We start from the raw sequence: 57671 nt of genomic DNA on the forward strand, positions 1-57671 counted from the left end.
CTCGACTGGAGCCACGCCTTACTCGATGACGCCGAACGCACGACCCTGCGCCGCCTCGGCATTTTCGTGGCGGACTTTTCAATGGAAGCGGCGGTCGCCATCGTCGGCGACGATGCTTTGCGCGAGTTCGATGTGATCGCGGCGGTATCGGGACTCGTGGAGAAATCGCTCGTCGCGCGGCAGACGGGGAATGGCCGCGCGGCGTATCGTCTGCTGGAATCGACGCGCGCCTACGCTTTGCAAAAACTCGATGACAACGGCGAGCGGCAACGCGTATCGCTCGGTCACGCCAATTATTTCGCGAGCCTTCTGAACGACGACGCGCAGCATGGCGGCGGACATCACTCCAAAGGCTGGCAGCGGCGCATGCGCGACATGCTCGGCGACCTGCGCGCCGCGCTGACATGGACGCTTTCGCCCAAAGGCGATGCCATTTTGGCGGAAACGCTGTGCGTGAAATTCGTCTCGCTGCTGTTCGAACTCTCGCTCGTCGAGGAATGCTGCGTGTGGGCGCGGCGCTCGCTTGCCGCGCTGCAAACCGGACGCGAGGCGGAAGCTTTCTCGCATCGCTGCATGCGCGTGCGGATGCGTCTGCAGGCGGCGCTTGCTGCCGCGCTCGTCTATGTGCATGGTCCGGACAAGGAGACTCGCGCGTTGTGGTCGGAAGTGCTGGCGTTGTCGCTGGCGCTGGCGGATCGCGTCTTCGAGGCGCGCGCGCTCTGGGGCATGTGGAACGCGAGCCAAAGCGCGGGCGAAGTGCGCAGCGCGTTGTCGTTCGCCCGGCGCTTTGCGGCACTCGCCGCCGATTCGCAGACCACCGACGCCGAGCCGGAATCGACCGATGTGCTGCTCGGCTACCGGCTGCTCGGCATTGCCTCCCACTATGCGGGCGAACAGGCGAAGGCGCGCGCATCGCTCGAACACTTTCTGCAGCATGCGGCGCGCTTGCAGACGCGTATGCCGCTTGGGAGATCGGTCGATCAGCGGATCGTCGGGGAGGCCACGCTTGCGCGCGTGCTCTGGCTGCAAGGCGCGCGCGACGAGGCGCGGCGGTTGGCCGAAGCGTGCGTCGTGGATGCATGCGCCGCCGAGCAGGCTATCGTGACCGCTTATGTGCTGATCGAAGCGCGCATCCCGCTGGCGTTGCTCTCGCGCGAACGGGAGGCGGCGCGGCAGGCTATCGACATGCTGCTTCGGATTTCGATGCGCACGGGCTTGAACGTTGCGCAGGCGTGCGGCGCGGCATTCGACGCGTACCTGATTTCGCTCGATGACATCACGCCCGACGTCCTTCAAGCGTTCGACGCGGCGTTGAAGGAACTCGATACGCTCGGCTTCAACGCGCCGCGCTCCATGCTTGCCGCGCAATATGCGCGTGCGCTCGGGCAGGCGGGACGGCACGGCGAAGCGATCGACACGACCGTGCGCGCGCTCAAGCGTTGCAACGACAACGGCGACGCGTGGTATGCGAGCGAACTCTTGCGCACGCAGGGCGAACTTCTGCTGATGGGGCCGCCGGGCGAGGCCGTGTCGCTCGATGCGGAAGTCTGCTTTGCGTCCGCGCTGGAAACGGCGTCGATGCAGGGTAGCGATTCGTTCTATCTGACCGCGGCCACGAGCTACGCGCGTCACTTGCATGCGAGCGGCCGCAACGCGCAGGCGATGACGGTGCTGGAAACGGCGTGCGCGCGCTTTCCGCAATGGCGCGAGTGGGACGATTTTCGCGCGGCGTTGCGCCTTTTGAACACGCTCAAGACCGCGTGCGATTCCGCGGATTCCGCGGATTCGGCGGATTCCGCGGATTCGAGGGAAGCGAGGCGCTGAGTTACTTGCTTGCTCTGGCGCGCGAGTTGGACAAACTTGTGCGCGGCTCCGTGCCCTCTGAATACGCTAAGAACGCGTTCGATTCGGCGCATTCGATGGAAGGCGGCGTTGAGCCGATCTCACGCGAGCGCCATGCGGCGATGCGTCCGCCGCACGCCTTTCAGAACCGCATCGCCATCACGCGGCCGCGATGCGTTGATGCGCGGCTTCATCGATCAGGTCCGGGCGGTCGAGCTGATCGACCCACCATTGCAGCGCGCGTCCGACGCGATCGCTGCGCCACGCGAGATAGAAGTACGTGATATCTCGCATGCCGATGACTTCCTTGCTGACGAGCGTGCCGCGCCGGAGATGTTCATCGGCGAGACATTCGGGAATGGTGCCGGCCGCGATGCCTTGCAACTGCGCGTGCAGTTTGGCTTCGAGCGACGGCACGGTGAGCACTTCCTGATTCGGCCCGATGGCGATGGTGCGCGGCGCGAGTTCGCGCGAGGTATCGCCGATGGCAACGGCGCGGTGCTGCGCGACGGTATCGGCGGAAAGCGGCCCTTTTGCCGACGCGAGCGGATGATTGGGCGCGACCACGAACACATGCTTGAGCGAGCCGATTGGCTTGGCGATGAGATCGGGAATGAGCGGCGGCTCGCCTGCCGCGCCGACGACGAGATCCGCGCGGCGCGTGAGCAGCGCGTCCCACGAACCGCCGAGCACTTCCTTGGAGAGCACGAGGCGCGTGTCGAGCTTGAGACTGTAGAAGGCGCTGACGGGCTTCCACAACATGTCGAACGGAATGATTTCGTCGATGCCGAGCCGCAGTTCCGTTTCCCAGCCGTGCTGCACGCGTTTGGCTTTGCGTTCGAGATCGGCGGCGGCTTCGAGCAAACGGCGGCCTTCATCGACGACGAGGCGTCCTGCCTGCGTGAGCGTCGCGCGCCGTCCGGTGCGGTCGAAGAGCGTCACACCGAGATCGAGCTCCAGCTTCTGAACGAGATACGTCAGCGACGAGGGGACTTTGTGAAGCGCTTCCGCCGCTTTTGCGAAGGTTCCGGTGCGGTCGATGGCGTCGAGGGCCTGGAGGACTTCGAAGGAGAGGTTCATGGGGAGCGTCGGTGTCGAAAGGAAAATCCCCTCAAAACGTCTCCACCCAAGGCCGAACCTCGATCTCCCAGGACCACGCACTGCGATGCTGTCGCAGCAAATCCAGATAAGTTTGCGCGATGGCATCCGGATCGAGCGTGCTGTCGGGCTTGTCCACGGGATCAGGCCGATGCTCCGCCCGCACGCCGCCATCGACGACGATATGCGCGACATGAATGCCCTTCGGCGCCAGCTCGCGCGCCGCGCTCTGCGCAAGACCGCGTAGCGCGAACTTGCCCATCGCGAAAGGCGCGGAGAGCGCAAAGCCCTTGATGCCCGCTGTCGCGCCCGTCAGCAGAATGGCGCCTTTGCCCGCCGGCGTCATGCGCTTCGCCGCTGCCTGCACCGCGTAGAACGCGCCCAACGCCGTGACGCCGAGCGCTTTCCCGACCTCCGCCGGATCGAGTTCCGCGATGGGACCGCGCACTCGCCCGCTCGCGTTGTACACGACGATCTCCGGCGCGCCGATGCGCGCTTCGGTTTCCGCAAAGAGCCGCTCGACCTGAGCGGGATCGGCGGCATCGACGGTCAGGGCGATGGCGCCGGTTTCATCGACGAGCGGCTTCAGCTTGTCGATGTTGCGCGCGGCAATCACGACCGGCAGACCGGCGTCGCGCAAAAGCCGGGTGAGCGATCCGCTGATGCCGGAGCCCGCTCCGATGATCAACGCGTTGCGATAGGGCATCTCGGTCATGGTTTCTTCGCCTAAGGGAGCATGGTTCGGTTCGGTTCGGCTCTGGCGTCGAGGCGCCAGAGCCATGACGAGCATCATAAATGTTGATCGCGAATCGCGCCCGCCCGCGCCGAGGCATCACGGCAAGTGATTGCCGCCTGTCACACCATAGACTTCTCCGGTCACGAAACTAGACTCTTGCGATGCAAGCAGCACGTAAATGGGCGCGAGTTCGGCGGGCTGGCCGGGCCGCTTCATCGGCACTTCGGAACCGAATACCTCGATCTTGTCCTGCGGCTGGCCGCCGCTCGATTGCAACGGCGTCCACACCGGGCCCGGCGCCACGGCATTCACGCGCACGCTCTTCGATGCGACCTGCTTGGCGAGCGCATGCGTGAACGCAGTGATCGCGGCCTTCGAAGGCGCATAATCGAGCAAGGACGGGCTCGGCTGATAGCTCTGGATGGACGTCGTATTGATGATGGTCCCGCCCGGCGGCATATGCGGGAGCGTCGCCTTGCACAGCCAAAACATCGCGAAGACGTTCGTGCGGAAAGTGGCTTCGAATTGCTCCGTCGTCAGTTCAGCGATGGTTTCCACCGACGTTTGCTTGCCCGCGACGTTGACGAGAATATCCAGTCCACCCAGTTCGGCAACCGTGCGGCTGACGAGATCGCCGCAGAAGGCTTCGCTGCCGATGTCGCCTGGCAGCGCCACGGCCTTCACGCCTGCGGCTTGCACGAGTTCAAGCACTTCGCGCGCGTCCGGCTCCTCGGACGGCAAATAATTGAGGACGAGGTCCGCGCCCTCACGCGCAAAGGCAATCGCCACGGCGCGGCCAATGCCGCTGTCGGCGCCCGTGATCAATGCGCGGCGGCCCTTGAGACGGCCGAACCCTTGATAGCTGTCCTCGCCGTGATCGGGACGCGGCTTCATGTCCCGAGCGAGGCCGGGCGCGGACTGCGGCTGGCGCTCGAAGTCGGGACCGGGGTACTGCTTGAGCGGGTCCTGCATCGTGTACTGGTTCTTCGTTGCGGTCATCGTTTCGTTCCTTACTTGCAAAAAGGGATGAGTGTTCGCGGCGTCATTTCAGGGCGCTGATTTTGGATTTGCCGTACGCGACGGTTACGGCTCGGCTCTGCAATGGCCATGCCTAGCAACAGCGGTAGTCGCTCGCAGCCCGATTCACAGTCTTCCGATGCATGTGAAACGCACTGCGGCCGTGCGCTTGCGCACAGTCGTCGGAGAGAAAGTCCGTCCCGGCACGCCGCCTGCTTGTCGTAACTCAAATGCTGCAACGGAGAGAGCCATGAGATTCGCATTTCTTCAGAACGTGGACTTCGAACGCGTGTCATTCGACATGGGTCGCCAGTTTTCCCAGTTTATGAAGGGAAAAGGTCTGGTCGATGAGGACAGCGCTGCCCAAAGAAACATCGAATCCGCCGACGTATTCGGCGCGGTCGACGACAGCTTTTCCGAAGCGGTCAACTTTCGCTTCAATGTGCGTGGCGTGGAACACCGCGGGGCCGTCACGCACGACGCCTTGCGCGATCGTCACGGCGTGCCAGGTGTATCCGAGCCCGAACTCGCTCTGTTCATCAGGCATGCGCCGGCAATCGGCCGGGCGGCGATGATCAAGCAGGCGCGCAGCCGATCTGGCTTCGTCGTGCTGGAAAGTGGCGATCTATGACAAGACCTCGTTGGTCGGACTGGTATCGCGGCAATAAGCGTTGTTGAGGGTAATCACAATTGCCGGGGCTTCGACTTTAGGTAGCGCGTCGGCGCCGGTTCGTAGCCAATCATGGAGAAGACATGGAAGATCATAAGGAACAGGACCGCATTCGCCGCCGCGCCTATGAACTATGGGAGCGAGAAGGCAGCCCCGATGGACGTGCCGAAGAATTCTGGGAGCAGGCACGCACTCAACTGGAAGCCGAGGACCCGGATAGCTCCACGAGCGAAGAACCTGCCACGGCCAGCGCCACGCAAGGCAAATAACGTCTCTTCGCAGGCAAGGCACCCGATGCGTCACGCGGCGCATCGGAGTTCGATTGACTAGAATACGGGCGCATCGCGTACTCTCAATCGGACCACACAGACTCCATGCTCGCAGCGCTAGCCACCTTGCTCGTCTTCCAGTGTCTGGGCGAAGGCGTCTCCTATTTGTTCAGCATTCCCGTTCCGGGACCTGTAGTCGGCATGCTCATGCTGCTCGGCTTTCTCGCGATACGTCCGCAGGCCGCCAACGCGCTCGAACCCACCGCGCTCGAAATACTCCGTCATCTTTCGCTACTGTTCGTGCCTGCAGGCGTCGGCATCATGGTGTCGGCGAAAGCGCTGAGTGGCGACCTCGTCGCGGTCGTCGTGGCCATCGCGGTTAGCACGACGCTGGCGATCGCGGTCACCGCGCTCGTCATGCGCGCGATGCTGCGCCGACAGCGCCGCCTCTCCAACGATACGAAAGGCGCCGCATGACCGCGATTCCACGCCTCGGAGGTATTTGGGTCTATCTGGCGGCCACGCCGCTGCTCGGGCTGACGATCACGCTGCTCGCTTACCTCATTGCGCAGCGCATCTACGCAGCCTTCAAATTCAATCCGCTGGCAAACCCGGTGTTGATCGCGGTGGCGATCGTCGTCGTCGTGCTAAAGACCAGCAACACGCCGTACGACACGTACTTCGATGGCGCGCAGTTCGTGCATTTTCTGCTCGGACCCGCGACCGTCGCGCTCGCGTTGCCGCTTTACCGGCAGCTTGCGAATCTGCGGCGGCTCGCGTTGCCGATCATCGTGAGCCTTGCGGCGGGCTCGTTGACGGCGATCGTCTCGGCGGTGTCGGTGGGCGCGCTCATGGGCGCATCGCGCCAGACGGTGGCATCGCTTGCGCCGAAGTCGGCTACGACGCCTATCGCCATGGCGGTTGCCAAACAGGTCGGCGGTGTGCCGTCGCTCACGGCGGTGCTGGTGATATCGACGGGCGTCTTCGGTGCGGTTGCCGCGCGGGGCATCCTCAACCTTCTCCGTGTGAACGAAGTCGAAGCGCGCGGGTTTGCGCTCGGCGTGGCGTCGCACGGCATCGGAACGGCGCGCGCGTTTCAGGTGAGCGAGGAGATGGGCGCGTTTGCCGGGCTTGGAATGGGGCTGAACGGTGTGTTCACGGCGTTCGTCGTGCCGGTGTTGTTGCCGATGCTGGTGCGGTTTGTTTGATGCGGTATCGACGGACTAAGGCCCGGTTCTGACCGCATGACCCGGCGCCGCAATCGCGCGCTGTGCGAAGTCTATGAACGCATGCACCTTCCGCGAATGACGCCGGTTAGGCAGGTAAGTCGCATAGACGAACGCGTCGCCGCCTTCCGGCGTGACCTGCGCGCCGTCGAACAAGGCAATCAAAGATCCGTCGCGTACCGACGCCCCGATGAGCCATTGCGGCAGCAGAGCGATGCCCAGCCCGCCGAGCGCCGCGCCCGCGAGCATGTCGAGATTGTTCGTCAACAATTGACCGCCGACATCGACGGATTCGCTTCTGTCAGGGTAGCGGAATACCCACTTCTGCCGGTTGCCGGGCTTATACGCAAACCGCAGACAGTCGTGTGCAACGAGTTCCGAAGCTGCGTGTGGATGGCCTCGCCTCTGCAAGTACGCCGGACTTGCCACGACGCATCGCGCACTGTGGCCGAGCCGCTTCACGATGAGACGAGGGTCGGCGGTCGGCACGCCAACGCGCAAGGCCAGATCGATCTTCTCGCTGACCAGATCCATGTGACTGTCAGACACGACCAGTTCCAGGTTCACGCGCGGATGCTGCCGTAGAAACGTCGCGATATGCGGGGCGATATGCAGCCGGCTATAAGTTGCCGATACGCTCACGCGCAACGAGCCCATGGGATCGATACCGGTGTCGATGACGCTATCGTCGGCGCCCGCCAGATCGGCCAGCACCTGGCGCACTTGCTCGACGTAGGTCACGCCGGCGTCGGTGAGCGTGACGCTGCGCGTCGTGCGTGTCAGAAGCGACGTGCCGAGCGACGCTTCGAGTCCGTCCATCAGTCGCATGACGGAAGACGTCGTCTTGCCGAGTTCATGCGCGGCTGCCGTGAAGCCGCCGGATTCCGCTACCGCCAGCAAGGTTCTCAATGCCAACAGCTTGTCCATGTGCTCTCTATGAGTTCGACGCCGCGACCTTCGAGCGTCGCTGACAGTGTACTCATCCAGAAAGAGGAGGGCAGACTCGGTGCATCGAATGATCGCGTTCAGAACTTGTGACGAATGCCGAGCGTCACCACGAGCTGACGCTTGCTGCTCGACGGTCCGTAGCCGAGCACGGTGGCGTGCGTGACATCGCCCGCAGCTTGCTGGGCGAAGGCGAGCATGGCGATATCCGTGCGCTTCGAAAGAATGTAATCGACCGTGGCGTTCAGTTCGTGCCACATCGGCGACTGGTCGGGATCGTCGTATTTTCCGCGCGTGAAAACGTAGGCGGTGCCGATCAGCAAGTCGGGCCGAATGTTGTAGTTGACGCTCACGTTGAAGTTTTTCAGATTCAGGTGACTCTGGTCGAGATAGCTGTAATCCACGTTCGTGAACATTGCGCCTAAGCGAAGCGGGCCTGCTACATAGAAGCCGCCGGTGCCGAGAATTCTTTGTTTGCTGGCATAGGCCTTCGAAGGCAACGCGCTGTGCGTGAATAGCAGGTACGTGGGCGAGTAATCGTTGTCGACGGCGCCCGTTTGGTTGGTGTTGCTGTAGGGCGAGTCGTACTCCGCATACGCAACGTCCCAGTTGAAGGGACCGTGGTCGTATCGGAGGCCGAGGCTGAAGGCACGATTGTCCGCAAAGCCGCCGGATGAGTTGGTGAAGCCATACAAGGCAGTGGCCTTGATACCGTGGAAGTCCGGGCTCGCATACTTCAACGAATTTTGGATGCGAATATTGTTGAAGGTGTTGTCGCTATCGCCAATACTCCCGAGCCAGCTCCATGCCGTATTGGGTCCCAGATAGTCGACGACGGCATCGTACTGACGGCCAGCGGTAAGCGTACCCCACGCGTCGCTCGAAAGGCCGACAAAAGCCTGTCTGCCAAACTCGCGGCCGTTGTTGCTCAATGCGCCGTTCAACGCATTGAAGCCGTTTTCTAGCGTGAATACTGCCTTCAGGCCCGAGCCGAGATCTTCGATCCCACGCAGTCCCCAGCGCGGGCTCTGATTTTGTCCGGTGATGGCCTGATACGTATGATGACCGGATTGATTCGGCGAATAAGCGACGCCCACCGATATCAACCCGTACAACGTAACGCTGCTTTGCGCATGCGCAATCGGGACTTGCAGGCCAGTCAAAAGTCCTGCAGCAACAGCGAGGTGCTTGAACTTCACGTGATACTCCATGATTTTGGCGCGACAAACGGGCTCGTCATGGTCGCGACGATCGATATCGGCAATACGAAATGGGTCGATGCGGTTGTCCCACCCGTCACGGTGAGACGGACGTGGGCGTCGGGCTAAAGGCCGGTCACTGCCTTTGCGCGGTTTGCGATGTCGGGAAGCTCAAAGCTGCACGGACGCGCGGCGGATCTCCCGTTCTCCGTCGCTCGTTCTCACACCGAGCGCATAGAGTCCCGAGGTCTTGCCGTTGTAACGAATCTCGAACGGGAAATCGGAAGGTCGTGCAATCTCGCCGAGCCAGTTGGCCAGCGCGCTTTCGTCTTCGCCGATCTCGATCCAGTCGAGACCTTCGCCGCGTACGCTTCCAGTTCCCGGTTCCACGGGCAGACTCGCGGTATGCGGAGCGTTACCGGGCTTGAAGTACAAATTTGGCTTGCCGATAGGCCACGCTGTCATCGCGCTGGGCGTTTGCAGCGCAAAGCCGCGATTGCCGTTCATCATCTGGCGCCCGGCATCCTTGCCGGTCGTGCTTTCATCGATCACTGTTCCGTGATGCCGGGCGAACGCTTTCAGTTCATCGAGCGAATCGGTCCGCAGGCACCAGCCGACGAAACAGTCGCCATTTCGTGTTTGTTGCTCGAAAAACCTTGGCAGAGGTTGATCGCGCTGGAGAACGGTGTGATCGACGATTCCTTCCACTTCGATATAGATATCCGGCGCGAGCGGTACGACTTTATGGCCGATGCCGTAGAGTGGAAAGAAGCCGCCGTCGTAGTTGCCTAAGCCGGTTTCACGGCTGAGCCGGAACGTGGCTTCATAGACGTTGAGCGCTGCAAGGCAGACATGGTCGAAGTGGATCATTGCGTCATTCCTGATGAAGTAATACGTACTCGTTATGTGACTGCTCAATCGGTCGAGGTCAGTCCGAAGTTTTCTTGCCGCTGCGCGTCGCCAGCGGTGCCGTCATAACGTGGCAGCAAGAGGAAAGTGAAGGCGGCGCCAGCTGCCAGCGCGGCGCACAGCACGAGCGCCGGTTGATAGCTGCCGAGACGATCCGCGAGCCAGCCGATACCAAGCGGGCCCACACCGGCCGCGATGCACAGCGAGCCGTACTGCCATGCATAAGCGCGTGGAAACATGCGCAACCCGAAGTAGCGAGTGCACATATAAGCGACCAAATCGATCTCTCCGCCGAATGCCCAGCCGACCGTGAAGGCATAGAGCGGTGCAAAGGCGAGGCCGCCCAGTTTGAGCGACAGGACGCCGCCCATCCCGACGAGGCAGGAGAACGCCATGAGGCGCGGCGCATGCACGTGGTCGGAGAGCCAACCGACGATCAGGCGCACGAAGATCGTGCCCACGCCGATCAGGCTCATATACATCGCCGCCGAGGTCGGTGTCGCACCGAGTTCACGAAGCATCGGCGCCATGTGCTGCGCGCTGCCTGCAACGAATAGCGTCGACAACGTGAAGGCCACGAACATGAGCCAAAAAGTCCGGCTTCGCTTGACCGCGGCAAACTCCTTCGCCAGCGCTTTCGGATCGGCGACTTCGGGATTGTTTGAAGCGTTCGAGATGTCTTGCTGATTGTCCCGAAGGATCAGTAGCGAGACGGGTGCACCAATAGCCGCGATCGCCGCGAGCATCAGATAACCGGCATGCCAGCCGGATCGGGCGATCGTCATGGCGATGATCGGCGGCAAAATGGCTCCGCACAGTCCCAGCCCGACTTGTGTCAGACCCAGCGCGAATCCGCGACTGCGGTCGAACCAGCCGCTGATTACCCGTGTGAACGTGAGGCCGCTCGTGCCGCCGCCGAAGAATCCGGCCAGGCCCACGAGCACGATATACGCGATGGGCGTGGAGATGAACGCCGCCATCCCTGCGAAGCACGCAGCCAGAGCGAGGGCGCTGCCTGCTGCGGTGCGGGCGGCGCCGAAACGCGAAAGCAGCCGTCCCCACATTTGCAGGCCAATGGCGAGTCCGAGCGTGAATGCCAGATAGCCCGCGCCGTATTGCGTCTTCGTCAGGCCGACCGCACTTTGCAGGTCTTTGGCGAACAGGCCGAGATTGTAGGAGCCCAGGCCGATTACGCCGATTCCAAGGCCGACGGTCGAGCCGATCAGCTGCGCCCATCCGCGTCTGAATTCGCCTGGTGTGTTCGTTGAGACATTCATGGAAGCAATCGCCAATTATCGGTTGATCAATAGAAGTTCGGCACGACGCGTAAATGTGCGCAGCGTTGAGCGTTCAGCAAGGCAGACAGCTCAAGATGGAACAGAACTCACGATTCCACTTGAACCGGCGGACACCGGTGTATCTCCACTTGTTATGTAGCCTATTGATGCCAAAAAAATTGATAAACGGGGCTTCAAGGCAACGCAGCATTGCATTCGCTGCCATGCAGAGAGGGTGAAGCGGCGCCGAAGCGGGCCCGCCAATGCCGGCAGAATAGGGACGTGAAGAGAAAAGACGGAGTCGCGGCGGCAACTCAAGCATCGCCCACTCACCCATTCTTTGAAAAACTGTTCCGAAAACGCACGGCAGCGTCGCCGACTATACGAAGGTCTATAAAAATCCACCTCGGTCGTGATCCGGCAATCCCCACGGATAGCTTTTTACGCAGCGCCATCCGGCCTATCCTCCTCTACACGACGACCGCTGCGGCAGGGCGGTTCACCCACATCGGAGGAAACAAGCCGGCCATGACCACCTCGCTTTCTCACGCGGCACCCATCATTCAGATTGGCACGAGCGCGCCGGACTTCACCTTGCAGGCCACGCCGGATCAGAAAATCTCGCTCTCCGAATTGCGCGGCACGCCGGTAGTCATCGCGTTCTATCCGGCGGACTGGAGTCCAGTTTGCGGCGATGAACTCGGTCTCTTCAACGCCGCGCTATCGTCGATCCATCGGCTGCGTGCGCAGCTCGTCGGCATCTCCGTGGATAGCGCGTGGTCGCACGCGGCGTTCGCATCGCAACGCAAGCTGCACTTTCCGCTGCTCGCCGACTTCGAGCCGAAAGGCGAAGTGGCGCGACGCTACGGCGTGTATCGCGTGGCCGAAGGCGTCGCCGAGCGCGCGTTGTTCGTGCTCGATGCCAACGGCGTGGTGCGCTGGGCCTACGTCTCTCCGATCACCGTGAATCCGGGCGTCGATGGAATCCTCGACGCGCTCGAGCAATTGAACTCATCCACGAAACAGGACGCGCAATGAGCCATCTCTCTCCGCCGGTCGGCCCGCTCGATCACATTCAGGGCGACGCCGAAGCACCCGTGACGCTCGTCGAATACGGCGATTTCGAATGCCCCTATTGCGGCGCCGAGTACGGCGTAATCAAGGCCGTGCAGGCGGCCATGGGCGCGCAATTGCGGTTCGTCTTCCGGCATTTTCCGTTGACCGACATGCACGCACATGCGCTTCATGCGGCCGAGTTCGCGGAAGCCGCGGCGAGCATCGGCAAGTTCTGGGAAGCGCACGACGTGCTGTATGAGCATCAGGCGTCGCTTGGCGATCGCGCGCTCGCGCAATACGCGGCGCAACTCGGCGTGCCCGCGCACGCGCTTTCGAATGCGTTCGATGGCGCCTTCGACGCGCGCATCCAGCAAGACTTCGATGGCGGCTTGCGAAGCGGCGTGAATGGCACGCCGACGTTGTTCATCAACGGGCATCGCTATGACGGCGAGCGCGATGCGGCGAGCTTGCTCGAAGCGTTGCGGGCGGTGCTCGATCGCGTGCAATAACCCAAGCACGAGCGCCTCAAGTCTCCAGGGGGCGCTGCCTCGCGTGAGTTCTCGTCAGTCAGCGGCATGTGTTCCAACCCGCTGCATTCGTGCGCGGCGGCTAGTCCAACCGCCGCCGCAGCCCGTCGCCCGCTAGCGGCATGTCGCGCAGCCTCTTCCCCGTGGCGTCGAAGAGCGCGTTGCCGAGCGCGCCCGCGGTCGGTCCCATCGACGCTTCCGCTGCACCGAGAAACGGCGCGCCCGGTCTATCGATCAGATGCACGTTGACCGCGCGGGGCACGGCGGAAAATCGCAGGATCGGGTAACTGCTCCAGTCGAAGCTGCGGATGCGCTTCGTATCGAACTGCAATTCCTCGTACAGCGTCCAGCTCGCCGACTGCAGCACACCGCCCTCGATCTGATTGCGAATACCGTCGGGATTCACGATCTGCCCGGAATCCACCGCGACCTCGGCATGTTCCAGCACCACCTGACCGGTTTCGGGAACCACGGACACCTCGACCGCTATCGCCACATAAGCCATCAGATTCTTGTACTTGGCGAATGCGAAGCCGACGCCGTGATTGCGCTTGCGCGGCGCACGCGGCCAGCCGAACTTCTCCGCCGCAAGCGCGATGACATCGCGGGCGCGCGGGTCGTGCATATGCTTCAGCCGGAACGCGACGGGGTCCGCGTTTGCGGCGGTCGCCAGTTCGTCCATGAACATCTCGATGGTGAACACGTTCATATGCGCGCCGAGCGAACGCATGGCTGACGTATGCAGCGGCATCGTCGGCGAGAAGTTGTTCATCACGTGAAGATTGGGGAACGTGTAGAGCGGAATGGCGTTGCGGTCGCCGCCGCCTTCAGGCTGCACCATCGGCGTCGAAGGCGCGGGCGCGAACGGATGTTCCAGCATCTGCGCCGGAATCAACCGGCCCGCGTTCACAATCCGCTCGTTATGCGAGCTGCTCCAAAGCGCATAATTCCAGTCGACGATATTCCCGCCAGCGTCGAGCGACGCGCTCACTTCAGTGACCATCGCGGGCGTGTAGTGGTCCCACGTGTGCTCCTGTTCGCGCATCCATTGCACGCGCACGGGCTGGCCTTCCAGTTCCCGTGCGATGAGCGCGGCGTGCGCGGCGACATCGTCCGCGCCGTTGTGACCGTAGCAGCCCGATCCTTCGACATGGATGCAACGTACCTTTTCCTTCGGCATGGACAGCATCTCGGCGAGGCCGTCGCGTAACGGATACACGCCTTGCGAATGCGTCCATACAGTCATCGCGCCGTGCTCGAACATAGCGACGGCGCAGGATGGTCCGATCGAGCCGTGCATCATGTAGCGGCGCGTGTAGCGAGCGTCGAGCGTCTTTGCCGGCGTGCCAGCCGCGCCGTGTGTATCGGCGATCTCGATATGCTGCGTCGAGATCGTCTTCAAATCGCGATGCACGGTGGCCGGATCGGGTAAGGCGCGCCCCGCGCTCCACTGGCTTCCCGCGGCGAGCGCGCGTTGCGCCTGCACCGCTTGCCATTCGCCTTTGGCCACCACGGCAAGCATGCTGCCGTTTCTGATGACCTTGATGACGCCCGGCATCTTCATGATGGCGGGCGTGTTGGTTTCCATGAGCCGCGCCTCGTACACGGGCGGCATCACCACGCGGGCGTGGACCATGCCGGGCATCGTCATGTCCTGAACATAGCTCACGCCGCCCGTGACCTTGCGCGGAATATCCACGCGCGGCAACGACGTGCCGATCATGTCGAAGCTCGCGGGATTCTTGAGCGGCGAGACCGCCGACGCCACGCGATGCAGATCGATCATGCCGACCGCTTCGCCGTACGTCATGCTTCGTCCGTCTGGCGCTTCGATGACCGCATCGTGCGTGCGGAGCACATTGCTGGCGACGCCGAAATGACGAGCGGCCGCATCGACGAGAAGCCCGCGCACTTGTGCCGATGCGTTCAGCAACGCGCTGCCGCTATCGGCAATGGTGTGACTGCCCGCGGTGAGGCCTTCGTCCGGCGAGGCGCCCGTATCGGCGGTGAGGAAGTCGATGAGCGCGGGCGCCATGTCCAGTTCCTCGGCGGCGATCTGCAGGAGCGCGGTTCGCACGCCCGTGCCTAGCTCGACCTTGCCGGTGTAGACGGTGACCTTGCCCGTACGGTCGATCTTGATCCACGAATCGAGATACGGATTGGTCTTGAGGCTGCCCGCCAAGGCCTGCGTCGCCCGGCCGATGTGCACTTCGGCGCCTTCGTCGGCGATCACTTCCTGAGCCATGGCGCTCACGCCGGGAAGCATGCTGAAGCTCACGACGAGCGCGCCGGACATGAGAAAGCGCCGTCGTTTCTCGTCGATCCTGTCTTCCGCGACGCTCATTGCGCGCCTCCGTTCGGTGCGCTCAGATGCGCGACTTCGCGGATCGCGGCGAGAATCCGCATGTGCGTGCCGCACCGGCAAAGGTTCGGCTCCATGTGTTCGAGCAGTTCGCTCTCGGTCGGATGCGGATTGCGGTCGATGAGCGCCTGCGCGCGCATGATCATGCCGGCGATGCAGTAGCCGCACTGCGCGGCCTGATGATCGATGAACGCTTTCTGCAGCGCGCCGGGATGCTGGATCGTGCCGAGACTCTCGATGGTCCGCACAGGCCGCTTGCCGATGGCCGCGACAGGAATCAGGCATGAGAACACGGCTTCGCCATCCACGATCACGGTGCAAGCGCCGCATTGCCCGAGGCCGCAGCCGAACTTCGCGCCATGTAGTTGCAGGTTCTCGCGCAGGGCATAGAGCAGCGGTGTCGAAGGATCGATGTCGAGCGCGTGCTGCGCGCCGTTGACGGTGAGGTTGATCATCGCGCGTGATTCTCCTTTCTGATGCTGGCCGCCATGGCGTCGATGCCGGTCCACGGATCGCGTTGCGAGTACGTCGCCCGAATGTAGGACGCGAGATCGGCGATCTGCCGGTCGTCGTAGATCTGGCCGAAGCCGGGCATGTAGTTCGTGCTGTCTTCGCCATGCCAGCCGTTGCCGCTCAACATCATCTGGATTGCGTTGCGCGGCGTCGCGGCATTGACGGCGCTGCTGAACGCGAGCGTGGGGCGCTCGCCGATAGACTGCATCGGCGCGGCCGGGCCGTGGCATTGCGCGCACGATGCGGCGAAGAGCGTCGCGCCACGTCGTATCGCGGGCGATGTGTCTTCCGGCGCGACGCTATCGGCGATGGCGGGCCGTGCTTTCTGTATCGACATGAGATACGCGGCGATTGCCTGCACGTCTTCTTCGGGCACGGTTGCGAGATCGCGCGTGACGGGCAGCATGGGGCCGGCGGCCGCGCCGTGTTCGCTCGCGCGACCGGTACGCAGATACGTCACGAGTTGCTCGCGCGTCCACGGCTTCGGCGCTGCATACAGTGCGTTGAGCGCGGGCGCTTCCCAGCCGTCGACGATGCCGCCATCGAACGCATGCCCGGCCTTTTCTCCGCCGATCGGATTGAGCGGCGAATGACATGATGCACAGTGACCGAGGCCATCCACGAGCAGCTTGCCGCGATTCCATTCGGCATCTTTGGATGCATCCGGGTGCTCCGGGCCCGGCCGCAAGAAGAGAACGTTCCAGAAGGCGAGCAAGGGCCGGAAGTTCAACGGAAAGATGAGCCGATTGGCGGGCGCGCTTGCTTTCACGGGTTCGCGCGTCATCAGGTAGGCATAGGCTGCCGCGATATCGCTGTCAGGCATACGCGTGAAGTGGATATACGGAAACGCGGGATACAGCAGGTGCCCGTCGCGCGCGATTCCATGGCGCAACGCGCGCGTGAAGGCTTCGAGCGACCAGTCGCCGATGCCTGTCGCAACGTCCGGCGTGATGTTGGTCGCGTAGATCGTGCCGAAGGGCGTGGCGAGCGGCAGGCCGCCCGCGAACGGCTTGCCGCCCTTGGCCGTGTGACACACGATGCAGTCGCCCAACGCGACGACGCGCGCGCCCGCGAGCCGCGTGTTTGCGTCGAACGACGCCGGCGCGGGTGGCGTGACCGGTGCGATGGCCGGTTGCCACATCAGCCATGCGGCGATCATCAGCGCGGCGGCGACCACCACGCTTACGCCCGCCAGCAATCGGGACTTGCGAGTCATTCACGCACCTTTGGAAGTGGTCATGCAACTACCGGTCAAAGTATCGACCGCCCGCGAAAATGTCCTGAAGCGGCGCTGAAATCTTGTTAAGGCAAACGAGCTTTCATTAAGCGTGACGAGCCGCATGTCCCCGTCCGATGGCAAAGTAGTGCGTGAGCGCGATCAACGGAAACGCCGTTGCCACCGTTGCCACCAGCGGCCAGCCGCCATGCTCGTAAAGCGGACTCGCCAGCGCCGATCCGACCGCGCCGCCCACGAAGATGCTCGTCATGTAAAGCGCGTTGAGACGATTGCGGCTCGCCGCGTGCAGCGCATAGATCTCGCGCTGGCCGAGCACCATGTTCATCTGCACGCCGAAGTCGAGCACGATGCCTGTCGCCACCAATCCGATCACGCCCCATGCCGGATGAATCAACGCCGGCGCGTATGCCAGCGCGCCCACCACCAGCGCGATGAGCGTCGCGCGCACCGTGTGGCCCGCATCCGCGAGCCGTCCCGCTACCGGTGCCGACGTCGCGCCTATCGCGCCGACCAGCGCGAAGATGCCGATCTGCGTTTGCGACAGTCCGAAGTGACGCGTCAACTCGACGGGAATCGCGGTCCAGAAAAGGCTGAACGAAGCGAACATCAGCGCCTGATAAAACGAACGATGCCGCAAGACGGGCATCGTGCGAATCAAGTGTCCAAGCGAGCCGATGAGTTCGAAATACGTGGCCTTGTGATCCGGCTGGCGACGCGGAATGGTCAACGCGAGCACGCTCGTGACGACCGCCATCAACACGGCCGCGCAGCCGAATACCGCGCGCCAGCCGAAGTGACCGGCGGCCACGCTCGATATGGGACGCGACAGCAAAATGCCGAGCAAGAGTCCGCTCATGATGGTGCCGACCACCTTGCCGCGCGACTCGTCGGGCGCGAGATGCGCGGCAAGCGGAATCAGAATCTGCACGGCAACCGAACTGAAGCCGACCAGGAGCGAGACGCCGAGAAACAAGCCCGCCTGATGCGTGAACGCCGCGGCGGCAAGGCTCGCGATCGACACCAGCGCGGTGATGATCATCAACTTGCGGTTTTCCAGCAGGTCGCCGAGCGGTACGAGAAAGAACAGGCCGATTGCATAGCCGATCTGCGTGAGCGACACGATCATGCTCGCCGCGCCGCCCGACATATGGATGTCCGGTGCAATCAGCTCGGTGATCGGCTGCGCATAGTAGAGATTCGCGACGATAGCGCCGCAACAGAACGCGAACAACGCAATGAGCCCGCGTGTCAGCTTGACGGGGCTGCTACTGCCCGTCGTGGTGGATGCCTGGGTCGACATGACGACTCCTCGAATCAAAAAGAAGAAAGCGGCGCGCTCAATGCCCGACGTTCATCAGGCGGTTGCCGAGCGAAATTCCTAGATCGGTCATGCGCCGGCCGAGTTGCAATTGCTGATGCTCCCAGCGTCGCAAAGCGGTATCGATGGTCTCGCCGCCACCCGCCGCCGCCGACAACGCCAGCGCCAGCGCATGTGCATTGGCCGCCGCCTTGGCGGTGCTGCCCGCCGTATGCGGCCGTGGCACGGATGCAGCATCGCCCAGCAGCAGCGCACGGCCGAACACCATTTGCGGCGAGCGCAGATCGACGATCGGCTGCATGAACGGATCGTCCGTGGATTCGACGAGTGCGCGGAAAGTCGGGCCAAGCATGGTCCGCGCTTCGTCGCGCAACTGAACGATGTCGGCGTTCTTGGTCGAACCCGGCGGCAACGAAAACGCGCGCTTCTCGCCATGACGATCGACGAGCAGTTCACCGAGCCGTTCGGCGCCGTACTTGCGATACCAGACCCAGTTCCAGCGACGCTCGCCTGGCACGGTCGAATCGTCATCGCCGGGAATGAGGTATGAAAGTCCCGAGTGCCCGTCGCCGTCCTGAAACGCGAAGCGGTCGCGCAGCATGTTCGCGGCGAAGATCGGCAGGTCGGGTTCCTCGACGAGTCCGCGCCACGCCACGTAACCTGCATAGACCGGCACGATCTCGGGCAAGAGCCGCCGCCTGAGTGTCGAGCGGATACCGTCCGCGCCGATCAGCAGATCGGCCTCGACGCTGCGGCCGCTTTCGAAGCGCGCGACGACGCGCTCGCCGTCCTGATCGAAATCGACGAAGGTCTCGCCCGCATGAAGCGCCTGCGCGGGCAAGGCGTTTTTCATCGCGCGATAGAGCAGGCTCCACGACGTCTGCATCTGCGGCATGTGGAACTGTTCGAGCACGCGGTCTTCGCGATCCAGATAGATGCGATCGCCCGAATTCACGCCCGGCGGATTCGGCACCGCGACGCCCGCAAATGCGAGCGCTTCCAGCACATCCGGCTGCAACACGACTCCGCCGCCCCGGCTTTCGAGCTGGTTCGGCGAAGTTTCGAAAACATCGGCATGCCAGCCTGCCGCGCGCAGGGCGTTGGCCGTGAGTAAGCCGCCAAGCGATCCGCCGATGACGACGGCACGCGGTTTATCGAACGCGTTCATGCTGCTTTCCTTTGCGCCGCTAAACGCCGCGCGGTGATGAACCCTTCTGGAGCCGATGCACGCAGCTTATGCGTTGCGTCGCGATTGTTGAATATGGATAGAATGCAAGTTCGCGTTGCGTCGGGCGCAACGAAATGTGGATTGAGGGCGAACATGGACAAGCTCCTCGCGGTCAGGACGCTGCTGGAAGTCGCGGACGCTGGCGGCTTCTCGAAGGCAGCGCAACGTCTGGGCGTAGCCACGTCATCGGTCACGCGTCTCATGGATTCGCTCGAAGACTCGCTCGGCGCCGCGCTGCTCACGCGCACGCCGCGCAAAGTCAGCCTCACGGATGCCGGAATCGCGTATGTCGAGCAGGTTTCGAAAGTGCTCGACGACCTCGCCGAAGCCGACGAAAGCGTATTCGACAGCGGCGCGGCGCCTGTGGGCACGCTCCGGATCTCGGCGCCGTCCACGTACAGCCGCCTGTGCCTCGCACCGCATCTTGCGACGTTCCTCGCGGAGCATCCGCGCGTGTTTCTCGATGTCGTCATCGCCGATCACTTCACGGACCTCGCGCTCGATCGAATCGATGTTGCGATCCGCATCGGCCGCGCCGACCGCGACGCCAATCTCATCGTCAAAAAGCTCGCGGACAATCCGCGCCATGTCGTGGCAAGCCACGCGTATCTCGCCCGCAACGGCACGCCGCAGACACCGCAGGACCTCGACGCGCACGAGTGCCTGCGCTTCGCGTACGGCGGCGGCTATCGCACGCGCCAGGTCTGGACCTTCCGGCGCGATGGCGACGAACAGCGTGTCGATGTGCGCGGTCATCTGCTGTCGAATAATCTCGACATCCTTCTCGAAAGCGTCGTATCCGGACGAGGCATTGCGTTGCTGCCCGAATGGCAAGTCGCGCCCGACATTCGCACGGGCCGCGTGGTGCGTCTCTTCGAACAGTTCGACGCCAGTCCTCACTCGGGCGATGCCGTGGTCTACGCCGCGTATCTGTCCAATCGCCGGCAATCCAGCAAGGTGCGCGCGCTCGTGCAGTTTCTCGAAACGCGTCTGCGCGCTTCGGGCGAAGACCGAGGCTCTTGAACTGAGTGCAGTGTAGGAACGCCGCGCGGCTAAAGTCCTGCAAAAAACGTGAAATGTTCTGAGGCGGCGCGTGGGCGCGGGAAAGACGCTTGAACGACATGCTTCGCCGCGCATCGGATTAAGAAGTTTTAAGGACCGTCGCGCTTAGTTGGCGCTTAGTTGGCGCGTGGTTCGGGCGTGGTGCGTTGAGACTGCCTGGCATCTCGCGTATTCACCGTCGTTCACGGTTCTTGGCGCCAATCCGCATCGCAGCGCTTAAGGCTTTTTTAGAACCCGCCAAAGCCTTTAAAGATTCGTTTCGCTACCCTTTGACAAAGAACGCGGACTGCGAACGGTCCTCGACGTCATGCGAATGCAGCGCGTCGTGACGGACCGCTCGCCATGTCTCGACACACAGGAGCGGGCATGAAGCTGACGATTGCAGGCGTGGCGATTCCCGATACCGCGATGGCTCAGGCCGCCACGAATCTGATCAGCGCCACGCAATCCGTCCTGATGTTTCATCACGCGCTTCGCTCGTTCCTGTTCGGCGCACTGACCGGCCACCGCGAGAACAGGCCCTTCGATGCCGAACTGCTCTACCTCGGCGCGCTGTTTCACGATGTCGGGCTGAACACGCGCTTCCAGCACTCGCCGAACCGTTTCGAAGTGGACAGCGCCGATGCCGCGCGCGACTTCATGCGTCAGCACGGCGTGGCCGAGCGTCAGATCGAAGAGGTGTGGCTCGGCATCGCGCTGCATACGACGCCCGGCATTCCGGAACATCTTTCGACGCTGGTCGCGCTCATTGCCGCCGGCGTGCAGATGGACGTGACGGGCGCGCGTTACGACCAGTTCAGCGAGCCTGAGCGCGATGAGATCGTGCAGGCGTATCCGCGGGAAACCGGCTTCAAGAAGAAGTTGATCGAAGCGTATGCGCGCGGCATGGAGCATCGGCCGGATACGACCTTCGGCACGGTGAACGCCGACGTGCTCGATCGCTGGGACCCGAATTACCGGCGACTGAATTTCTGCGGGCTGGTGTTGGGATCGGACTGGCCGAACTGAAATCGAAGGCTTTTGCACATGGCCGAAGGAGAGATGAATTGAGCACCGAGGCATTCATCGACGGGACGCGCAAGGCGTCGTCTGGCTCCGGCATCGCCGTGCATTTCGATCAGCTCTGGTTCGATCAGCTCGTACTCGAAGCGCTGCTCGTGGATGGCGAGATCGTGCGGCATCGCGCGAGAACGCAAGACGCGCGCGGTCCTGGCTCGTCGCGGCGCCTGCTGGTCCTTCTTCCGATGCCGTGTTGCGGCGTCTCAGGCAAGAGTTTGCGCCGGCCGGGAAGCTCGATTCCGCGTGGGCCGTGCGGCCGCTCGCGCTCTTGAGGCTCGAACGCGGGCCGGTGCTCGTCTATGAAGACCAGGGTGGCGCGCCGATTCTTCCACGCGCCGATGGCACGATTGCACTCGGCCGCTTTCTGCGCATTGCCGTGGGCGCGGCGCAGTCGCTCGCGCTCGCGCACGAACGCGGCGTTCTGCACGGCGACATCAAGCCTTCGAATCTGCTGGAAGGCGCCGATGGCACGATGCGCTTGCTCGGCTTTCGCGCTTCGACGAGCGAAGCTGCTGAGTTTATCGACCACGCCGATACCTTGAGCGGCACACTGGCGTATATGTCGCCGGAGCAGGCGAGACGCGCGGAAGAACAGGCCGACGAGCGCAGCGATCTCTATTCTCTCGGCGTGACCCTGTACGAGCTATTGACCGGCCACTTGCCGTTCGAAGCGGCGGATGCGGTCGAATGGATCTTCAATCACGTCGCGCGGCAGCCCGCCGATCCGCGCCGCTACCGCGCGTCATTGCCCGATGTGCTGGGTTCAATCGTACTCAAGTTGCTTGCCAAGAGTCCTGCGGAACGCTATCAAAGTGCGTCGAGTCTCGAAGCCGATCTGCGGCACTGTCTTGCCGACTGGAACGAGATGCAGCATATCGTCCCGTTCGAACCGGCCGCGAAAGACAACGTCAAGAATCTCGCCTTTACGCATCGTCTATTCGGACGTGTGCATGAATATCAGGCGCTGCGGGACGCCTTCGATCGCAACGCGCGACAGGGCGCCGCCGAACTCATCCTCGTGTCCGGCTATTCGGGCGCGGGCAAGTCGGAGCTCGTGCGCAGCGTGCATCGCGCGACCGCGCAGAGTGCCGCGCTCTTCGCCTCCGGCAAGCTCGAACAGTACGGTCAGAACGCGCCTTATGCGCCGTTGATGCAGGCCATCCGTTCGCTCTTTCAGCGCATTCTCGGTGAGAGCGACAGCGAACTCGACCGCTGGCGCGCGGTGCTGTGCGAGGCGGTCGGTTTGCAGGGAAAACTCATCGTGAACTTCATTCCCGAGCTGGAACTCGTGCTCGGCGAGCCGCCCGACGTAGCGGAGTTGCCGCCCGTGGAAGCGCAGTTGCGCTTTCAGGCGTTGATCTCGCGGCTCTTGTCCGTGTTCGCGACAGAAGCGCATCCGCTGATTCTCTTCTTCGACGACGTTCACTGGTTCGACGAGGCCACGCTGAACTTCATCGCCGCTTTCGTGGCGCATGCCGATATGCGTCATATGCTTCTAATCTGCGCGTATCGCGATAACGAAGTGGATCGCTCGCCACGGTTCAAGGCGTTCCTCGATTCGTTGCCCGATGCCGGCGCGCGCGTGAGTTCGCTGGCTGTCGGGCCGCTCGATCCGGCGAATGTCGTGGCCTTGCTCGCCGACGCACTTCATTCCGATGCCGCGCATGTCTTTCCGCTCGCGGCGGTGGTGCACGAAAAAACCGGCGGCAACCCGTTCTTCATCAAGCAACTGCTGCTCGTGCTGGCGGAACATCGGATGATCGTCTACGACGGCGAGGCGCGTCGCTGGACGTGGGACCTGGAACGTATCGGCGAGTACGAATCGTCGGATAACGTCGTCGATCTGATGGTGACGCGGCTTTCGCGCCTGCCGCCAGCGGCGCAGGCGGTGCTCAGGCTGCTCGCGTTCATGGGACGACGGCTCGACCGTTCGACACTCATGCTGATCGATCCCGGCGATGGCGTCGAGTCGGCGCGGCGTCTGCAACCCGCGCTCGAAGCAGGGCTCGTCGTATCCGACCGCACGGGCTTCGCCTTCGCTCACGACCGCGTGCAAGAGGCGGCGTATGCGTTGACGCCCGAGCACGAGCGCGGTGTCGAACACGCCCGCATCGCGCGCATTTTGCTGCGAGACTTCAATGCGCGGACGCTGCAATCGGCGTTCGACGTGGCGCACCATATCGAACGCGCTCAGGCGGCGGGCGCGCTTCTCGAACTCGATGCAGACGAGACCGACGTGTTCGCCACGGTCTGTTTGCAAGCGGCGCGTCAGGCGAAAGAAGCGATCGCTATCCGTTCCGCGCTGAATTATCTGGACGTCGTGCAGGCGCTGCTGCACGCGAACGGCGCGGCGCAGGCCCACGCCGCAACCTATGAAATGGGCGTGTTGCGCGTGCAGTGTCACATCCTGAACGCCGATTTCGACGCTGCCGGTAAAGAGATCGCCACGCTCTTGCGCGAGGACCTGTCTGTCGTCGCGCGCGCGTCGGTTCACAAGCTCAAGGTCGACATGCAGCAGCATCTGTCGGACTATGAAGCCGCCGTCGAAACCGCGCTCGAAGGCGTTCGGCTGTTCGGCACGGTTCTGCCGCGCTTTCCGCAAGCCGCCGATGTCGAAGCCGCGTATGGCAAGCTCAACGCGTCGCTTGCATCGCGAAGCATCGCCTCGCTCGCGAACCTGCCGACGTTGCGCGACGAGAAGATCGAGTCCGAGATGAACCTGCTCGCGAGCGTCTACGCGCCCGCATCGTTCGTCGATGAACGGCTCGGTTTTCTGCATCTGTGCCACATGGTGCAGATGACCATCGACCACGGCATCACGGCAGCATCGGCGCACTGTCTGTCGTGGTTCGGCGTTTATGTCGCCGAGTTCTTCGGGCGCTACGAGGAAGGCTTCGAGTTCTCGCGGCTGGCGCGCACGCTGGTCGAATCGCGCGGCTTCAACACGGTCGCCACGAGCACGCTGGTGGCGCTCGATACGGTCGCCGTCTGGACCCAGCCGCTGTCCTACGTGCTGGCCTGCGCGCGCGATGCGTTCGAATCCGCCAGGCCGAGCGGCGACCTCACGATGAGTTGTTACGCATGCAATCACATCGTCTCCGATCTGCTGACGATGGGCGCACCGCTCGAACAGGTCGATCGCGAAATCGACCTGGGTTTGTCGTTCGCGCGACGCGTGAGATTCCGGGATGTCGAGGACATCCTGGAACTGCAAAAGCGATACGTACACAGCCTGACGGGCGGGCCGGGACTGCCGGGCAATTTCGGCTCGGTGGTGGACGGACGCATGACCTTCGACGCCGATCTGCTCGACACGCAGATGACGACGCTGCGTTTCTGGATCTGGCTGCTAAAGGGCATGTCCTGCTACTTTCATGGCGATTACCGCAACGCGTCGTATTGCCTCGCTGAAGCCGGCGAGCTGACGTGGGCGACGCCCGCGCACGTGCATCAACTGGACTATCACTTCTATTCGGCGCTCAATCTCGCGCAAATGTACGAAGCGGACGAAGCCATTGCGCGCATCGAACCGCATCTCGCGAAGCTTACGGTCTGGGCGAAACTCAATCCGGCGACGTTTCTCGACAAGCTGTTGCTGGTCGAAGCCGAAATCGCTCGTCTGCTCGCCAAGCCGCTCGAAGCGCTGGCGCGTTATGAGGAAGCGGCAGCCGCAGCGTCCGAAAGCGGCTTCAGTCATATCGATGCACTCGCGCATCGGCTGGCGTGCGCGTGCTGCGAAGCGAACGGGCTCTTTACGGCCGCGCGGGAACATCGGCGGCGCGCGATCGACGGTTATGCGCGCTGGGGCGCGCATGCGCTCGTCGGCCGACTCGAACGCGATGCGGGTCCGGCACGCGCGACGGCCGTGCGTCAAGCGCTCCCCGAGGTTCCGGTGGCGTCCCGTCCATCGGTCGAAATCGAGGATGCGCAGCATCGCTTCGATTTGCTGTCGGCGCTGAAGTCGTCGCAGGCGCTCTCCGAGGAGATCGTGCTCGACAAGCTGATCCGCACGCTCGTCACGCTCGCCATCGTTCACGCCGGCGCGCGCAGCGGCATCCTGATTCTCATGCAAGGCAACGTGCCCGTGGCCGAAGCGCGCGGACAGGAGACGCCCGAGGGCGTACAGGTTCAGCTGGCCGGCGAAGCGCCCGTGCGCGAGGATTTGCCCGCTTCGGTCCTGTACACGGCGCTGCGCACGCGTAAGCCCGTGGTGGTGGAAGACGCGCAGCACGATCCGCGATTTTCCTTCGATGCAGCCTTGTCCAGCAGGCCGGTTCGTTCCGTATGCTGTCTGCCGCTCGTGAAGCAAGGGCATGCCGTCGGCGCGCTTTACCTGGAAAACGATCTGACGACGGGCGTGTTCACGGAGAGCCGCACGTCGGTGCTCGAATTGCTCGCGTCGCAGGCGGCCATATCGCTCGAAACGGCGCGTCTTTATGCCGAGTTGCTCGAAGAAAACAAGCGTCGCAAGGAAACGGAAGCGGCCCTGCGCATGAGCGAGGAAGCGCTCGCGCTCGGGCAGCGGATAGGCCGCTCGGGAAGCTATATCTGGAACACGCTGACGGGCGAACGCTATTGGTCGAAAGAACTCTACAACGTGTTTTGCTTGCCAATAGAAGCGAGCGGTCCCGCGACACGCGCGATCATGGAGCGCATTCATCCCGAGGACGTCGCGTTTTATCGGGAGATGGTCGAGCGTGCCGCGCACAAGCGCGTGCCCTTCCGGCAGAAGTTTCGCGTGGTCGCGCCGGACGGCGCCATCAAGCATCTCGAAGTGCTGGGCGAACCGTCCGGCGTGAGCAGCTTCGTCGGCGTGGTCACCGACCTGACCGAAAGGCACATGACCGAACTCGCCTTGCAGAACGCGAAGAGCGAACTGGCGAAGGCATCGCGCGCATCGACGATGGGCGAACTCGCCGCTTCGATCGCGCACGAGATCAATCAGCCGCTGGCTTCCATCGTGTCGAACGCGAGTGCGTCCGTGCGCTGGCTCAACCGGCCCGAGCCGGATCTGGCCGAGGCATCGAGCGGCCTGCGCGAGATCGTCAAGGACGGCAAGCGGGCGGGCGATATCATCCGCGCATTGCAGACGCTTGCGAAGGAAACCAAGCCTATTTTCGCGCCGGTCTATATTGATTACGTCGTGCGCGAAGTGTTCGAACTGGCGGCGGCGGAAATAGAACAACGCGGTGTCCTCGTGCGGCTCGATCTGGCTGCGCGTTGTTCGGTAACGGCTGATCGCGTGCAGCTGCAACAGGTGCTGTTCAATCTCGTCATGAACGCCGCCGATGCCATGAGCCATCTCGATGCGCGTCAGCGCCTGCTCGCCGTCACGTCCTGCATCGACGACAGGGGCACCGTGATCGTGTCCGTGCAGGACAACGGCGATGGCATTCGCGAAGACATTGCCGAGCGCATCTTCGACGCGTTCTTCACCACGAAGGACACCGGCATGGGCATGGGGCTCGCCATTTGCAGGTCGATCATCGAGGCGCATGGCGGGACGCTCACCGCGGGACCGGCGTATCCGCGTGGGACGGTGTTCGTCTTCACGCTGTCGGCGGTCGCTTGAAGTCGTTGCGTGAAGCTATCGTGCAAATCCACAAAAGCCGGGCGATAACCAAGCGTGCCGTGCCACGAATCGCGAATACTCCCTTCACGCATGACACACCGGCACGGGCCGGTCAATCAATCGAGAAGGAGTAGCGGACATGGCTTACATCACGACCAAGGACGGCACGGAAATCTATTACAAGGACTGGGGCACGGGCCCGGCGATCACGTTTTCTCACGGCTGGCCGCTCGATGCCGACGCGTGGGACGCGCAGATGATGTTCCTCGCCGAACGCGGTTATCGCGTGATCGCGCATGACCGTCGCGGCCACGGCCGTTCATCGCAACCGTGGAACGGCAACGAGATGAACACTTATGCCGACGATCTTGCCGAGCTGATCGAAGCGCTCGATCTCCAAGACATCATGATGGTCGGCCATTCGACCGGCGGCGGAGAAGTGGTGCGCTATATCGCGCGTCATGGCGCAAAGCGCGTGTCGAAGGTCGTGCTGGTCTCGGCCGTGCCGCCGATCATGCTCAAGACCGAAGCGAACCCGGGCGGCCTGCCGCTATCCGTGTTCGACGACATTCGCAAAGGCGTGCACGATAACCGCGCGCAGTTCTTCAAGGACCTCGCGATGCCGTTCTACGGCTTCAACAAGCCCGGCGCGAAAGTGTCGCAAGGCACGATCGATTCGTTCTGGCTGCTCGGCATGCTGGGTTCGATCAAAGGCATGTACGACTGCATCAAGGCGTTCTCGGAGACGGACTTCACCGAAGACCTGAAGCAGGTCACGGTGCCCGCGCTCGTGCTGCAAGGCGACGCCGATCAGATCGTTCCGCTCGACGATTCCGGCAAGCTCTCGTCGAAGCTCATGCCGAACGCGAAGCTGAAGATTTACGAAGGCGCGCCGCATGGCATGTGCACCACGCACGCGGATCGCGTCAACGCGGACCTGCTGGAGTTCATCCAGTCGTAAGCGGCGTGGCGGTCAGCGCAGGCTTGTGCAAGCGCCTGGAAAGCGGCCAGCGGGCGGGTCGCGCAGGCAGCGGCGGCGTCTCGTGGACCACGGGCGCCGCCGCTGTCAACGCCGCGCGCAGCCGCTTCTCGATCGCTGCGTCTGCCGTTCCCGCCGGCAGCTTCGCGATGGCATCGACGGCGAGCGCGGCGCGCATGCGGCACTCGTCGAACAGATGCGCGTCGCTTAGTGCGCCGACGAGATGCGACGCCAGTTCGATACCCACGCGGACATCGCCGTCCACGGACATCGCCCAGTCGAGCGCGACGCGCGCATCGTCCAGCGTGTGCTGGAAGGCGGCCGGATGGTCGTCGAGGCCGCAGGCTGTGGCCGCGATCTGTCGTGCAACATGACGCGCATTGCGGCGGATGATCTCGCGCAATTCGCCGTTGGCGCGCAGCTTTTCCAGCGCATAGGCGCGCGTCGATTCCGACAGACGATAGCGCGCGGTGGCGCGCTCGAATTCGACGCTCACGAGCGACTTCGCGACCAGTTCGGTGATGCCGCCGATGGCGTCCGCTGTCGTGTGCTCTTCGTCGCAGACTGCCGCGCACATCGACTCGAAAGAGAACCTGCCGCTAAAGAGCGCGAGCCGCCAGAACACGGATTGCGTGTCGCGGTCGAGCAGCGCGAAGCTCCAGTCGAAAGTGGCGCGCAAGGTTTGATGACGCGGCAGCGCGGTGCGGTAACCGCCCGCGAGAATCGCCATGCGGTCGTCCAGCCTGCGGCAGACGCCTTCCACGCCGAGCGCGGCGACGCGCGCGGCGGCCAGTTCGATGGCAAGCGGGAGGCCGTCCAGACGCCGGCAGATTTCACCGACGAGCCGGATCTCCGCGCTGTCGGTCGCCACGCTTTCCTGCAACGAATCGGCGCGCAGGATGAAGAGGTTCACGGCGGAGCATCGGAGAATATCGGCGTCCGCGGCATCGGCGGGAGGCACGTCGAGCGGTTCCACTCGGAAGATGCTCTCTGCCATCACGCGCAACGGCTCACGGCTCGTCACCAGCACGCGCAGCTTTTCGTTGCCGGCGACGAGTGCATCGACGATCTGCGCCACGGCGCCGACCACATGTTCGGCGTTATCGAGCAGCAGGAGTTTCGACTGGCCGGCGAGTGTCGCGGCCACGCGCGCTACATCGATATGCGTATCGGGCAAGGCAATGCCGCAACTCTCCGCGATGGCGCACAGCACGCCCTCGCGCGTCGTCAACGCGGCGAGTTCGACGAAGCACACCGGTTCTGGAAAGTCTTCGGCACTATGACGGGCCGCCTCGATAGCGAGCCGCGTCTTGCCGATGCCGCCCGCGCCCGTCACCGTCAACACGTGCGAGTTGCGCAGCATGGCGCGGATCGTGGCGATTTCCGTATCGCGTCCGAGCAACGCGGATTTTTGCGGCGGAAGACGGCGGCCGCAAGCGGGCTTGAGCCGCGCTTCATCGGATGGCGTGCTCGGCTTGCGTTGCAGGAGTTGATAGCCACGGCCGGGCACGGTGAGAATCAGGTCGCGGTCCGCGCCGAGCACCTTGCGCAACGCCGAGAGATGAACATGAATATTGTTCTCCTCGACGACGGTGTCGGGCCATACGGCGTTCATCACCTCGTCCTTCGAGACGAGACGGCCGCCAGCCGCCGCGACCACGGCGAGGATATCGAAAGCGCGCGAGCCGAGACGCACGAGTTCGCCGTTTCGCCATAAGGCGCGCATCTCCAGATCGATCTGAAATCCGCCTATTTGCATCGTGACGTTTCCAGGTTGGGGAAAGGGAGCGAAACGCGAGGGAGAAGCTAAGGTCGGCGCGGGATAAGAAAGTGGCGTGCGCAGCCTCGGCACGATCAAGTTAGCGCAGCGCCGTTCATGCGTATTGCACGTAAGTGCGATGCTTTGTATGAAAGTCTATGGATGTGGCGACGCGAGGTATCGACTGAAGAAAGGCTGTGTCAATTACCCGCTTGCCTGCGCCAGTTTCCGGGCGGCGTGCCGACCAGTTGCGAGAACGTGCGGCTGAAGTGGCTTTGATCGGAGAAGCCGCATGCAATGGCGATCTCCGCAAGCGACCACGTCGATTTGCTAAGCAGCATGCGCGCATGTTCGATGCGTTGCTCCAGCACCCATTGATGCGGCGTGCGCTGCGTGGTCTCGCGAAACGCGCGGATGAAGTAGCTGCGCGACAAGTTGCATGCACTCGCGATGGCTTCGAGCGATACGTTGTCATCGGTTTTGGCGAGCAGCATCTCCTTGGCGCGCGCTTCCTGAATACTCGAAAGACGCGGCCCCGGCTTGAGCGCTTTCGCGGTCGCGTCGCCGTATCGATCCACGAGATGCGTGCCGATGGTGACGCCGAGTTGTTCGAGGAAAAGCGCACTGGTCTCGGACGAACGATCCAGCGTCAGCGCGAGCACCTGCGCGAGCTGGCCGAAGATGGCGTCCTCGCGTCCGGGCGGCGCCGAGAAGCCGGAAATGGTCGTGCCGTTTCGCTCATAGCCCGTGTTCACGATGAACGACCGCGAAAATTCCATCAGCACGAAGTCGAACGCGCCGTGCAGATCGGCGCGGTAGTCGTCCTCGAAATTGCGGATGTAGACCGAGTCCTTCCTGAACTCGTGCAGCGCCGAACGGCTACCCGTGATGATGCGCCGGCGATGTCCCGCCGCGAGCGAGACGCCGATGAGAAAGCCGCGATCGGACGCGGGCGTGACGACTTCGCTCGTCTTTTCCTCGCGCCTGCATTTGCGATAGAACGTGAAGTCGCCCGCGCGCAGTTCGAGGTCCTTGTGCAGCTGCGTCGAAAGACAGCCGAGCGAGTCTTTCTGACGCGGCGCCGTGGTGCTGGAAATATCTGTCTGGTTGAACATGGTCCGTCACCCTTGCTCGTCACGCTGCACTCACGCATGCGGCGTTTGCGTTGCCATAATCAAGCGATGGTCATAACCGGCGGAATCCGTGGATTATCTTGGAAATTGTCCGAGACAAATATTAATTTTCGTTCAGTCGCCGGGCGCCAATCTCATATCTTGAGCAATTGCGCCGCGTTGCCGCCGAGGATCAGGTTCTTCTGCTCGGGCGGCAGCTCGAGGCGGTCCAGAAACGTCACCGGCTGTTCATAACCCATATCGAAGCAGTAGTCGCTGCCGAGCACGAGCCTGTCTATGCCGATGTTCTGTATCAGGAAATCGAGCACCGGCCCGGAATGCGACACCGTGTCGTAATTGAAGCGGCGCAGGTAGCTGCTTGGCTTCTGCGCAAGCCTCCGCGTTTCGGGCCGCACGTTCCAGCCTGCATCGATACGGCCCATGAGGATAGGCAACGCGCCGCCCGCGTGCGGCAAGGTGACGTTAAGTCGCGGATGCCTGTCCATGACGCCACCGAGAATCAAATGCGATCCGGCAATGGCGGTATCGAATGGATTGCCGAGCAGATTGCTCAGGTAGAAGTCGGTGAGCCGCGCGCCGCCGACCGTCTGTTGCGGATGCAGGAACACCGGCAAATCGAGTTGTTCGATGCGCGCGAAGACCGGCTCGAACAACGGATCGTCGAGATCGCGGTTGTTGATGTTCGTGCCCATATAGACGCCGCGTACACCCGGCAATTCGGACGCACGTTCGAGTTCGTCGATGGCGTCGTGCGCGTTCAGCATCGGCAGCGTCGCGAGGACGACGAAGCGCGTCGGATGCTGCACGTGCACCGCGGATGCCGCCGTGTTCCATGTCGTTGCCAGCTTCGCGTTGAAGGCGCGGTCGGCCCAATAGGCCATCGGCACGCTGAGCGAGAGCGCCTGTACGTCGACGCCGGACGCGTCCATATCGGCAAGCCGTTCGTCGATACGGATGAATTTGAGCGGCAGCGGACCGAGGCCGCCAGCAGGCGTCTGAAAGCTGAAGGTGCTCGCATCGCAGGTGAACTTGCCGCCGAATTTATCGCCGTCGCTGCCGACGAGTTCGCAATAGCTTTCGGGGTAATAGTGCGCGTGAATGTCGATCGATTTGCCTTTGACTGTCGCATTGGCTCGGGCGGATGCGTTCGGAAGGCCCGAAGCGAAGCCGCCCGCGAGCGCGGCCATGGTTCCAAGCAGACGACGGCGCTTCGGCGAGATGCAGCAAGTGCAATCCATGAGTCATGTCTCCGTGATGGAATTCGATCGGCCTGTCTCAGCCGTTTTTGATCATGCCGAGCTCGCAGTCCACGAGCTGATTGCCATAGAGCGCACGTTCGCGCACGGCGCGCGCCGAGTGATCGGTGATCGAGAAGAAGACCACGCTCGCGAAGGCGACGAGCATGGAAAAGAGCGCGGGATATTCGTACGGATAGATGGCGTGCGCGTGACCAAGCACCTGGACCCAGACGGTCGGGCTCAGGATGGTGAGCGTGACGGCCGAGATCAGACCGAGCGAACCGCCTATCACCGCGCCGCGCGTGGTAAGGCCGCGCCAGTAGATCGACAGCAACAGCACCGGAAAATTGGAGCTTGCCGCGATCGAGAACGTGAGACTCACGATAAACGCGATGTTCTGCTTCTCGAACGCAATGCCAAGCAAGATGGCCAGCACGCCGAGCACGAGCGTGGTGAGCCGCGACACGCGCATTTCCTCGCGATCCGTCGCGCGTCCGCGGCGCAGCACGTTCGCATACAGGTCGTGCGATACCGCCGAGGAACCGGCGAGCGTCAGGCCCGCGACCACGGCCAGGATCGTCGAGAACGCGACCGCGCACATGAAGCCGAGGAACACGTTGCCGCCCACCGCATGCGCCAGATGCAGGGCCACCATGTTCACGCCGCCGATCACGCCGCCGGATGCGCTGTGATAGAGCGGATCGGTCGCCACGAGCGCAATCGTGCCGAAGCCGATGACGATGATGAGCGCATAGCCGATTCCCACGATGCCCGTCGCGTACAGAATGCTCTTGCGCGCGGCGCGGGCGTCGCCGACCGTGAAGAAGCGCATCAGGATATGCGGCAGTCCGGCCGTGCCGAAGATCAGCGCGAGGCCGAGCGAAACGGCGGAGACGGGATCGGATACCAAACCGCCAGGGCTCATGATCGCGGCGTGTTTTGGATGCGCGAGGATCGCCTGTGCAAAGAGCGCGTTCATGCTGAAGCCGAAGCGGCTCAACACCATGAACGCCATGAAAGCCGCGCCCGCCAGCAGAAGCGCTGCCTTGATGATCTGAATCCATGTGGTGGCGAGCATGCCGCCGAAGAACACGTACACCACCATGAGCACGCCGACCAGCACGACCGCCGCCGTGTAGTCGAAGCCGAACAGCAGTTCGACGAGTTTGCCCGCGCCGACCATCTGCGAGACGAGGTACAGCAGCACGATCACGATGGAGCTCGACGCGGCGAACGCGCGAATCGGCCGTTGTTGCAGGCGATAGGACACCACGTCGGCGAGCGTATAACGGCCGAGGTTGCGCAACGGTTCGGCGATCAGAAAGAGGATGATCGGCCAGCTCGCGAGAAAGCCGATGGAATAGATGAGGCCGTCGTAGCCGCTCGTGAAGACCAGCGCGGAGATGCCTAGCAGCGACGCGGCCGACATGTAATCGCCCGCTATTGCCCAGCCATTCTGGAACGCGGTGATCTTGCCGCCCGCAGCGTAGTGATCGGACACGCCGTGGTTCTTTCTTGCCGCCCAGCGCGTGATGAACAATGTCGATGCGACGAAAACGAGGAACATGCCGATCGCTATCGGATTATGCGAGCGTGACGCCGACGCGACTTCGGCGGCATCGGCAGAGATCGAAGTGACAGCGCCCATCAACGCGCCGAGCGAAAGAGAGATACGTTTCATTGCCGTGCTCCTTGCCGGATTTCGTTCACGGCGCGGTCATGGAAAGTGTTGGCTCGCGCGACATACACCGCCACGATGCCGAACGTGAAGACGAACATGCCGAAGCCGACTGGAATGCCCCACGTCGCGGGATAACCGGCGACAATCGGCCGGCCGAGCAACGCGGGCGCGAATGCCAGCGTGAGGATGAAGGCGAAGTACACCGTGAGCATGAGGAGCGTGAGCATCCACGAGAAGGCGCGGCGTTTTTGCACGAGCGCCTGAAAGCGCGGGTCGTCGAGCAACGGGTTCGCCATGGGCGGCGGCGGGTCTTCGGCGATGACGTGCGCGTTCATCGCATAGGTTGGGGCGCTGTAATCCACGTCGTCTCCTTTGTCATCAGAACCGCGCGGGAACGGCGGTCTCGCGCATGACGGCATCGGGCGTGCGGTAGCGCTCGGCCATCTCGCGATCGACTTCCGTCTTCAACTGCGCCTGCATGTATGCGCCGAGATGGCGCGCGTGCTGCACGATAGCCGTGCCCACTTGCGTGCGTTCGAGGCTGTAGCCGGCAAGCGCGTCTTGCACATCGCCGTGCGTCTTCAGTGCCTTGACGAGCGTCATGGCGTCGCTGGCTGCCTTGGTCACGCCCATGCCGCAATGCGGACGCGCAACGAACGCGGCATCGCCCAGCAGCGCAATGCGGCCGATCGCCATGCGCGGCACTTCGAGATCGAAGATAGGCTGAAAGAGCGGTTGCGTCGCGCGCGTCACGACTTCGCCGAATTGCGGTGCGAGCAGCGTGAGCGCGGCGTCTTCCATGTCGGCGAGCACGTCGGCGCGAATGAGCGTCGGCGGAATGCCGCCGGTCCAGCGCTTGCCCGATGCATCGGTCAGCAGATCGGGAAGCTGGACATCTTCGCTCGTTGCGCGATACCACACGAAGTTGTAGCGGCGCTCGCCGGGCGTCGTGCTATTGCCCTGGCCGGCCACGGGATAGCCGAGAATTTGCTCGCGCGGTGGCAGGCAAAACGCGAACTTGTCGAAGAGCGCGTCGCGGGTTTCACGCGACAGCGAGGCTTCATCGACAAGACCGCGCCACGCAATATAACCGGCATATTGCAGCTTCACTTCGGGCATCAAGCGCTCGCGAATAGCCGATTTGAAGCCATCCGCCGCGATGACGAGATCGGCATGCAATACCGCCCCGTCGCCGAGCGTGACGGTTGCACGATCGCCGTCATCTTCCACCGATGCCACCGTTACTCCAGCGTGATAGTGCACGTCGGGAAGCGCAGCGCGCAGCACGTGATACATCTTGCCCCACGCGGTCAGCGTTTGCGGCAGATCGCGTTCGGACAGCACCGCGCCGTCCTGCGCGAAGGTCACGCGTGAACGCACCTTCACGCCGATGCCATCGTCGATTTGAATGCCGGCTGCGCCGAGTGCATCGAAAAGTTCGGGATGCGTCACGATGCCCGCGCCGCGTCCGGCGAGTTCATCCGGCACGCGCTCGAACACGTCTACATCCCAGCCGTTACGCACCAGCAGGTTCGCTGCGAAAAGCCCGCCGAGCGAACCGCCGACGATGATCGCTCTGGATCGTTTGGAACTCTGGACCATGCTCATTCTCCTTCGCTGACGGGGTTTTGCTTGCTCGACGGTCGTGCATGCGTGAGGCGGCTCAGTTCTTCGGCGGGGAAGTTGAGTTCGATAGTCACGCCCGACGGATCTTCGATGAACACTTGATGCAAGCCGAGGCTTGGCACCGTGCGATCGCGCCACGCGATGCCTTCGCTTGTCAGCGTCTGCCACATCTCTTCGACGCCCGTCGCGAGAAACGCAATGTGATCGACCGTGCCCGTTCCCCTCGCGGGCAAGGCCTTGTCGCCGAGATATGCGGTGAGTCCTTCGGGATTGTTCGGATCCACGCCAATGATATGAACCGTGCCGAAGTCCACTTCGTCGCCGCCTTTGTAGAGCCACGCGCCGGGAAAGTCGAAGGGCGGACGATAGCCGCGCTTGAAGCCGAGGATGCGTTCATAGAAGTGGCACGACTGTTCGAGATCGGTCGTGCGGATCGAGTAGTGGGCAAGTTTCGTAACAGGCATCTTCGGCTCCTGACAAATTATTTATCGATCGATTAGTGATCGTTTGATAAATTGTAGGTGAAGCGGGGAGCGGGATAAAGCGGCGCATCGCCGGTGTTTACCCTGAAAAACCACGAGGCGGGAGTGATGCGATGGGAATAAGACGAACGGCCGGCGCGTTTGCCGGCCTGGAAGCGGACTCAGGCTTTGGCGCCCGGTTTGATGCGCGCGGGCTGCTTGGTTGCGTGTTTGAGCGCGGCGGGCACGCCGTTCAAGAAGGCGTCGACCTGACGCGCGATGTGATCTTCGACGTCGTCGGTGACAGGCAGACCGTAGATCCACTTGCGCACGCCGAGATAGAAAATGCTGGCGTGCAGGCTCCAGATCAGTTCGAGGTCGATCTCCCGCTGACGCGCGCTGGCGGGCGCGGGCAGTCCATAGGCAAGACGAATCTCCGCCATCACCGGAAGAAACACGCGCTCACGCAGACGCGTCAGATATTTCGAGTTGATGCCTTCGCGCGTCAGTCCCGCGAAGATGAAGATGCGAATCCACTCGCGCCGCAGGATCACCACCGAATACGCCGAATAGAACCGCACCATGCGTTCCTGAATGGGCAGGTCGCGGTCCTTGATGAGGTTCTCCCAGCTCGTGTCCCACTGATAGACCTCTTCGTACACGCGGTCGATCAACGCTTCCTTGCTCGGAAAGTAGCGGTACAGAAGCGGCTGCGTGATGTCGAGTTGACGCGCGAGTTCACGCGTGCTGCCGGAGAATCCATGCGTGGCGAAATGATCGACGGCCTTGAGCACGATCTGCCGTTCGCGAACCTCCGGCGCCAAGCGGCGCGTGACGAGCTTTTCCTGTTCGACGTCTTCGATCTTCGGCGGGGTTTCGCTGTTCCGCGCTTTTCTCGGCATGGCTGGCTGGTACCTGTTGTGTTGGGACGCATCATACAAAGATTAGCCGGACCTGACTACGCGAGCACGTCTCAAAGCCGGTCATTTCATGCAGCGCATGCGCAAAAAGCGTGCGATTGTGCAATTGCCTGGTCCGCGTTCGCAGCAGACTCCATACCACGCAAATATCCGCACGAACAAGCGACGAGCGCCCCATGACCCTGCAAGCCGATGCTGGCAGCGCGGCCCTGCCTCGATGGCGGGAAGAGCTGAAGACATACTGGAGCGACGACGGACCGCGCTTCAGGCATATCGCGAAAGTGGCGCTTGCCATGTCGCTTGCAATGGGCGTGTGCATGCGGCTCGAACTGCGCACGCCGGCCACCGCCATGGTCTCGTGCATCATCGTGATGATGCATCAGCAAAGCGGCATGGTGATCGCGCGTGGCTTCTATCGCGGGCTCGGCATGGTGTGCGGCAGCTTTGCGGGGCTCGTTCTCATCGCGCTGTTTCCGCAGCAGCCGTGGCTTTTTTTGATCGCGCTCGCTGTGTGGATCGGCGCGTGCGTGTTCGGCGCGTCCTACTACCGCAATTTTCAGTCGTATGGTTTCGTGCTGACAGGATACGGCACCGCCATCACGGCCATACCGGCGTGGTCCAATCCTTATGGCGTGTACGACAACGTCGTATTCACCGTGAGCGAGGTGGTGATCGGCGTGGTCTGCGCGAGCGTGGTCAGCGCGGTGATCTTTCCGCGCTCTGTCACGCCCGCGCTCTATGCGGCCAGCCGCAAGAACTTCACGGACTTGCTCAACGCCATGCACGCGATGCTCGACCGCACCGCGACGCTTACCGGTTTCGACACCTTCCTCGCGCTGATTCGCGAGCGTGTGGAAGTGGAAAGCCTGCGCAGCGGCGCCGTGTTCGAAGACCCGGCTATCCGTCTTCACAACCATGTCTATCTCGATCTCGACCGCGGTTTTCTCGATACCGTCGCGTGGATTCACGCGCTGCATCAACTGAAGGTACGGGTCGCCGCCGAAGCTGACCCGCGCGCGCTCGCGGCCGTCTACGATCTCATCGACGCGCTGCTCGCCGTCGTGCCGAACGAGGCAGACGCGCAACTCGTCACGCTCGAAGCGGTGGAAACGCTGATGCGCGATCTCGACGCCTTCGAGGATGCCTTGCCCACGCGCCTCGGCAAGCTGTTGCAGGCGCTCGCGGATCTGTCGGCGCATCAGCGTCAGTTCGTATCGACGACGGGCGCGGCACTGTTCTTTTCGATGGCCGATCTGCGCCTGATGTGCCGAAGCTATATCGACGCGCGCACCATCGGCCGCTTGCCGTGGTCGCAGTCGGTGCTGCAGGCAATCGGCCGCATCGGCAGGACTCGGGCCACGGCTAATCGCACGGCCGCGACCATCGCCGGTGCGCGCGCCGCCGTCGCCGTGCTCGCGGTCGGCGCGGCGTGGATCGCCTCGGGCTGGGTCGGAGGCGCAACCGCCATCGTCGCGGTGGCGATCACGAGCGCGTTGTTCGCGCTTGCACCGAACCCGACGGTCGCAAGCTGGCAAATTTTCGGCGGCTGTCTTGGAGGATGGCTTGCAGGCTTCGCGTTTAATTTCTTCGTGCTGCCGCGCATCGAGACGTTCGAGTTGCTGGCGGCGTCGATGGCGATCGTGGTGATGATCGGCAGCTATCTAAACACGTTCCCGAAGACGGCGATTCTCGGGCTCGGCTTCAGCTTGTACTTCTGCTTCATCGTCGGCATTACGAACCCGACGGTCTATAACCCGAGCGCTTATCTCGACACCGGCTTCGCGCTGCTAGGCGGAATCGCGGTGGCGGCGGTCGCGTTCTCGGTGCTCGTTCCGCGCGCGGGCGACTGGATCTCCGCGCGGTACATGAAGCAGATTCGCGGGTTGATCGTGCATGACGCGCGCAATGGCGACCTCGCCGACCTGCTCTATACATTCGAACTGAGCTTGCGCGATTTCATCTTGCAGATTGCATCCGCGCCGGTAGATGCCCGCGTGAATCGTGACCGTCTGATCGGCTGGGCGTTCGCGGCGCTCGAGATCGGCCGCTCGATGATTCAGATTCGTCTCGACACCGCGCAACTCGGCGCGACCTTGCCGGAAGGCTGGGCGGCGGAACAGGACGCATGGCTTGCGGCGCTGGCGAGCGTGTTCTCGAACACGACGCCCGAAGCCGCGCAGAACGCGCTCATAGCGACGCGCCGGGCGCTCGACATGCTGCCGCTCGGAGACAACATCGCGACCGATACGGCGACGCTCAAGCGGTATCGCATGCGCGCGTTGCTGCATTTCACCGAGCTGACCTTGCGCGATGACAGCCTCGCGTTATGGCAAACGAAGGAGACGCCGGCATGAACACGCGCCGCCTGTCGTGGGTCTTGTCGTCGAGCGGCTGCGCGCTGCTTCTTTCCGCCTGCATCACGAGCGGCGGCATCCACCCACACGAGTCGATGATCGACCCCGCCACGCTCGACGCCGGTGCCGCTCTGCGCGCGACCCAAGCCGATGCGAAATGGCCCGCCGACGCGTGGTGGCGTCAATGGAACGACCCGCAGTTGGATACGCTGGTGCAGGACGCGACCGCAGGCAATCCCGGGCTGCGCGCGGTGCAAGAGCGAATTGACGCGGCGCGTTTTCAGGCGCAGATCGCAGGCGCGGCCGAGTTGCCGCAAGTCAGCGCGAACGGCAGCTTCGAGCGCAGACGTTATGCCCGCTACACCACGCCCGCGCCGCCTGGCGGCACGACCGTGTGGAGCAACAACGTCGAGGCTGACCTTTCATACGATCTCGATCTGTGGGGCAAGAATCGCGCGATCCGCGAAGCCGCGCTCGACAACGTGCAAGCGGTGGCGGCCGACGCGCGCTTCGCCGAAGTCGAGCTGCAGACGGCCGTGGTGCGCAGCTATGTGCAGTTGTCGCTGCAATACGCATTGCTCGATGTCTATCGCGACGTGCAGAACGAACAGCAGCGCACGCTCGATATCGCCACGCGCCGCTGGCATGCGGGCGTCGGCAGCGGTCTCGAAGTCAGTCAGGCGCAGACGCAACTTGCCATGAGCACGACACGCGTGCAGGAAGCGCAGCAACAACTCGCGCTTTCGCGCATCGGCATTGCGGGGCTGGCGGGCAAGGGGCCGGGTTATGCCGATGCCTTGCGCCGTCCCGGCCTCGCGCTGAGCGTGCCGGTCGATCTGCCGGCGACGCTGCCGGCCGAGCTCGTCGGGCATCGCGCGGACGTGGTGGCCGGGCGCTGGCGCGTGTTGCAAGCGGACAAGGGCATCGACGCGGCGCATGCGGATTTCTATCCGGACATCAACTTGCTGGCGACGGCATCGCTGGGATCGGCGGCGACTTTCGGCGGCTTCTTCAACTTCGTCGATAGCAACGGCATGGGCCACGGCGTGGGCGCGGCGATCTCGCTGCCGATCTTCGACGGCGGACGGCGGCGCGGCAACTACGGCGTCGCGGTGTCGTCGCGCGATGCCGCCGTCGACGCCTACAACCAGAGCGTGATCGGCGCGATGCAGGGCGTTGCCACGCAAGTCGTAACCTTGCGTTCGCTCGGCGAGCAGCAGGCGTCGATCGAGGACACGCTCGATTCGGCGCGCAAGTCGTTTCAGCTTGCCGACACGGGGTATCGCAGCGGCATCACCGAGTTTTTGAACGTGCTGGCCGCGCAGGATGCGCAGTTGCAGCAGGAACAAAGCCTCGCGACGATTCGGGCGAAACGTCTCGATGCCTGGGCGTTATTGATGAAGGAACTGGGCGGCGGCTTTGCATCGTCCATGCCGCGGGAAGCAACGCAAGGAGTCGCCGATGCCACGCGAGATTGACGTCTTCTCGCTTCTCATGCCCGGCTTGCTGCCGATACTTGCTGGCTGCGTGCTGCTGTTCGTCGTTCTCGATCTCGTGCTGGCGCGGCTCGGGTTTTATCGCTTTACGTGGCACGCGAGCCTCTTTCGCGTCGCGCTCTTCGCTGCGATGTTCAGCGGCGCTTCGCTGCTCTCATGGCGATGAAACCACCCAATGACATCAAGATGAAAACGCAATCCATCCTGCGCGCGGGGTTCACGCTCACGATACTGGTCGTGGCGATCGTGCTGGTTCGCATGCTGTGGCTCGACTACATGTACTCGCCGTGGACGCGCGACGGGCGCGTGCGCGCGCAGGTCGTGCAAGTCGCGACGGATGTTTCCGGCCTCGTCAGCGACGTACGCGTGAAGGACAACCAGCTCGTGCGCAAGGGCGACATTCTGTTCGTGCTCGATCCGGCTCGCTTCCATTACGCCGTGGCGCAGGCCGATGCCGATCTCGCGCGTGCGCAGGCGCAAATGGCGCAGGCGAAGGCGCGCATGGCCGCGAGCGAATCCGGTTTTGCGATGAAACGCGCTCAGGCGGCGCGCCGCGCCAATCTTGCGGGCGACGTGATATCGGACGAAAGCCGGCTGGATTCGGCATCGCTCGCCAGGCAATCGGCGTCGGATCATGCCGCCGATGTCGCCGCCTACAACGCGGCCGAGGCAGCCGTGAAGGCAGCGGTAGTGGCGCAAGAGACGGCCGCGCTGAACCTGACGCGCAGCGAGGTGCGCGCGCCGTCCGATGGTTTCATCACGAACCTGAACCTTTATCCGGGCGATTTCGCCACGGCCGGGACCGCGCGCATGGCGCTGATCGACTCGCACTCGTTCTGGGTCTACGGCTACTTCGAGGAAACGAAGCTGCCGCACGTGCAAGTGGGCGATCGGGCGACGATCAGACTGCTATCGGGCGGTGAAGACATTCAAGGTCACGTGGATAGTCTCGCAAGCGGGATCGCCGACCGTGACAATCCGACGAGCGGCGATTTGCTCGCCGACGTCAACCCGATTTTTACGTGGGTGCGGCTCGCGCAGCGAGTGCCGGTGCGGATTCATATCGATCGTGTTCCCGAGGGAATGAGGCTCGCGATGGGGATGACTTGCACGGTGACGTTGCAGCCGCATGGGAGCGGTCGTGGGTGAGCGTCGCGGCGCCGCCTTTTGAACGATTAAGGAAAAATAAGTACCGTCGCGTGGATGGCCTCGCGCATCATCGCTTGGGAAGCACGCTTTTCCTGGAGCGCGTCACTTCGACCGCTCCTTCCAGCGCGCTTTCGGCGATGTAAAAGGCCGCGCGCCTTTGCATCTTCTTCTGTCCGCTCACGAAGGGAGATGTGATGAGCAGTCATCCGCGCAGCGATGCGAGCGCTGCCGCCAGCAACAACACCGCGAGCGCCATGGTGTACGTGGTGGACGACGACGAATCGATGCGCCAAGCCGTCAGCAATCTCCTGCGTTCGGTGGGCCTCAAGGTCGAAACCTTCGGCTCCGCGCAGGAGTTTCTGGCGTTCGACATGCCGGATGTGCCGAGTTGCCTGATCCTCGACGTGCGTCTCAAGGGACAAAGCGGACTTGCGGTGCAGGAGCAGATTGCATCGAGCGAACTGAGTCTGCCGATCATCTTCATGACGGGGCATGGCGATATCGCGATGACGGTCAAGGCGATGAAGGCCGGCGCGCAGGACTTCCTGGCCAAGCCGTTCCGCGATCAGGACATGCTCGATGCGGTGGAACAGGCGCTGGCCAACGATGCGCAGCGTCGCGCGACGAACCGTTCGGTAGCGGATTTGCGGCATTGCTACGACACGTTGACGGCACGTGAGCGTGAGGTCATGGCATTCGTCGCCTCGGCCTCATGAACAAGCAGATCGCGGCGGAGATGGGCCTGAGCGAGATCACCGTGAAAATCTATCGCGGGCAGGCCATGCGGAAGATGGGGGCGCGCTCCCTTGCTGATTTCGTGAGGAAGGCGGAGGCGTTGGGAGTCGCATTGCCGGTGAGGCGCGCGCGGGGTGGGGTTTGAGATGGTTGGCCTTGGGCGAGGGCGACTGGCATTGCGCAGTGTGCGTACTGAATCACGCGACGACGAACCGCTCACACCCTATACCCACGTATAACTCACCTGCCGCCTCCGTCTGAACAACCGCACCGCGTTAGACCTCGCGCTAGTCAACCCGCCCGCGCCGCATCGAACCCCGACTAAACCTCCGTATGATCTGAACCAACCATCGGTCATTCAAGCCACCCCAACGTACGACTGGCTGTACGAATTGCCGTGCGATACCGTGGAGTCCATGCAAAGTCGCTCAAACAACTTCACTGGATGACCGGTCATGACCATTTCGTCGATGTCGTATCCCGAACCCGTAATCGAGGTCGCGCAGAAGAGCCGGGCGAACGGAATCGGAATGGAACATGCATGGCGCACACCTCCCGACGACGCTGCCAGCAGCCGTCCGCGCGGCGGCATTCTCCTCTCGCGATGGACCTGCAACGATAAGTCGCCGGTGGAAGTCGCAAGTGTCGAGAGCGCGACGCATCATTGCATTGCACTGAGTCTCAAGTGCACGTCACTCACGTTTTCTCATGCAGGCAAGACGCTCGTGCGCGGACGCGTCGCCGCCGGAGCCGTGCAGATCACGGCGCCCGACGTGCGCTGCAGCGCAGTGTTCGAGTCGCCTGCCGACGTGCTGCATCTTTTCGTCGGGCAACAGGTCTTGAGCGAATGCTTCGAGGACATGTTCGGGCGGCCGCATGCAGGCGATATTCGTATCGACGATCCCAAGCTCGTGCGCGACCCCGCGCTGGAACGGCTCGGACAGGCGCTCGCGGTATCGCAATCGGAGGACGCGGCGGTGGGCAAGGTGTTCACCGATAGCGTCAGCTTCGCCATCGTGTCGCGCCTGGTCGCACGGCACTTCACGCTGGCCGACCGGCAAAAGCGCGAGGCCAGCGCCTTGCCCGCGTGGCGGCTCAATCGCGCGATCGAATTTATCGATGCCCATCTCGCCGATTCGATCGGCCTCGCGGATATCGCCGGTAGCACAGGGCTCACGCGCATGCATTTCGCCTCGCAGTTTCGCCGCGCGACGGGCATGCCGCCGCACGAGTTTCTCCTGCGCCGCCGCGTGGAATACGCGCAGCGCCTGCTGCGTGAGTCGAAGCAAAACATGCTCGATGTCGCCCTGAGTTGCGGCTTCCGCTCGCAGGCTCACTTCACGACCGTATTCAAGCGAATGGTCGGCGATACCCCGTACTGCTGGAAGACGAAGACGAACGTCGCCGGGTAATGCGTGTTGTTCGATAAAGGCCGCGTCGTTACGCGCGGAAGTCCGCCAAGGAACCACTGTCATGCGCTTTCTCGACGATCCAGTCTCCTCACGACGAGCCAGTTCTGCCGATACGTTCTTGAGCGGCCGCATCGCGCTTGGGGCGTGGACGCGCCGCTTGATTCTCGCGACCGGTCTGTGGGCGCTCGTCGAGTTGCCGTTCGAGTTATGGATCAGTCTCTCGGCGCGCGATGCGCTTGCATGCATCGTCGGCAAACTCTTGTGGCTGGCGCTCGTTGGGTTCGTGCTGACTGGCAGCCGCGTCGCGCGCATCGTCTATGCGTTGCTCTGCACGATCGGTCTGATGGCAATGTCATTCGGGCTGCCGGTCGAGTTCCGCGTATCGCCGCTGCTGTTTTTGCTGTCTTTGGTGGAATGCGTGCTGAAGGCGAGCGCCTTCGTGTGTCTCGTATCCGCGGATGCTCGTCCGTACGACGACTGATCGCGCATGCGCGCAACGTGGCGGTTCCGTTAATCAACCAGGCGTGAGTGCGGCATGATCAAGATCGGTCGAATCGTAGTGTCGCTGGAAATTCGCGAGGCGCGTCTGGATGGGCGACTGCTCGAGGTCGGCTCGCGCGCGTTCGACATCCTCGAATTGCTGATTCGCGCAAATGGCAAAACGGTCACGAAGGATGAGATTCTGCGCCACGTGTGGCCGAAATCGGTGGTCGGCGAGAACAACATCCATGTGCAGCTTTCGACGCTCAGGCGTGTCCTCGGCGCTGACGGTCAGGCTATCCATACCGTGTCCGGTCGAGGTTATCGGCTCGCGAATGCGGTCGACGTGTCCGCGCCTGCCGATTCAATGGATCCTAAAGCGACGCATCTCGACGCCCTGCCGCATCATCGCGCGGCTTTGATCGGACGCGAGAGCGCGCTTGCAGAGATCGTCGGTGCCTTGCAGGAAGCGCATCTCGTCACGTTGCTGGGCTCGGGCGGTATTGGCAAGACGCAGCTTGGCATCGCGGCGGCGCGTTCGATTGCGGCTAACGCAAAGATCGATGTGTGCTTCGTTTCGCTCGCGGCCGTGAACGATGCGCGCATGGTCGCGGACACCATCGCCGAAGCACTTGGCATCGACCGTTCCATGAGCGATGGTTCGATCAAAGCGCTCATCGCGGATCTTCAGAGCCGCAAGATACTGCTGTTGCTGGACAACTGCGAGCATGTAATCGAGGCAGCCGCGTCGCTCGCCCAACAACTCGTGGAAGCGTGCGCGGCGCTGCGAATTTTGGCGACGAGCCGTGAGCCACTGCGCACGCACGACGAAAAGTGCTACCGGGTCGCGCCGCTCGACATGCCCGATGTCGAGTCCACCTCGCAAGCGATTATCGCCAGCGCCTCGGTGCGGATGTTTCTCGCGCAGATGAGCGCGCTAAATGTGTCGGTCGAACGGGACCGCGGCAGTCTCGACATGCTCGCGACGATCTGCCGCCGGCTCGACGGCATTCCGTTGGCACTCGAACTCGCCGCAGCGCGGGCGGCTGTGTTCGGCATACGCAGGCTGGCCGCGGAACTCGATGATCGGTTCCAGTCGCTGACGGGCGGGCGCAGGACTGCGCCGCCTCGGCAGCAGACCTTGGCCGCTTCGCTCGACTGGAGCTACAAACTGCTCGGCGCGGCCGAACGCGTAGTGCTGCGACGGCTCGCCGTATTCCCCGACCGCTTTTCGCTGGATGAGGCTTGTACAGTCGCCGCGTGCGAATGGTTATCGCGAAACGAGGTCATGGAGGCGATCGTCGGCCTCGCCTCGAAGTGTCTTCTGATGACTTCGTTCGACAGCACGACTCGTGACTATTTCCTGCTGGAGACGACGCGCGACTATGCGTTGCTCAAGTCGGGCGAGTCCGACGATGCTGGCGTCTTGATGTCTGCACGCACTGAGCCGCGCATGCGAACGCTAGGTGCTGCGGCGCGCGGCGGCAGGCTCGTGTTGGTATCGGCCGCTTCCCGATGAATCTGCCGCGACGCGAGCCACGAGAGCATTGGCATACATGAGCTTTGTCTGCATCGTCGATGACGACGCCTCGGTAAGACGCGGCGTCGGCAATTTGCTCAAGGCCGTTGGCTACGCGACCGCGATGTTCTCGTCGGGCGAGGAGTTCCTTGCTTCGTCGGCCGTCGACGATGCCATGTGCGTTCTGCTCGATATCAAAATGCGAGGGATGCAGGGGCTTGATGTGCAACGTCGATTGAACGCCGAGCATCGGGGCATTCCGGTGGTGTTCATGTCCGCGCACGGTGACGACGATACGGTTCAGCGAGCCATGCAGCGTGGCGCGGTGGGTTTTCTGCGCAAGCCTTTCGATGAAGAGGGGTTGCTGGTTTCGATCGAGCTTGCGATTGCTGCGGGAAGAAGGGGTGCGGCAGGGGCTTAAGCCTTTCGGTCAAAGGCGGGTCAGTTTCTTGAAATCTGGCTCGCACGCGACTTTTGCATGCAGTCGACCGTATGCATTTGCGTGGTATTCAATCGACCAAATGCGATTTTGTTCAAACCTGATGGCGTCTGATGGCTTGGCGAAATTCGGGTTCCCTGGAGCTTCGTTTGGCCGGTGGCATTGCATGCAGTCGACCGCATACATTCGTCTGGTATTCAATCTACCCGCCTCGCGCTGCCCCAGTCTCCATCGCCACTCCATTCCACAGATGTACTGCGGCATAAGCGCGCCAAGGCCGCCAACGCTCGATATGCGCTCGTTGCTGCGCGGGCTTGAGCAGGGCCGGATTGCGGCGCGCGATGGCCTGCATCAACACGAGATCGGCATCGGGCCATGCGTCTGGATCGCGCAGTGCGCGCATCGCGACATAACCGACTGTCCACGGACCGATACCCGGCAGCGCCAGCAGATCGCGCTTCAACGCCTCGGCATCAGCGTCCGGTTCGTCGAGCGGCAACGCGCCTGTTGACACCGCATTCGCAAACCGCTGCACGGCTTCGACACGTTTCGTGGGCATGCCGATCTTATCCAGGTCCGCGGCGGCAAGCTCGGCGGGCGTCGGGAATCGCCAGGCAGTGGCCTCGTGCGAATGCCCATCGATCATTCGTCCCGCGCGCTGCACGATTCGTCCCATGATCGTCGAAGCGCCTTTCACGCTCACTTGCTGGCCCACGATGGTTCTGACCACCAACTCGAACCCGGACCATGCGCCTGGCACGCGTAGCCCCGGCGAGGCATCGACTAGCGGCGCCAACAACGGGTCGCGCGACAACACGCTTGCAATCCGGCGGGGATCGGCATGCAGATCGAACATACGAGCGAGCGGCTCGGCAAGTTCATCGGCATGCCGCTGCGCATCGCCGTCGACGGTTACGACAAGGCGATGTTTGCGCTCATGCGGCCTGACTTCGACGGTGCCTTCATCGCCATGCCATTCGATCGCGCGTCGATAAACGCCGCCTTCCACCGACTCGACGCCCGCCGCCGCCCGGCCGCCTATGAAGGCGAGCAGGCAAGTCCAGTCGAAGGGCCGCTTGAAGGGCAACTCGATCGTCGTCGAATTGCCGTGAGATGTGGATTGCATTCTGAATGCCGAATGATGCATGCGATTGCCGCGCAATGGATGCCGATGTTACTCCATCGCCTGGCGGCCTATGTCGTTCGACCAACGTCGTGCTTCGAGAAGGCGATGTCAGGGTCGCTGTGCAATGCGCATCGTGCTTTCGCTGAGCATGCGCCGGAACTCGGTATCGTAGGCGAGAGTTTGACGCGCGCTCGCGACGAGTTGCGAGCGCCGGTCCCACTGATCGGCGCGTAGTACGCAGCGCGACAGAACATCGGTGTAGACGCGACGCATGTTCGCGTTATCGTGATCGACGGTCAGGCGGGCAATGCTGACCTTCTCATCATGCGTGAGCTGCTGCGTGAGGCAATCGACCGTTGCGCGGTCCGTATCGGCTTGCGCGACGCTCACGTCCTGATCGTCGTAATAGAGCGTGAAGCCGCCAACGACGAGCGCCGCCCCAAGCGCCAGGCATGTACCTCTTATTGTGTTCAACATGTCCCCCGATGTCAGGCTCTTCGGCCATTGGCGCGAATCGTAGCGAAGCTTGCGAGGATTCGGCCGATCGAACTGTGCGCGGGGGAACGCAGCGTTCGATGCGCTTGAGTATGGCGTTTTCAGCCAGCGTCGCCGGTGTGCGTCCGCTTCCTGGTAACCGGCGCCTTCACCGTGGTCAGCGTGCGCTCGGCGAGAACGGCATCGCGTTTGCCGAGCAGGTGATGACGAAGAATGGTCGACATGCGCCTGCCATCGCGCGTTTCCAGCGCTTCGATCATCTCTTCATGCTCTCGTATCGCGCTATCCCACTTGGGCGTCTGGAAGTTCGATCGAAAGCGCATGGCCTGCAAGCGCCGGTTGATCGACACGTAGGTATGCCGTAGCGCCGTGTTGCGCGCGGCTTCATTGATCTTGTCGTGAATAGCCTGATTCCGGCTGTAATAGCCCGACAAATCATTGCGCGCGCGGCATTCCAGCATGACCGCGTGAAGCGCCTTGATGTCCGCGATCTCCTGCGGCGTGATTCGCTCGCAAGCCAGTTCGCCGGAGAACGCCTCCAGTCCGCTCATCAGTTCGAACATCTCGCGGATTTCGAGTTCGCTCATCTGCGAGACCGATGCACCCCTGTTCGGCGATATCTCGATCAACCCTTCCGCGGCCAGCACCTTCAGCGCTTCACGCAAGGGCGTGCGCGAAATGCCGAGCGTCTCGCAAAGCTTGCGCTCGTTTAGCTTCACGCCCGGCGCAAGCAGGCCTTCCACGATGAATTCACGCAAGTGATCAACCACCGTGTCGTGCAAACGCATGCGCTCGACCTTCTGTAGGAGCGGCGAAAGACTGGCGTCGGGCAGGTCGCGATTTTGCATTCAATACCTCGAATTTGTTTGCGGCAATTTTAACCCTAGCTTGCCGGAAAAAACCTCCAGCGGGTTATCCCTAGGCCATTTGGCCTATTTAAACCTTTCCGCGGCCGCGTCGCTGCGCTACAGTATTTTGCATGCAAAATTCAATTTAAGAGGATGCGCATCCATGCTGAAGCTCGATTACCACCCCTCTGGCCGTCACTTCCTGCAGATTCCGGGACCCAGCCCGGTGCCCGATCGCATTTTGCGTGCGATGAGTTATCCGACCATCGACCATCGCGGGCCGGAGTTCGGTGCACTCGGCCTGAAGGCGCTCGATGGCATCAAGAAAATCTTCAAGACGAGCCAGCCGGTGGTGATTTATCCGGCTTCCGGCACCGGTGCATGGGAAGCGGCGCTCGCCAATACGCTCAGCCCTGGCGACACGGTCCTCATGTACGAAACCGGCCACTTCGCGACCCTATGGCAAAAGATGGCGGTCAACCTCGGACTGAAGCCGGAGTTCCTGGGCTTGCCCGGCATTGAGGGCTGGCGCCGCGGCGTGCAGGCCGACATGATCGAAGCGCGCCTTGCCGAAGACAAGCAGCGCACGATCAAGGCGGTATGCGTCGTTCACAACGAGACGTCCACGGGCGTGACCTCGGACATCGCGGCGGTGCGGCGCGCCATCGACGCGGCTGGCCACCCGGCGCTTCTGATGGTCGACACGATCTCCGGTCTCGCATCCGCCGACTATCGTCATGACGAATGGGGCGTGGACGTGACCGTGTCCGGCTCGCAGAAGGGCTTGATGCTGCCGCCGGGAATCAGCTTCAACGCCGTGTCGCAGAAGGCGATCGACGCATCGAAAGAGGCTAAGCTGCCGCGTGCTTTCTGGGACTGGAAAGAGATCATCGAAATGAACAAGCAGGGCTACTGGCCCTACACGCCGAACACCAACTTGCTGTACGGCCTGTCCGAAGCGCTCGACATGATTCTCGGCGAAGGGCTCGACAACGTGTTCGCGCGCCATCAGCGGCTCGCGGCCGCCTGCCGTGCGGCAGTCACCGCGTGGGGGCTCGAAATCCAGTGCGCGGATTCGTCCGTGTATTCGCCGGTGCTGACCGGTGTGATGACGCCCGAAGGTGTCGATGCGGATGCGGTACGCAAGCTCATCTACGAGCACTTCGATATGTCGCTGGGCACGGGTCTCGGCAAGGTGAAGGGCCGCATGTTCCGCATCGGGCATCTGGGCGATTGCAACGATCTCACGTTGATGGCCGCGCTCACCGGCTGCGAGATGGGACTGAAGCTCGCGGGCATCAAACTCGAAGGGAGCGGCGTGGCCGCGGCGATGGACTATCTGACGAGCCACGCCGCGAAACCCGAACTCAAGGCGGCGGCATGAGCGCGGCCTTCGACGCCGACGCGCTCGCGCGGCTCTTCGTGGAAGCGCGTGCGCATCGCGCGAAGCTCGAAGCATTGCCGGAAGACGCGCGGCCATCGAACGCGGAAGAAGCCTACGCCGCGCAAAAGGCGACTTTGCATGCACTCGGCGCGAGCGTCGGCGGGTGGAAGGTCGGCGCGAAGACGCCCGATGGTCCGATCCAGGCTGCGTTGCTCCCGGCCGATGGCGTGCATGCCTCGGGCGCGCGGCTATCGATGTCGGCTTTCGGACGAGCAGGGCTCGAACTCGAAGTGGCTTTTGTATTCAATCGCGCATTCGAGGCAGGCAGCGGACCGTATAGCGATACCGACATCATCGGCGCGATCGGTTCCGTGCATGCGGCGATCGAAGTGGTGGCGAGTCGCTTCGCTGCGTGGCCCGACGTCGAGAAGCCGTGGCAACTCGCGGATCTGCAGAATCACGGCGCGCTACTCGTCGGCGCGGGCGTGCCTTACGACGAAGCGTTCCCGTTCGTCGCCCCGGCGATGAGCTTCGAATTCGACGGCAAACCGCTGTTCGAAGGCCCACCGGCGAACCCGGCAGGCGATCCGCGTCGTCTGCTTGCGTGGACGGTCAATCACGCGGTCTCGCATGGCGTCGCGTTCGCCGCGGGCACGGTGATCACGGCGGGCTCTTACACCGGACTTGCCTTCCCGGATGGGGCGGGCCACGCCGTGGGCTCGATCGACGGCCTGCCTACCGTCGAACTGCATTTCGAATAATGCATGCGGTGTGCCGGCATAAAGCATTCAGCATGCAAAAGCCCAAGCAGGCCTCCCGCACTAACCGATAGCGACGATGCTCAATACACCCACAGACCGACTCGTCAAGCCGATCCATCTGATGCCAGCGTCCGCGCGCGCCGGTCGCGCAGCGGCGCCGACCCCTTTGCAGATGCGTCTGCAACGCGAGCTGAAGGGTGATGTGCTGTTCGATCGCGCGTCGCGCGGACGCTATGCAACCGACGCGTCGATCTATCAGATCATGCCGCAAGGTGTGGTCGTGCCGAGGGATCAGGAAGACTTGCGGCTTGCTTTGGAGATCGCGCGCGAGGCAAAGGCAAGCGTGCTCGCGCGCGGCGCCGGGACGAGTCAGTGCGGTCAGACGATAGGCGAGGCGCTCGTCATCGACACGAGCAAGTGGCTCAACAACATCGTGCACTTCGACAAGGACGCTCGAACGGTGACAGTCGAGCCGGGCGTCGTGCTCGATCACCTGAATGCATGGCTCAAGCCGCATGGCTTGTGGTTTCCTGTCGATGTCTCGACGAGCGCGCAATGCACGATCGGTGGCATGGCGGGCAATAACTCGTGCGGTTCGCGCTCCATGGCATACGGCATCATGGTGCATAACGTGCTCGCCATCGACGCGATTCTTGCTGACGGATACGAGGGCAGCTTCGGTAAGCTCTCGGCAATGAAGTTCGACGCACGCATGCGTGAGCTCGTAGAAAGCGTGCGCGACGTTGCATTGCGCGAACGCGATGAAATGCGTGAACGCATACCCAAGGTTCTGCGCCGCGTGGCTGGTTATAACCTCGATCTGTTCGATTGCCAAAGCCCGTTGCCCTTCAGCGAAGACGGCGAGCCGAATCTGGCGAACCTGCTGGTGGGATCGGAAGGCACGCTTGCCTTTAGCCGGCAACTTACGTTGAAGCTCGCGCCTTTGCCCGAGCACAAGACGCTTGGCGTGGTGAACTTTCCGAGCTTCTACGATGCAATGGAGATGACGCAACACATCGTCAAGCTCGGACCTGTTGCCGTGGAACTGGTCGATCGCACGATGATCGATCTAGCGATGTCGAATCAGGCGTTCCGCCCTGTCATCGAAAAGGCGCTGGTGGGTGAGCCAGAAGCAGTCTTGCTGGTCGAGTTCGCGGGCGCCGATCGCGCTGAACAAGTGACGAAACTTGCAAGCCTTGTCGATCTGATGAGCGATCTCGGCCTGCCCGATTCGGTCGTGCAGATGCCCGACGCCGGCCCGCAGAAAGCGCTGTGGGAAGTGCGTAAGGCCGGCCTCAACATCATGATGAGCATGAAGGGCGATGGCAAGCCCGTGTCCTTTATCGAAGACTGCGCGGTGCCGCTCGAACATCTGGCGCAATACACGAGCCGTCTTACCGATGTCTTCAGAAAGCATGGCACCGAAGGCACTTGGTATGCCCACGCGAGCGTCGGCACGTTGCATGTGCGTCCGATCCTCGATATGCGTCGCGATGGCGGATCAAAGATGCGAGCTATCGCCGAAGAAGCCGCTGCGATGGTGCGCGAATACAAAGGCGCATTCTCGGGCGAGCACGGCGATGGACTATGCCGTGGTGAATGGGTTGCGTGGCAATATGGGCCGCGCATCAACGAGGCGTTTCGCGAGATCAAGCAGCTCTTCGATCCGGACAATCGCCTGAGCCCGGACCGAATCGTGGCGCCCCCGAAAATGGACGATACGGTGAATTTCCGCTTTCCGCCGTCGTATCGTGAACGTGCATTCGAGCCGCAACTCGACTGGTCGGCTTGGAACGTGACGCGTGATCCGTTGACAGGCCTGGAGGGTGCGCCGGGCTCTGGCAATGATCTTTCGAACGGACTGGCCAAGGCAGTCGAGATGTGCAATAACAATGGCCATTGCCGCAAGTTCGATGCGGGAACCATGTGCCCGAGCTATCGCATTACGAAAGACGAGCAACATGTCACGCGTGGACGCGCCAACACTTTGCGTCTCGCGCTCTCGGGACAATTGGGTGAAGAGGGACTTGCGAGTCAGGACATAAAGGACGTGCTCGATCTGTGCGTGTCGTGCAAGGGCTGCAAACGCGATTGTCCGACAGGCGTCGATATGGCGCGCATCAAGATCGAAGCGCGTGCTGCGCGCACCGCACGTCACGGTGTGAGCGTGCGTGAACGTCTTGTCGCTTATCTGCCGCGTTATGCGCCCTATGCAAGCCGCTGGCCGTTCATGAGCGGCGCTATCGAAGCACGTATGCCGGTCTTGGCGCGCTGGTTAAAGACTAAACTCGGCCTGGCGCCGCAACGCGCATTTCCCCGTTTTGAAAAAGCCTATCTGTCGGACGCGTCGACCTCCTTAGTTGCGAATGCAACTAAGGAGGTCTTGCTCTTCGTCGATACCTTCAATAACTACATGGAGCCGGCCAATGCGCGTGCCGCACAGCGCGTGCTCGAGGCGGCGGGCTACACGGTTCATCTCAATACGAAAGCGGGAGAACGGCCGTTGTGTTGCGGACGGACGTTTCTTTCCGCCGGGCTCGTCGACGAAGCCAAGACTGAAGCACGGCGCACGCTCGATACGCTTCTGCCATATGTCGAACGCGGCGTGGCAATTGTCGGCCTCGAGCCTTCGTGTCTTCTGTCGCTGCGCGACGAGTTCCTCGGCTACGGCTACGGCGATGCCGCGCGCAAGCTCGCGGAGGCATCCTTTCTCTTCGAGGAATTTTTGGTTCGCGAGCGCGTTGCGGGACGACTCGATATCGACCTCAAGCCGCTAGATCACAGTCGCGCGTTGCTGCATGGCCATTGCCATCAAAAGGCATTCGATGCCGTGCGTCCGGTCGAAACCGTGCTCAAGTGGATTCCCGGTCTGGAAGTGAAGACGATCGAATCGTCATGCTGCGGCATGGCGGGCAGCTTCGGTTACGAAGCGGAGCATTACGAAGCCTCGCAGGCGATGGCGGAACTGTCGCTGCTGCCGGCGGTACGCAAGGCAAGAGATGCACGCGATGCCGTGATCGTCGCGGACGGCACGAGCTGCCGTCATCAGATAGCGGATGGTGCACAGACCGAAGCGTTGCACGTCGCGAGGGTGCTTGCCAATGCGCTTGCATGAGGTCGCCTGAGCCCGCAAAAAACGACGTGCATATGAGTAGAACCATCGACAACATGACAGCGGGCCATCGACGACCCGCGAAAGGAGACACGCAATGACAACGCCGCGCAAGCCACGCATCCGACGGTTCCATGACCGCACGGAATAACACGCTCATGGCATATCCGTTCGCCATCGATCGAAGCAGTTCATAGACGTACCGAGATCAGATTTGCAGGCCACGTTCACGGGCATCTGGCATCGTGCCAAACGCCTCGGACACGCTCGCCACTACTCAAGGAGACGATGATGTTCCGTCGAGCCACCACACGCGTGCTGTTGCTGCTATGCGCGATGTATTTCATCACCTATATCGACCGTGTCAATGTAAGCACCGCGGCAAGCCAGTTCGGCGCCGAACTGGGCTTGTCGCACACGCAGGTAGGCTTCGTGTTTTCGGCATTCGCCTATCCGTATCTCGTGTTTCAGATCATCGGCGGATGGGTGGGCGACCGCTTCGGTCCGCGCCGCACGCTCACGCTCTGCGCGATCATCTGGGCGGGAGCGACAGTGCTCACCGGCTTGTCCGGCGGCTTTCTTTCGCTGATCGTCGCGCGCGTGCTGCTCGGCCTCGGCGAAGGCGCGACCTTTCCCACCGCAACGCGTGCCATGTCCAACTGGATGCCGGCCGATCAGCGCGGGTTTGCACAAGGTATTACGCATGCAGCATCACGCATTGGTAATGCAGTCGCGCCGCCGTTGATCGTGTGGCTCATGGTCGCGACCAGCTGGCGCGGCGCGTTCATCATCACGGGGATCATCAGCTTCATCTGGGCGCTCGTGTGGGTCTTCTACTTCCGCGATAATCCGCGCGATCATCCGCGTATCACCGAAGGGGAGTGTGCGACGCTTTCGAGCTATTCCGGCGTGAAACAGCGCTCGCCGGTGCCGTGGCGCATTCTGCTCGGCCGCATGGCACCCGTGACCGCCGTCTACTTTTGCTATGGATGGGTGCTCTGGCTCTTCCTTGGCTGGATTCCGCAATACTTCCTGCACAGCTATCACATGCAACTCGGCAAGTCGGCGCTATTCGCGTCAGGCGTGTTCTTCGCGGGCGTGCTGGGCGACTGGCTCGGCGGCTCTCTCACGGACCGTATCCTTCGCAAGAGCGGCAACGTGCGCATGGCTCGTAACGTGATGGTCGGCGTCTGCATGCTGCTCACGCTTCTTTCGCTTGCGCCGATCATGCTCGTGTCCGACATCTCGATCACGCTTGCCGCGGTCTGCCTCTCGGCCGGCTTCTTCTTCAATGAGATGACGATCGGTCCAATGTGGTCCGTGCCGATGGACATCGCGCCGAAGCACTCGGGAACGGCATCCGGCATTATGAATTCAGGTTCGGCGCTCGCGGCGATCATCAGTCCGGTGGTGGGCGGCTGGCTGATCGACCGCACCGGCAACTGGAATCTGCCGTTCACCGTGTCGATGATTCTGATGGCGGCGGGCATCATCCTCTCGTTCACGATGCGTCCGGACCGAGCGCTCGAAGTCGACGAGGAGAAGCCGGACACAACACCGGCGCGAAAGTTCGTTTGAGCGCGCCGGGCCGACCTTGTAAGTGAGACCTGCTGCCGTGTGCATTCACGGTGGCCGGGTTTCGCGTTTGCATGTTTCGAAGCGGCAGAAGGCGGGTGCCTACTGCTTGCATGCAATATGCAAAGCACCGTCGGGCGCTATCATGCATTTTGTCTACCAACCCGACCGATCACCGCATGACGTTCGCTCCTCCTCCCGCTGCCCGTCCGGGCGATACACTCGACGCCGTTGCCACGCCGTCGTTGCTTCTCGACCTGGATGCTTTCGACGTCAATCTCGCCGCCATGGCGGCGTTTGCGAAACAGAAGGGTGTCGCGCTCCGACCGCATGCGAAGGCGCATAAATCGAGCGTCATTGCCCGCAAGCAGATCGAGGCGGGTGCCGTTGGCGTATGCTGCCAGAAGCTCTCCGAGGCTTATCCCTTCGCGGCGGCGGGCGTTCGAAGCATTCATATCAGCAACGAATTCGTGGGCGCCGACAAACTGGCGATGGCAGTGGAACTCGCCGCGCATGTACGGCTTTCCGTTTGCGTCGACGCGTTGCCGCAAGTCGCAGCGCTCGGCGATGCCGCCGCACGCGCGGGCGTCGAGATCGACGTGCTGCCGGAAGTCGATGCAGGCCAGCATCGGTGCGGCGTCACCAATGAAGATGCCCTTCTCGCGCTCATCGACGCGATTCATGCGCAAGCCGCGCTGTGCTTCACTGGCATTCAGGCATACCACGGCGGCGCTCAGCACATTGTGCAGTGGAGCGCCCGCAAGGAAGAAGCGCAGCGCGCCGCCGAGCGCACGGCAGCCTATGTTCATGCCATCGAAGCGCGCGGAATCGCATGCGGCATCGTGACCGGCGGAGGCACCGGTACAGTCGAGTTCGACGCGGCCAGCGGCGTCTATACCGAAGTGCAGCCCGGTTCCTACCTCTTCATCGACGGGGATTATGGGCGCCTCGATTGGGACGGCGCACTTCGCTGGCGGCATGCATTATTCATTTTGTCGACCATCATGAGCGCGACGCGGCCCGGCATGGCTGTCTGCGATGTCGGCCTGAAGGGGCTGGCGGTCGATTCTGGCTTACCGCGCAGCGTGCGTTGGTTGCATGCATCGGACGATGCACCCGCTTTGGCATACACATCGGCCAACGACGAGCACGGCATGCTGGAAGCCGGCACGACTATGAACATGAGCGGTGCTATCGGCGCGCGTCTGCTTCTGCCGCCCGGCCATTGCGATCCCACGGTGAACCTCTACGATCAATACGTGTGCTATCGCGGTGATCGCGTCGTCGACCTGTGGCCGGTGGATGCCCGCGGCCTTTCGCGCTAAGCCGGCGCGGACGGCGCGGCGGGATAGATGGCCGAGATCAACGCATCGACATCCGACACGATCAGCTTGATGACGAACTGCGCGACATCGTGCGAGCCTTCGCTTCTCATGCACGCGTCCTTCAGCGACTCCAACGTTGCACGCACGTGGTCGAGTTCGGCGTCATCCCGATGCACGTTGCCGAGCACTTGCGCGAGCTTGTCGAAGAGGGTCTGCAGCGCGGCAGCGCTTTCTTGCAGATGATCGCTTCGTGCCGCTTGCGGGTCACGCGAGACTGCCTTGGCGAGAAAGAGGGTGTCGCTGTGCAGTCGCCGCAGAAAGGGCGCGGCCTTGTCGATGGCATCCGCGCGGCGGCTTTGCAGGGGCACGATGATGTGCTCGCGCTCCGCTTCCTCGAGGGCATCGTCGAGCGCTTGCTGCGCCTGAGCGCTCTTCTTTTCGAGCTGCGCCGCTCGGGCTTCATGGTCGTCTGCGTCGTCGGAAAGATGCAAGGCGACTAACTGGCCAAGACACCTCAGCGTGTCGGCCACGCAGCGATGCGC

50 protein-coding genes and 1 pseudogene (2 of these 51 only partly in view) are annotated in these 57671 nt (G+C 62.7%); 26 read left to right on the plus strand and 25 right to left on the minus strand.

The window, feature by feature from the left end; genetic code table 11:
* A protein-coding gene (locus tag NCT04_RS23235) for an ATP-binding protein (protein ID WP_250467897.1) crosses the window boundary here: on the plus strand, positions 1 to 1824 show its 3' portion. 1095 nt of this gene lie to the left of the window's left edge; 1824 of the gene's 2919 nt are visible here — the last part of the coding sequence; the start codon falls outside the window, past its left edge; its stop codon occupies positions 1822 to 1824.
* Between the two features lie 177 nt (positions 1825 to 2001).
* On the opposite strand, the gene NCT04_RS23240 is transcribed toward NCT04_RS23235, so the two are convergent.
* The 3 genes from NCT04_RS23240 to NCT04_RS23250 all read right to left on the minus strand — a co-directional run bounded on the left by NCT04_RS23240 (position 2002) and on the right by NCT04_RS23250 (position 4675).
* Complete coding sequence (locus tag NCT04_RS23240) at positions 2002 to 2922, minus strand: LysR family transcriptional regulator (protein ID WP_250467898.1); 921 nt, start codon at positions 2920 to 2922, stop codon at positions 2002 to 2004.
* Positions 2923 to 2953: 31 nt separating this feature from the next.
* Entirely contained in the window at positions 2954 to 3655 is a 702-nt protein-coding gene (locus NCT04_RS23245) for an SDR family NAD(P)-dependent oxidoreductase (RefSeq protein ID WP_250467899.1), read from the minus strand.
* Positions 3656 to 3772: 117 nt separating this feature from the next.
* A complete protein-coding gene (locus NCT04_RS23250) occupies positions 3773 to 4675 on the minus strand; it encodes an SDR family oxidoreductase (protein ID WP_284509407.1) in 903 nt (300 codons plus the stop codon).
* A gap of 307 nt (positions 4676 to 4982) precedes the next feature.
* Here NCT04_RS23250 and NCT04_RS23255 point away from each other — a divergent pair, with 307 nt between their 5' ends.
* The 4 genes from NCT04_RS23255 to NCT04_RS23270 all read left to right on the plus strand — a co-directional run bounded on the left by NCT04_RS23255 (position 4983) and on the right by NCT04_RS23270 (position 6840).
* Positions 4983 to 5324 carry a hypothetical protein gene (locus tag NCT04_RS23255; protein WP_250467900.1) on the plus strand — a complete coding sequence of 114 codons (342 nt, stop codon included), beginning with the start codon at positions 4983 to 4985 and terminating at the stop codon, positions 5322 to 5324.
* A gap of 122 nt (positions 5325 to 5446) precedes the next feature.
* Complete coding sequence (locus NCT04_RS23260; protein ID WP_244831221.1) at positions 5447 to 5632, plus strand: DUF2934 domain-containing protein; 186 nt, start codon at positions 5447 to 5449, stop codon at positions 5630 to 5632.
* A gap of 105 nt (positions 5633 to 5737) precedes the next feature.
* Positions 5738 to 6109: a CidA/LrgA family protein gene (locus tag NCT04_RS23265; protein WP_250467901.1), complete on the plus strand. Its 372-nt coding sequence runs from the start codon at positions 5738 to 5740 to the stop codon at positions 6107 to 6109.
* Positions 6106 to 6840 (plus strand): LrgB family protein, encoded by a 735-nt coding sequence (locus NCT04_RS23270; protein WP_250467902.1) that lies wholly within the window; start codon positions 6106 to 6108, stop codon positions 6838 to 6840. Before NCT04_RS23265 ends, NCT04_RS23270 begins: the two co-directional genes overlap by 4 nt.
* Before the next feature lie 15 nt (positions 6841 to 6855).
* Here the strand turns inward: NCT04_RS23270 and NCT04_RS23275 are convergent, their stop codons facing one another.
* From NCT04_RS23275 to NCT04_RS23290, 4 genes are all read right to left on the minus strand, one after another.
* Positions 6856 to 7785, minus strand: a complete 930-nt coding sequence (locus NCT04_RS23275) for a LysR family transcriptional regulator (RefSeq protein ID WP_250467903.1) — start codon at positions 7783 to 7785, stop codon at positions 6856 to 6858.
* 98 nt (positions 7786 to 7883) lie between these two features.
* Entirely contained in the window at positions 7884 to 9002 is a 1119-nt protein-coding gene (locus NCT04_RS23280) for a porin (RefSeq protein ID WP_250467904.1), read from the minus strand.
* Positions 9003 to 9173: 171 nt separating this feature from the next.
* Entirely contained in the window at positions 9174 to 9872 is a 699-nt protein-coding gene (locus NCT04_RS23285) for a VOC family protein (RefSeq protein ID WP_250467905.1), read from the minus strand.
* Positions 9873 to 9916: 44 nt separating this feature from the next.
* On the minus strand, positions 9917 to 11188 hold the full coding sequence (locus NCT04_RS23290) for an MFS transporter (RefSeq protein WP_250467906.1): 1272 nt from the start codon (positions 11186 to 11188) through the stop codon (positions 9917 to 9919).
* A gap of 528 nt (positions 11189 to 11716) precedes the next feature.
* Here NCT04_RS23290 and NCT04_RS23295 point away from each other — a divergent pair.
* Both NCT04_RS23295 and NCT04_RS23300 read left to right on the plus strand, forming a co-directional pair.
* Positions 11717 to 12226: a redoxin domain-containing protein gene (locus NCT04_RS23295; protein ID WP_250467907.1), complete on the plus strand. Its 510-nt coding sequence runs from the start codon at positions 11717 to 11719 to the stop codon at positions 12224 to 12226.
* Complete coding sequence (locus NCT04_RS23300) at positions 12223 to 12753, plus strand: DsbA family protein (protein ID WP_244831229.1); 531 nt, start codon at positions 12223 to 12225, stop codon at positions 12751 to 12753. Before NCT04_RS23295 ends, NCT04_RS23300 begins: the two co-directional genes overlap by 4 nt.
* Positions 12754 to 12853: 100 nt before the next feature.
* Here the strand turns inward: NCT04_RS23300 and NCT04_RS23305 are convergent, their stop codons facing one another.
* The 6 genes from NCT04_RS23305 to NCT04_RS23330 all read right to left on the minus strand — a co-directional run bounded on the left by NCT04_RS23305 (position 12854) and on the right by NCT04_RS23330 (position 19524).
* Positions 12854 to 15115, minus strand: coding sequence for a xanthine dehydrogenase family protein molybdopterin-binding subunit (locus NCT04_RS23305; RefSeq protein ID WP_250467908.1), 2262 nt, complete (start codon positions 15113 to 15115; stop codon positions 12854 to 12856).
* Complete coding sequence (locus NCT04_RS23310) at positions 15112 to 15588, minus strand: (2Fe-2S)-binding protein (RefSeq protein ID WP_244831231.1); 477 nt, start codon at positions 15586 to 15588, stop codon at positions 15112 to 15114. Before NCT04_RS23310 ends, NCT04_RS23305 begins: the two co-directional genes overlap by 4 nt.
* Positions 15585 to 16862 carry a c-type cytochrome gene (locus tag NCT04_RS23315; RefSeq protein ID WP_250467909.1) on the minus strand — a complete coding sequence of 426 codons (1278 nt, stop codon included), beginning with the start codon at positions 16860 to 16862 and terminating at the stop codon, positions 15585 to 15587. The genes NCT04_RS23310 and NCT04_RS23315 overlap by 4 nt, the downstream gene beginning before the upstream one ends.
* 106 nt (positions 16863 to 16968) lie before the next feature.
* Entirely contained in the window at positions 16969 to 18183 is a 1215-nt protein-coding gene (locus NCT04_RS23320) for an MFS transporter (protein WP_250467910.1), read from the minus strand.
* Positions 18184 to 18220: 37 nt separating this feature from the next.
* Positions 18221 to 19369 (minus strand): FAD binding domain-containing protein, encoded by a 1149-nt coding sequence (locus NCT04_RS23325; RefSeq protein ID WP_250467911.1) that lies wholly within the window; start codon positions 19367 to 19369, stop codon positions 18221 to 18223.
* Positions 19366 to 19524, minus strand: a complete 159-nt coding sequence (locus NCT04_RS23330; protein ID WP_250467912.1) for a hypothetical protein — start codon at positions 19522 to 19524, stop codon at positions 19366 to 19368. Before NCT04_RS23330 ends, NCT04_RS23325 begins: the two co-directional genes overlap by 4 nt.
* Between NCT04_RS23330 and NCT04_RS23335 the strand changes: the two genes are divergently transcribed.
* The 5 genes from NCT04_RS23335 (at position 19523) to NCT04_RS23355 (ending at position 28083) form a co-directional block, all read left to right on the plus strand.
* Positions 19523 to 20452, plus strand: coding sequence for a LysR family transcriptional regulator (locus NCT04_RS23335; RefSeq protein ID WP_250467913.1), 930 nt, complete (start codon positions 19523 to 19525; stop codon positions 20450 to 20452). The genes NCT04_RS23330 and NCT04_RS23335 overlap by 2 nt on opposite strands.
* 405 nt (positions 20453 to 20857) lie before the next feature.
* On the plus strand, positions 20858 to 21499 hold the full coding sequence (locus tag NCT04_RS23340; RefSeq protein WP_244831936.1) for an HD domain-containing protein: 642 nt from the start codon (positions 20858 to 20860) through the stop codon (positions 21497 to 21499).
* A gap of 38 nt (positions 21500 to 21537) precedes the next feature.
* A complete protein-coding gene (locus NCT04_RS23345; RefSeq protein ID WP_250467914.1) occupies positions 21538 to 21822 on the plus strand; it encodes a hypothetical protein in 285 nt (94 codons plus the stop codon).
* A complete protein-coding gene (locus NCT04_RS23350) occupies positions 21801 to 27122 on the plus strand; it encodes an AAA family ATPase (protein ID WP_250467915.1) in 5322 nt (1773 codons plus the stop codon). Before NCT04_RS23345 ends, NCT04_RS23350 begins: the two co-directional genes overlap by 22 nt.
* Positions 27123 to 27261: 139 nt before the next feature.
* On the plus strand, positions 27262 to 28083 hold the full coding sequence (locus NCT04_RS23355) for an alpha/beta fold hydrolase (protein ID WP_244831237.1): 822 nt from the start codon (positions 27262 to 27264) through the stop codon (positions 28081 to 28083).
* Here NCT04_RS23355 and NCT04_RS23360 read toward each other — a convergent pair.
* The 8 genes from NCT04_RS23360 to NCT04_RS23395 form a co-directional block, all read right to left on the minus strand.
* Positions 28070 to 29860: an ATP-binding protein gene (locus tag NCT04_RS23360; RefSeq protein ID WP_250467916.1), complete on the minus strand. Its 1791-nt coding sequence runs from the start codon at positions 29858 to 29860 to the stop codon at positions 28070 to 28072. The genes NCT04_RS23355 and NCT04_RS23360 overlap by 14 nt on opposite strands.
* A gap of 200 nt (positions 29861 to 30060) precedes the next feature.
* Positions 30061 to 30975: a helix-turn-helix transcriptional regulator gene (locus tag NCT04_RS23365; protein ID WP_250467917.1), complete on the minus strand. Its 915-nt coding sequence runs from the start codon at positions 30973 to 30975 to the stop codon at positions 30061 to 30063.
* A 152-nt stretch (positions 30976 to 31127) separates the two neighbouring features.
* Positions 31128 to 32231 (minus strand): amidohydrolase family protein, encoded by a 1104-nt coding sequence (locus tag NCT04_RS23370; RefSeq protein ID WP_250467918.1) that lies wholly within the window; start codon positions 32229 to 32231, stop codon positions 31128 to 31130.
* Positions 32232 to 32268: 37 nt separating this feature from the next.
* Entirely contained in the window at positions 32269 to 33912 is a 1644-nt protein-coding gene (gene actP / locus NCT04_RS23375) for a cation/acetate symporter ActP (RefSeq protein ID WP_250467919.1), read from the minus strand.
* The gene (locus tag NCT04_RS23380; RefSeq protein ID WP_350030035.1) at positions 33909 to 34274 is read right to left on the minus strand and encodes a DUF485 domain-containing protein; all 366 of its coding nucleotides are present in this window, start codon (positions 34272 to 34274) and stop codon (positions 33909 to 33911) included. The genes actP and NCT04_RS23380 overlap by 4 nt, the downstream gene beginning before the upstream one ends.
* A 16-nt stretch (positions 34275 to 34290) precedes the next feature.
* Positions 34291 to 35520: an FAD binding domain-containing protein gene (locus NCT04_RS23385; protein WP_250467920.1), complete on the minus strand. Its 1230-nt coding sequence runs from the start codon at positions 35518 to 35520 to the stop codon at positions 34291 to 34293.
* Complete coding sequence (locus NCT04_RS23390; RefSeq protein ID WP_250467921.1) at positions 35517 to 36002, minus strand: VOC family protein; 486 nt, start codon at positions 36000 to 36002, stop codon at positions 35517 to 35519. The genes NCT04_RS23385 and NCT04_RS23390 overlap by 4 nt, the downstream gene beginning before the upstream one ends.
* A 179-nt stretch (positions 36003 to 36181) precedes the next feature.
* Positions 36182 to 36901: a TetR/AcrR family transcriptional regulator gene (locus NCT04_RS23395; RefSeq protein ID WP_250467922.1), complete on the minus strand. Its 720-nt coding sequence runs from the start codon at positions 36899 to 36901 to the stop codon at positions 36182 to 36184.
* Between the two features lie 194 nt (positions 36902 to 37095).
* Here NCT04_RS23395 and NCT04_RS23400 point away from each other — a divergent pair, with 194 nt between their 5' ends.
* From NCT04_RS23400 to NCT04_RS23440, 9 genes and pseudogenes are all read left to right on the plus strand, one after another.
* Complete coding sequence (locus NCT04_RS23400; protein ID WP_250467923.1) at positions 37096 to 39273, plus strand: FUSC family protein; 2178 nt, start codon at positions 37096 to 37098, stop codon at positions 39271 to 39273.
* Positions 39270 to 40751 (plus strand): efflux transporter outer membrane subunit, encoded by a 1482-nt coding sequence (locus NCT04_RS23405; RefSeq protein ID WP_250467924.1) that lies wholly within the window; start codon positions 39270 to 39272, stop codon positions 40749 to 40751. The genes NCT04_RS23400 and NCT04_RS23405 overlap by 4 nt, the downstream gene beginning before the upstream one ends.
* Positions 40735 to 40935, plus strand: a complete 201-nt coding sequence (locus NCT04_RS23410) for a DUF1656 domain-containing protein (protein WP_244831248.1) — start codon at positions 40735 to 40737, stop codon at positions 40933 to 40935. Before NCT04_RS23405 ends, NCT04_RS23410 begins: the two co-directional genes overlap by 17 nt.
* A 20-nt stretch (positions 40936 to 40955) precedes the next feature.
* The gene (locus NCT04_RS23415) at positions 40956 to 41918 is read left to right on the plus strand and encodes an HlyD family secretion protein (RefSeq protein WP_250467925.1); all 963 of its coding nucleotides are present in this window, start codon (positions 40956 to 40958) and stop codon (positions 41916 to 41918) included.
* 194 nt (positions 41919 to 42112) lie between these two features.
* A pseudogene (locus tag NCT04_RS23420) lies at positions 42113 to 42798 on the plus strand (response regulator transcription factor).
* 310 nt (positions 42799 to 43108) lie between these two features.
* Complete coding sequence (locus NCT04_RS23425; RefSeq protein WP_250467926.1) at positions 43109 to 44065, plus strand: helix-turn-helix domain-containing protein; 957 nt, start codon at positions 43109 to 43111, stop codon at positions 44063 to 44065.
* Positions 44066 to 44126: 61 nt separating this feature from the next.
* Positions 44127 to 44546, plus strand: coding sequence for a hypothetical protein (locus tag NCT04_RS23430; protein WP_250467927.1), 420 nt, complete (start codon positions 44127 to 44129; stop codon positions 44544 to 44546).
* Positions 44547 to 44600: 54 nt separating this feature from the next.
* A complete protein-coding gene (locus NCT04_RS23435; RefSeq protein ID WP_250467928.1) occupies positions 44601 to 46064 on the plus strand; it encodes an ATP-binding protein in 1464 nt (487 codons plus the stop codon).
* Positions 46065 to 46101: 37 nt separating this feature from the next.
* Positions 46102 to 46485 carry a response regulator transcription factor gene (locus NCT04_RS23440; protein ID WP_244831254.1) on the plus strand — a complete coding sequence of 128 codons (384 nt, stop codon included), beginning with the start codon at positions 46102 to 46104 and terminating at the stop codon, positions 46483 to 46485.
* Positions 46486 to 46705: 220 nt separating this feature from the next.
* Here NCT04_RS23440 and NCT04_RS23445 read toward each other — a convergent pair whose 3' ends face one another.
* The 3 genes from NCT04_RS23445 to NCT04_RS23455 all read right to left on the minus strand — a co-directional run bounded on the left by NCT04_RS23445 (position 46706) and on the right by NCT04_RS23455 (position 48972).
* Positions 46706 to 47629 (minus strand): DNA-3-methyladenine glycosylase family protein, encoded by a 924-nt coding sequence (locus NCT04_RS23445; RefSeq protein WP_250467929.1) that lies wholly within the window; start codon positions 47627 to 47629, stop codon positions 46706 to 46708.
* Positions 47630 to 47737: 108 nt separating this feature from the next.
* Positions 47738 to 48106: a hypothetical protein gene (locus NCT04_RS23450; protein ID WP_244831256.1), complete on the minus strand. Its 369-nt coding sequence runs from the start codon at positions 48104 to 48106 to the stop codon at positions 47738 to 47740.
* A 119-nt stretch (positions 48107 to 48225) separates the two neighbouring features.
* Entirely contained in the window at positions 48226 to 48972 is a 747-nt protein-coding gene (locus NCT04_RS23455; protein WP_250467930.1) for a GntR family transcriptional regulator, read from the minus strand.
* 163 nt (positions 48973 to 49135) lie between these two features.
* Between NCT04_RS23455 and NCT04_RS23460 the strand changes: the two genes are divergently transcribed.
* The 5 genes from NCT04_RS23460 to NCT04_RS23480 all read left to right on the plus strand — a co-directional run bounded on the left by NCT04_RS23460 (position 49136) and on the right by NCT04_RS23480 (position 57129).
* Positions 49136 to 50356 carry a pyridoxal-phosphate-dependent aminotransferase family protein gene (locus tag NCT04_RS23460; RefSeq protein WP_250467931.1) on the plus strand — a complete coding sequence of 407 codons (1221 nt, stop codon included), beginning with the start codon at positions 49136 to 49138 and terminating at the stop codon, positions 50354 to 50356.
* The gene (locus NCT04_RS23465) at positions 50353 to 51117 is read left to right on the plus strand and encodes a 2-keto-4-pentenoate hydratase (RefSeq protein ID WP_250467932.1); all 765 of its coding nucleotides are present in this window, start codon (positions 50353 to 50355) and stop codon (positions 51115 to 51117) included. The genes NCT04_RS23460 and NCT04_RS23465 overlap by 4 nt, the downstream gene beginning before the upstream one ends.
* A 76-nt stretch (positions 51118 to 51193) precedes the next feature.
* Positions 51194 to 54232: an FAD-binding and (Fe-S)-binding domain-containing protein gene (locus NCT04_RS23470; RefSeq protein ID WP_250467933.1), complete on the plus strand. Its 3039-nt coding sequence runs from the start codon at positions 51194 to 51196 to the stop codon at positions 54230 to 54232.
* A gap of 285 nt (positions 54233 to 54517) precedes the next feature.
* Positions 54518 to 55807, plus strand: coding sequence for an MFS transporter (locus NCT04_RS23475; RefSeq protein WP_244831261.1), 1290 nt, complete (start codon positions 54518 to 54520; stop codon positions 55805 to 55807).
* 176 nt (positions 55808 to 55983) lie between these two features.
* Entirely contained in the window at positions 55984 to 57129 is a 1146-nt protein-coding gene (locus NCT04_RS23480) for a DSD1 family PLP-dependent enzyme (protein ID WP_250467934.1), read from the plus strand.
* Here the strand turns inward: NCT04_RS23480 and NCT04_RS23485 are convergent.
* On the minus strand, positions 57126 to 57671 hold the 3' portion of the coding sequence (locus NCT04_RS23485; RefSeq protein WP_250467935.1) for an FUSC family protein. Its footprint extends 465 nt past the window's final position; the window shows 546 of its 1011 coding nt (coding positions 466-1011); its start codon lies off the right edge, out of view; the stop codon is at positions 57126 to 57128. The two genes, NCT04_RS23480 and NCT04_RS23485, sit on opposite strands and share 4 nt — an antisense overlap.

This window comes from Caballeronia sp. GAFFF2, assembly GCF_023631485.1.
In the GTDB taxonomy this organism is placed as follows: Bacteria; Pseudomonadota; Gammaproteobacteria; order Burkholderiales; family Burkholderiaceae; genus Caballeronia.

Coding starts and splice junctions, on each gene's coding strand:
- NCT04_RS23465 (WP_250467932.1), top strand. CDS start 50,353: ATGAGCGCGGCCTTCGACGCCGACGCGCTCGCGCGGCTCTTCGTGGAA.
- NCT04_RS23395 (WP_250467922.1), bottom strand. CDS start 36,901: ATGCCGAGAAAAGCGCGGAACAGCGAAACCCCGCCGAAGATCGAAGAC.
- NCT04_RS23320 (WP_250467910.1), bottom strand. CDS start 18,183: ATGTCGACCCAGGCATCCACCACGACGGGCAGTAGCAGCCCCGTCAAG.
- NCT04_RS23250 (WP_284509407.1), bottom strand. CDS start 4,675: ATGACCGCAACGAAGAACCAGTACACGATGCAGGACCCGCTCAAGCAG.
- NCT04_RS23385 (WP_250467920.1), bottom strand. CDS start 35,520: ATGAGCATGGTCCAGAGTTCCAAACGATCCAGAGCGATCATCGTCGGC.
- NCT04_RS23335 (WP_250467913.1), top strand. CDS start 19,523: ATGGACAAGCTCCTCGCGGTCAGGACGCTGCTGGAAGTCGCGGACGCT.
- NCT04_RS23405 (WP_250467924.1), top strand. CDS start 39,270: ATGAACACGCGCCGCCTGTCGTGGGTCTTGTCGTCGAGCGGCTGCGCG.
- NCT04_RS23330 (WP_250467912.1), bottom strand. CDS start 19,524: ATGTTCGCCCTCAATCCACATTTCGTTGCGCCCGACGCAACGCGAACT.
- NCT04_RS23455 (WP_250467930.1), bottom strand. CDS start 48,972: ATGCAAAATCGCGACCTGCCCGACGCCAGTCTTTCGCCGCTCCTACAG.
- NCT04_RS23310 (WP_244831231.1), bottom strand. CDS start 15,588: ATGATCAACCTCACCGTCAACGGCGCGCAGCACGCGCTCGACATCGAT.
- NCT04_RS23305 (WP_250467908.1), bottom strand. CDS start 15,115: ATGAGCGTCGCGGAAGACAGGATCGACGAGAAACGACGGCGCTTTCTC.
- NCT04_RS23415 (WP_250467925.1), top strand. CDS start 40,956: ATGAAAACGCAATCCATCCTGCGCGCGGGGTTCACGCTCACGATACTG.
- NCT04_RS23355 (WP_244831237.1), top strand. CDS start 27,262: ATGGCTTACATCACGACCAAGGACGGCACGGAAATCTATTACAAGGAC.
- NCT04_RS23270 (WP_250467902.1), top strand. CDS start 6,106: ATGACCGCGATTCCACGCCTCGGAGGTATTTGGGTCTATCTGGCGGCC.
- NCT04_RS23300 (WP_244831229.1), top strand. CDS start 12,223: ATGAGCCATCTCTCTCCGCCGGTCGGCCCGCTCGATCACATTCAGGGC.
- NCT04_RS23240 (WP_250467898.1), bottom strand. CDS start 2,922: ATGAACCTCTCCTTCGAAGTCCTCCAGGCCCTCGACGCCATCGACCGC.
- NCT04_RS23275 (WP_250467903.1), bottom strand. CDS start 7,785: ATGGACAAGCTGTTGGCATTGAGAACCTTGCTGGCGGTAGCGGAATCC.
- NCT04_RS23390 (WP_250467921.1), bottom strand. CDS start 36,002: ATGCCTGTTACGAAACTTGCCCACTACTCGATCCGCACGACCGATCTC.
- NCT04_RS23370 (WP_250467918.1), bottom strand. CDS start 32,231: ATGGATTGCACTTGCTGCATCTCGCCGAAGCGCCGTCGTCTGCTTGGA.
- NCT04_RS23340 (WP_244831936.1), top strand. CDS start 20,858: ATGAAGCTGACGATTGCAGGCGTGGCGATTCCCGATACCGCGATGGCT.
- NCT04_RS23470 (WP_250467933.1), top strand. CDS start 51,194: ATGCTCAATACACCCACAGACCGACTCGTCAAGCCGATCCATCTGATG.
- NCT04_RS23460 (WP_250467931.1), top strand. CDS start 49,136: ATGCTGAAGCTCGATTACCACCCCTCTGGCCGTCACTTCCTGCAGATT.
- NCT04_RS23315 (WP_250467909.1), bottom strand. CDS start 16,862: ATGACTCGCAAGTCCCGATTGCTGGCGGGCGTAAGCGTGGTGGTCGCC.
- NCT04_RS23365 (WP_250467917.1), bottom strand. CDS start 30,975: ATGTTCAACCAGACAGATATTTCCAGCACCACGGCGCCGCGTCAGAAA.
- NCT04_RS23285 (WP_250467905.1), bottom strand. CDS start 9,872: ATGATCCACTTCGACCATGTCTGCCTTGCAGCGCTCAACGTCTATGAA.
- NCT04_RS23245 (WP_250467899.1), bottom strand. CDS start 3,655: ATGACCGAGATGCCCTATCGCAACGCGTTGATCATCGGAGCGGGCTCC.
- NCT04_RS23475 (WP_244831261.1), top strand. CDS start 54,518: ATGATGTTCCGTCGAGCCACCACACGCGTGCTGTTGCTGCTATGCGCG.
- NCT04_RS23435 (WP_250467928.1), top strand. CDS start 44,601: ATGATCAAGATCGGTCGAATCGTAGTGTCGCTGGAAATTCGCGAGGCG.
- NCT04_RS23295 (WP_250467907.1), top strand. CDS start 11,717: ATGACCACCTCGCTTTCTCACGCGGCACCCATCATTCAGATTGGCACG.
- NCT04_RS23450 (WP_244831256.1), bottom strand. CDS start 48,106: ATGTTGAACACAATAAGAGGTACATGCCTGGCGCTTGGGGCGGCGCTC.
- NCT04_RS23360 (WP_250467916.1), bottom strand. CDS start 29,860: ATGCAAATAGGCGGATTTCAGATCGATCTGGAGATGCGCGCCTTATGG.
- NCT04_RS23410 (WP_244831248.1), top strand. CDS start 40,735: ATGCCACGCGAGATTGACGTCTTCTCGCTTCTCATGCCCGGCTTGCTG.
- NCT04_RS23445 (WP_250467929.1), bottom strand. CDS start 47,629: ATGCAATCCACATCTCACGGCAATTCGACGACGATCGAGTTGCCCTTC.
- NCT04_RS23480 (WP_250467934.1), top strand. CDS start 55,984: ATGACGTTCGCTCCTCCTCCCGCTGCCCGTCCGGGCGATACACTCGAC.
- NCT04_RS23265 (WP_250467901.1), top strand. CDS start 5,738: ATGCTCGCAGCGCTAGCCACCTTGCTCGTCTTCCAGTGTCTGGGCGAA.
- actP (WP_250467919.1), bottom strand. CDS start 33,912: ATGAAACGTATCTCTCTTTCGCTCGGCGCGTTGATGGGCGCTGTCACT.
- NCT04_RS23325 (WP_250467911.1), bottom strand. CDS start 19,369: ATGAACGCGTTCGATAAACCGCGTGCCGTCGTCATCGGCGGATCGCTT.
- NCT04_RS23400 (WP_250467923.1), top strand. CDS start 37,096: ATGACCCTGCAAGCCGATGCTGGCAGCGCGGCCCTGCCTCGATGGCGG.
- NCT04_RS23430 (WP_250467927.1), top strand. CDS start 44,127: ATGCGCTTTCTCGACGATCCAGTCTCCTCACGACGAGCCAGTTCTGCC.
- NCT04_RS23425 (WP_250467926.1), top strand. CDS start 43,109: ATGACCATTTCGTCGATGTCGTATCCCGAACCCGTAATCGAGGTCGCG.
- NCT04_RS23290 (WP_250467906.1), bottom strand. CDS start 11,188: ATGAATGTCTCAACGAACACACCAGGCGAATTCAGACGCGGATGGGCG.
- NCT04_RS23260 (WP_244831221.1), top strand. CDS start 5,447: ATGGAAGATCATAAGGAACAGGACCGCATTCGCCGCCGCGCCTATGAA.
- NCT04_RS23440 (WP_244831254.1), top strand. CDS start 46,102: ATGAGCTTTGTCTGCATCGTCGATGACGACGCCTCGGTAAGACGCGGC.